The sequence below is a fragment of the Streptomyces sp. NPDC004126 genome (assembly GCF_050275515.1).
Lineage (GTDB): Bacteria > Actinomycetota > Actinomycetes > Streptomycetales > Streptomycetaceae > Streptomyces.
This window is the reverse complement of sequence record NZ_JBNNPF010000024.1, coordinates 1-56,896: the sequence shown is the minus strand read 5'-3', so window position 1 is coordinate 56,896 and position 56,896 is coordinate 1. Positions and strand designations below refer to the sequence as shown.

General features: G+C 72.6%; 51 protein-coding genes and 1 tRNA gene (1 of these 52 cut by a window edge). 28 read left to right on the top strand and 24 right to left on the bottom strand.

Features of this window, described 5'->3' with window-relative positions:
- The 10 genes from ACQKM2_RS22770 to ACQKM2_RS22725 all read left to right on the top strand — a co-directional run.
- Window positions 1-927 carry the 3' portion of a sensor histidine kinase gene (locus ACQKM2_RS22770; RefSeq protein ID WP_427712399.1) on the top strand. The gene continues 228 nt to the left of window position 1, outside the view, so the window shows 927 of its 1,155 coding nt (coding positions 229-1,155); its start codon lies beyond the left edge, outside the window; the stop codon is at window positions 925-927.
- Window positions 928-1,003: 76 nt separating this feature from the next.
- On the top strand, window positions 1,004-1,324 hold the full coding sequence (locus ACQKM2_RS22765) for a chorismate mutase (RefSeq protein ID WP_125605821.1): 321 nt from the start codon (window positions 1,004-1,006) through the stop codon (window positions 1,322-1,324).
- Between the two features lie 70 nt (window positions 1,325-1,394).
- Window positions 1,395-3,905, top strand: a complete 2,511-nt coding sequence (gene pepN, locus ACQKM2_RS22760; protein WP_427712396.1) for an aminopeptidase N — start codon at window positions 1,395-1,397, stop codon at window positions 3,903-3,905.
- 86 nt (window positions 3,906-3,991) lie between these two features.
- Window positions 3,992-4,948, top strand: coding sequence for a GlxA family transcriptional regulator (locus ACQKM2_RS22755; protein ID WP_427712393.1), 957 nt, complete (start codon window positions 3,992-3,994; stop codon window positions 4,946-4,948).
- Window positions 4,949-5,058: 110 nt separating this feature from the next.
- On the top strand, window positions 5,059-6,054 hold the full coding sequence (gene gap, locus ACQKM2_RS22750) for a type I glyceraldehyde-3-phosphate dehydrogenase (RefSeq protein ID WP_427712391.1): 996 nt from the start codon (window positions 5,059-5,061) through the stop codon (window positions 6,052-6,054).
- 202 nt (window positions 6,055-6,256) lie between these two features.
- A complete protein-coding gene (locus ACQKM2_RS22745; protein ID WP_427712389.1) occupies window positions 6,257-7,642 on the top strand; it encodes a pyridoxal phosphate-dependent decarboxylase family protein in 1,386 nt (461 codons plus the stop codon).
- Window positions 7,639-9,048: a lysine N(6)-hydroxylase/L-ornithine N(5)-oxygenase family protein gene (locus tag ACQKM2_RS22740; protein WP_427712386.1), complete on the top strand. Its 1,410-nt coding sequence runs from the start codon at window positions 7,639-7,641 to the stop codon at window positions 9,046-9,048. Before ACQKM2_RS22745 ends, ACQKM2_RS22740 begins: the two co-directional genes overlap by 4 nt.
- Window positions 9,049-9,167: 119 nt before the next feature.
- On the top strand, window positions 9,168-10,553 hold the full coding sequence (locus ACQKM2_RS22735) for a Dyp-type peroxidase (protein WP_427712384.1): 1,386 nt from the start codon (window positions 9,168-9,170) through the stop codon (window positions 10,551-10,553).
- Complete coding sequence (locus tag ACQKM2_RS22730) at window positions 10,550-11,698, top strand: catalase family protein (protein ID WP_427712382.1); 1,149 nt, start codon at window positions 10,550-10,552, stop codon at window positions 11,696-11,698. The genes ACQKM2_RS22735 and ACQKM2_RS22730 overlap by 4 nt, the downstream gene beginning before the upstream one ends.
- A gap of 25 nt (window positions 11,699-11,723) precedes the next feature.
- The gene (locus ACQKM2_RS22725; RefSeq protein WP_427712380.1) at window positions 11,724-12,281 is read left to right on the top strand and encodes a hypothetical protein; all 558 of its coding nucleotides are present in this window, start codon (window positions 11,724-11,726) and stop codon (window positions 12,279-12,281) included.
- 74 nt (window positions 12,282-12,355) lie between these two features.
- Here ACQKM2_RS22725 and ACQKM2_RS22720 read toward each other — a convergent pair whose 3' ends face one another.
- On the bottom strand, window positions 12,356-14,158 hold the full coding sequence (locus ACQKM2_RS22720) for a bifunctional metallophosphatase/5'-nucleotidase (protein ID WP_427712378.1): 1,803 nt from the start codon (window positions 14,156-14,158) through the stop codon (window positions 12,356-12,358).
- Window positions 14,159-14,299: 141 nt separating this feature from the next.
- Between ACQKM2_RS22720 and ACQKM2_RS22715 the strand changes: the two genes are divergently transcribed.
- A complete protein-coding gene (locus tag ACQKM2_RS22715; protein ID WP_427712376.1) occupies window positions 14,300-15,010 on the top strand; it encodes an SIMPL domain-containing protein in 711 nt (236 codons plus the stop codon).
- A 135-nt stretch (window positions 15,011-15,145) separates the two neighbouring features.
- Window positions 15,146-16,573 (top strand): pyruvate kinase, encoded by a 1,428-nt coding sequence (pyk, locus tag ACQKM2_RS22710; protein ID WP_427712373.1) that lies wholly within the window; start codon window positions 15,146-15,148, stop codon window positions 16,571-16,573.
- Window positions 16,574-16,585: 12 nt separating this feature from the next.
- Here the strand turns inward: pyk and ACQKM2_RS22705 are convergent, their stop codons facing one another.
- Complete coding sequence (locus ACQKM2_RS22705) at window positions 16,586-17,158, bottom strand: RBBP9/YdeN family alpha/beta hydrolase (protein WP_427712371.1); 573 nt, start codon at window positions 17,156-17,158, stop codon at window positions 16,586-16,588.
- A 78-nt stretch (window positions 17,159-17,236) separates the two neighbouring features.
- On the opposite strand from ACQKM2_RS22705, the gene ACQKM2_RS22700 reads away from it, so the two are divergent.
- Window positions 17,237-17,848: a TetR/AcrR family transcriptional regulator gene (locus ACQKM2_RS22700; protein WP_427712368.1), complete on the top strand. Its 612-nt coding sequence runs from the start codon at window positions 17,237-17,239 to the stop codon at window positions 17,846-17,848.
- 6 nt (window positions 17,849-17,854) lie between these two features.
- On the opposite strand, the gene ACQKM2_RS22695 is transcribed toward ACQKM2_RS22700, so the two are convergent.
- The 4 genes from ACQKM2_RS22695 to ACQKM2_RS22680 all read right to left on the bottom strand — a co-directional run bounded on the left by ACQKM2_RS22695 (window position 17,855) and on the right by ACQKM2_RS22680 (window position 19,794).
- On the bottom strand, window positions 17,855-18,109 hold the full coding sequence (locus tag ACQKM2_RS22695) for an EF-hand domain-containing protein (RefSeq protein WP_427712365.1): 255 nt from the start codon (window positions 18,107-18,109) through the stop codon (window positions 17,855-17,857).
- A 41-nt stretch (window positions 18,110-18,150) separates the two neighbouring features.
- Window positions 18,151-18,816 (bottom strand): MerR family transcriptional regulator, encoded by a 666-nt coding sequence (locus tag ACQKM2_RS22690; RefSeq protein WP_427712362.1) that lies wholly within the window; start codon window positions 18,814-18,816, stop codon window positions 18,151-18,153.
- A gap of 47 nt (window positions 18,817-18,863) precedes the next feature.
- Window positions 18,864-19,610 carry a transcriptional regulator gene (locus ACQKM2_RS22685; protein WP_427712360.1) on the bottom strand — a complete coding sequence of 249 codons (747 nt, stop codon included), beginning with the start codon at window positions 19,608-19,610 and terminating at the stop codon, window positions 18,864-18,866.
- Window positions 19,611-19,719: 109 nt separating this feature from the next.
- A tRNA-Leu gene (locus tag ACQKM2_RS22680) sits at window positions 19,720-19,794 on the bottom strand.
- 98 nt (window positions 19,795-19,892) lie between these two features.
- Here ACQKM2_RS22680 and ACQKM2_RS22675 point away from each other — a divergent pair.
- A complete protein-coding gene (locus ACQKM2_RS22675; RefSeq protein ID WP_125603301.1) occupies window positions 19,893-20,546 on the top strand; it encodes an ANTAR domain-containing response regulator in 654 nt (217 codons plus the stop codon).
- Window positions 20,547-20,623: 77 nt separating this feature from the next.
- Here the strand turns inward: ACQKM2_RS22675 and ACQKM2_RS22670 are convergent, their stop codons facing one another.
- The 9 genes from ACQKM2_RS22670 to ACQKM2_RS22630 form a co-directional block, all read right to left on the bottom strand.
- Window positions 20,624-21,340 (bottom strand): ABC transporter ATP-binding protein, encoded by a 717-nt coding sequence (locus tag ACQKM2_RS22670; RefSeq protein WP_427712357.1) that lies wholly within the window; start codon window positions 21,338-21,340, stop codon window positions 20,624-20,626.
- Complete coding sequence (locus ACQKM2_RS22665) at window positions 21,337-22,302, bottom strand: ABC transporter ATP-binding protein (RefSeq protein WP_427712355.1); 966 nt, start codon at window positions 22,300-22,302, stop codon at window positions 21,337-21,339. The genes ACQKM2_RS22670 and ACQKM2_RS22665 overlap by 4 nt, the downstream gene beginning before the upstream one ends.
- Before the next feature lie 3 nt (window positions 22,303-22,305).
- Complete coding sequence (locus tag ACQKM2_RS22660) at window positions 22,306-24,120, bottom strand: branched-chain amino acid ABC transporter permease (protein WP_427712352.1); 1,815 nt, start codon at window positions 24,118-24,120, stop codon at window positions 22,306-22,308.
- 5 nt (window positions 24,121-24,125) lie between these two features.
- Window positions 24,126-25,055, bottom strand: a complete 930-nt coding sequence (locus tag ACQKM2_RS22655) for a branched-chain amino acid ABC transporter permease (RefSeq protein WP_427712349.1) — start codon at window positions 25,053-25,055, stop codon at window positions 24,126-24,128.
- A 107-nt stretch (window positions 25,056-25,162) separates the two neighbouring features.
- Entirely contained in the window at window positions 25,163-26,392 is a 1,230-nt protein-coding gene (locus tag ACQKM2_RS22650; protein ID WP_427712346.1) for a branched-chain amino acid ABC transporter substrate-binding protein, read from the bottom strand.
- Between the two features lie 300 nt (window positions 26,393-26,692).
- On the bottom strand, window positions 26,693-27,319 hold the full coding sequence (locus tag ACQKM2_RS22645; protein ID WP_427712343.1) for a Tat pathway signal sequence domain protein: 627 nt from the start codon (window positions 27,317-27,319) through the stop codon (window positions 26,693-26,695).
- Complete coding sequence (locus tag ACQKM2_RS22640) at window positions 27,316-27,747, bottom strand: hypothetical protein (RefSeq protein ID WP_427712341.1); 432 nt, start codon at window positions 27,745-27,747, stop codon at window positions 27,316-27,318. The genes ACQKM2_RS22645 and ACQKM2_RS22640 overlap by 4 nt, the downstream gene beginning before the upstream one ends.
- Window positions 27,748-27,803: 56 nt before the next feature.
- On the bottom strand, window positions 27,804-28,268 hold the full coding sequence (locus ACQKM2_RS22635) for a PaaI family thioesterase (RefSeq protein WP_427712339.1): 465 nt from the start codon (window positions 28,266-28,268) through the stop codon (window positions 27,804-27,806).
- 50 nt (window positions 28,269-28,318) lie between these two features.
- Window positions 28,319-30,589, bottom strand: coding sequence for an FdhF/YdeP family oxidoreductase (locus ACQKM2_RS22630; protein WP_427712336.1), 2,271 nt, complete (start codon window positions 30,587-30,589; stop codon window positions 28,319-28,321).
- Window positions 30,590-30,842: 253 nt separating this feature from the next.
- Here ACQKM2_RS22630 and polA point away from each other — a divergent pair, with 253 nt between their 5' ends.
- Entirely contained in the window at window positions 30,843-33,563 is a 2,721-nt protein-coding gene (polA, locus tag ACQKM2_RS22625) for a DNA polymerase I (RefSeq protein ID WP_427712333.1), read from the top strand.
- 41 nt (window positions 33,564-33,604) lie between these two features.
- Here the strand turns inward: polA and ACQKM2_RS22620 are convergent, their stop codons facing one another.
- Window positions 33,605-34,465 carry a DUF4184 family protein gene (locus ACQKM2_RS22620; RefSeq protein WP_427712331.1) on the bottom strand — a complete coding sequence of 287 codons (861 nt, stop codon included), beginning with the start codon at window positions 34,463-34,465 and terminating at the stop codon, window positions 33,605-33,607.
- Window positions 34,466-34,611: 146 nt separating this feature from the next.
- Between ACQKM2_RS22620 and ACQKM2_RS22615 the strand changes: the two genes are divergently transcribed.
- Window positions 34,612-35,859, top strand: coding sequence for a lytic murein transglycosylase (locus tag ACQKM2_RS22615; protein WP_427712329.1), 1,248 nt, complete (start codon window positions 34,612-34,614; stop codon window positions 35,857-35,859).
- Between the two features lie 22 nt (window positions 35,860-35,881).
- Here ACQKM2_RS22615 and ACQKM2_RS22610 read toward each other — a convergent pair whose 3' ends face one another.
- Window positions 35,882-36,277: a DUF6234 family protein gene (locus ACQKM2_RS22610; RefSeq protein ID WP_427712328.1), complete on the bottom strand. Its 396-nt coding sequence runs from the start codon at window positions 36,275-36,277 to the stop codon at window positions 35,882-35,884.
- Window positions 36,278-36,405: 128 nt separating this feature from the next.
- Between ACQKM2_RS22610 and ACQKM2_RS22605 the strand changes: the two genes are divergently transcribed.
- Both ACQKM2_RS22605 and ACQKM2_RS22600 read left to right on the top strand, forming a co-directional pair.
- Window positions 36,406-36,546, top strand: coding sequence for an SPW_0924 family protein (locus tag ACQKM2_RS22605; protein WP_125817158.1), 141 nt, complete (start codon window positions 36,406-36,408; stop codon window positions 36,544-36,546).
- A gap of 13 nt (window positions 36,547-36,559) precedes the next feature.
- The gene (locus tag ACQKM2_RS22600; protein WP_427712325.1) at window positions 36,560-37,531 is read left to right on the top strand and encodes a DUF3068 domain-containing protein; all 972 of its coding nucleotides are present in this window, start codon (window positions 36,560-36,562) and stop codon (window positions 37,529-37,531) included.
- On the opposite strand, the gene ACQKM2_RS22595 is transcribed toward ACQKM2_RS22600, so the two are convergent.
- Both ACQKM2_RS22595 and ACQKM2_RS22590 read right to left on the bottom strand, forming a co-directional pair.
- Window positions 37,518-40,151 carry an ATP-dependent RNA helicase gene (locus ACQKM2_RS22595; RefSeq protein WP_427712321.1) on the bottom strand — a complete coding sequence of 878 codons (2,634 nt, stop codon included), beginning with the start codon at window positions 40,149-40,151 and terminating at the stop codon, window positions 37,518-37,520. The two genes, ACQKM2_RS22600 and ACQKM2_RS22595, sit on opposite strands and share 14 nt — an antisense overlap.
- A gap of 4 nt (window positions 40,152-40,155) precedes the next feature.
- Entirely contained in the window at window positions 40,156-40,998 is an 843-nt protein-coding gene (locus ACQKM2_RS22590; protein ID WP_427712318.1) for a class I SAM-dependent methyltransferase, read from the bottom strand.
- A gap of 397 nt (window positions 40,999-41,395) precedes the next feature.
- Between ACQKM2_RS22590 and rpsA the strand changes: the two genes are divergently transcribed.
- The 4 genes from rpsA (at window position 41,396) to ACQKM2_RS22570 (ending at window position 45,246) form a co-directional block, all read left to right on the top strand.
- Window positions 41,396-42,910 (top strand): 30S ribosomal protein S1, encoded by a 1,515-nt coding sequence (gene rpsA / locus ACQKM2_RS22585; RefSeq protein WP_007263497.1) that lies wholly within the window; start codon window positions 41,396-41,398, stop codon window positions 42,908-42,910.
- 240 nt (window positions 42,911-43,150) lie between these two features.
- Window positions 43,151-44,089, top strand: coding sequence for a PAC2 family protein (locus ACQKM2_RS22580; RefSeq protein ID WP_427712315.1), 939 nt, complete (start codon window positions 43,151-43,153; stop codon window positions 44,087-44,089).
- Between the two features lie 59 nt (window positions 44,090-44,148).
- Complete coding sequence (coaE, locus tag ACQKM2_RS22575) at window positions 44,149-44,751, top strand: dephospho-CoA kinase (RefSeq protein ID WP_427712314.1); 603 nt, start codon at window positions 44,149-44,151, stop codon at window positions 44,749-44,751.
- Window positions 44,752-44,913: 162 nt separating this feature from the next.
- Window positions 44,914-45,246 (top strand): tetratricopeptide repeat protein, encoded by a 333-nt coding sequence (locus tag ACQKM2_RS22570; protein WP_427712535.1) that lies wholly within the window; start codon window positions 44,914-44,916, stop codon window positions 45,244-45,246.
- 10 nt (window positions 45,247-45,256) lie between these two features.
- Here ACQKM2_RS22570 and ACQKM2_RS22565 read toward each other — a convergent pair whose 3' ends face one another.
- Both ACQKM2_RS22565 and ACQKM2_RS22560 read right to left on the bottom strand, forming a co-directional pair.
- The gene (locus ACQKM2_RS22565) at window positions 45,257-45,517 is read right to left on the bottom strand and encodes a DUF6343 family protein (RefSeq protein ID WP_427712311.1); all 261 of its coding nucleotides are present in this window, start codon (window positions 45,515-45,517) and stop codon (window positions 45,257-45,259) included.
- A 77-nt stretch (window positions 45,518-45,594) separates the two neighbouring features.
- Window positions 45,595-46,233, bottom strand: coding sequence for a hypothetical protein (locus ACQKM2_RS22560; protein WP_427712308.1), 639 nt, complete (start codon window positions 46,231-46,233; stop codon window positions 45,595-45,597).
- A gap of 151 nt (window positions 46,234-46,384) precedes the next feature.
- Here ACQKM2_RS22560 and ACQKM2_RS22555 point away from each other — a divergent pair, with 151 nt between their 5' ends.
- The 3 genes from ACQKM2_RS22555 to ACQKM2_RS22545 all read left to right on the top strand — a co-directional run bounded on the left by ACQKM2_RS22555 (window position 46,385) and on the right by ACQKM2_RS22545 (window position 52,072).
- Complete coding sequence (locus tag ACQKM2_RS22555) at window positions 46,385-47,860, top strand: helix-turn-helix domain-containing protein (RefSeq protein WP_427712306.1); 1,476 nt, start codon at window positions 46,385-46,387, stop codon at window positions 47,858-47,860.
- A gap of 124 nt (window positions 47,861-47,984) precedes the next feature.
- On the top strand, window positions 47,985-50,870 hold the full coding sequence (locus ACQKM2_RS22550) for a DEAD/DEAH box helicase (RefSeq protein WP_427712304.1): 2,886 nt from the start codon (window positions 47,985-47,987) through the stop codon (window positions 50,868-50,870).
- Entirely contained in the window at window positions 50,867-52,072 is a 1,206-nt protein-coding gene (locus tag ACQKM2_RS22545; RefSeq protein WP_427712302.1) for an SWIM zinc finger family protein, read from the top strand. The genes ACQKM2_RS22550 and ACQKM2_RS22545 overlap by 4 nt, the downstream gene beginning before the upstream one ends.
- Here the strand turns inward: ACQKM2_RS22545 and ACQKM2_RS22540 are convergent.
- Entirely contained in the window at window positions 52,053-52,601 is a 549-nt protein-coding gene (locus ACQKM2_RS22540; RefSeq protein ID WP_427712300.1) for a hypothetical protein, read from the bottom strand. The two genes, ACQKM2_RS22545 and ACQKM2_RS22540, sit on opposite strands and share 20 nt — an antisense overlap.
- Before the next feature lie 127 nt (window positions 52,602-52,728).
- Between ACQKM2_RS22540 and ACQKM2_RS22535 the strand changes: the two genes are divergently transcribed.
- The gene (locus ACQKM2_RS22535; RefSeq protein ID WP_427712297.1) at window positions 52,729-53,421 is read left to right on the top strand and encodes a chaplin; all 693 of its coding nucleotides are present in this window, start codon (window positions 52,729-52,731) and stop codon (window positions 53,419-53,421) included.
- Here the strand turns inward: ACQKM2_RS22535 and ACQKM2_RS22530 are convergent.
- Entirely contained in the window at window positions 53,414-54,073 is a 660-nt protein-coding gene (locus ACQKM2_RS22530) for a DUF2293 domain-containing protein (RefSeq protein WP_427712294.1), read from the bottom strand. The two genes, ACQKM2_RS22535 and ACQKM2_RS22530, sit on opposite strands and share 8 nt — an antisense overlap.
- A gap of 123 nt (window positions 54,074-54,196) precedes the next feature.
- Between ACQKM2_RS22530 and ACQKM2_RS22525 the strand changes: the two genes are divergently transcribed.
- Complete coding sequence (locus ACQKM2_RS22525) at window positions 54,197-54,625, top strand: cupin domain-containing protein (protein WP_427712291.1); 429 nt, start codon at window positions 54,197-54,199, stop codon at window positions 54,623-54,625.
- Here ACQKM2_RS22525 and ACQKM2_RS22520 read toward each other — a convergent pair.
- Window positions 54,589-56,034 (bottom strand): WGR domain-containing protein, encoded by a 1,446-nt coding sequence (locus ACQKM2_RS22520; protein WP_427712289.1) that lies wholly within the window; start codon window positions 56,032-56,034, stop codon window positions 54,589-54,591. The two genes, ACQKM2_RS22525 and ACQKM2_RS22520, sit on opposite strands and share 37 nt — an antisense overlap.
- Before the next feature lie 93 nt (window positions 56,035-56,127).
- Between ACQKM2_RS22520 and ACQKM2_RS22515 the strand changes: the two genes are divergently transcribed.
- Window positions 56,128-56,766 carry a uridine kinase gene (locus ACQKM2_RS22515; protein ID WP_427712287.1) on the top strand — a complete coding sequence of 213 codons (639 nt, stop codon included), beginning with the start codon at window positions 56,128-56,130 and terminating at the stop codon, window positions 56,764-56,766.
- Window positions 56,767-56,896: the final 130 nt, after the last annotated feature.

The following is a 56,896-nucleotide window of genomic DNA, read 5'->3' as shown; positions in this document are numbered from 1 at the left end:
ACCACCTGGACCGTCACCCTCCTGCTGATCTTCGGCAACCGCCCCGTCATCGTCTGGGGCGCCGGCGAAGCCCTCGCCCTCCTCGTCCTCCTCTCCCAGGTCCTGCTCCGCGCCCCCGCCCGCACCGCGGCCGTACTCGGCCCCCTCCTCGGCCTCGGCTGCATGGCCGCCCCCGTCCGCGACACCAGCCCCGGCCGCTTCACCCTCCTCTTCTCCGTCCTCGCCGTCGTCGTGACCGCCTACTCCCTCCTCCTGCGCCTCCAGGCCGTCCAACGCGTCCGCGAACTGCACGCCGTACGCACCGCCGAACGCCTGGAACTCGCCCGCGAACTCCACGACCTCGTCGCCCACCACGTCACCGGCATCGTCGTCGAAGCCCGCGCCGCCCGCTTCACCCGCGTCGACGCCGACCGCGCCGCCGAGGTCCTCGGCCGCATCGAAACCGCCGGCGACGCGGCCCTCGGCTCCATGCGCCGCCTCGTCAAGGTCCTCCGCGAGGACGACACCCCCGCCGCCCACCCCGCCACCACCCCCGTCGCCGGCCTCGCCGACATCCGCGAACTCACCGCACGCTTCTCCACCACCGGCCCGCCCGTCGTCCTCTACATCGAACAGGACCTCGAAAACCGCCTCCCCGCCCACGTCGCCGCCACCGCCCACCGCATCGTCCTCGAAGCCCTCACCAACATCGCCAAACACGCCGCCACCGCCACCGCCGTCCGCATCGGCCTGCGCACCGTCCCCACCGGACTCGAAGTACGCATCGCCGACGACGGCGGACACCCCGCCAAACTCTCTGAAAACGCCCGCGGCGGCGGCTACGGCCTCGCCGGAATGGCCGAACGCGCCGAAGCCCTCGGCGGCTCCCTCACCGCCGGCCCCGCCCCCGAAGGCGGCTGGCTCGTCACCGCCCACCTGCCCCTGTGACCCCGCCGCCCGGCCCCCGTCTCACGGACCGACTGACAGAGGTGCCGACGACGCCCGCCACGTAAGCTCGGGAACCATGAACAACAGCGACATCGACGAGATCGACGAGAACGTCACCGCCGAACTGTCCCGCCTGCGCGACAGCATCGACAACATCGACGCGGCCGTGGTCCACATGCTCGCCGAGCGCTTCAAGTGCACCCAGCAGGTCGGCCACCTCAAGGCCAAGCACCAGCTGCCCCCGGCCGACCCGGGCCGCGAGGCCAGCCAGATCGCCCGCCTCCGCCAGCTCGCCGAAAACGCCAAACTCGACCCGGCCTTCGCCGAGAAGCTCCTCAACTTCATCATCGCCGAAGTCATCCGCCACCACGAGACCATCGCCGCCGGCGAGGAATGACGGCCCGGGGCCGGGCCCGCGCCCGGCCCGCCCCCCGAACACCTGGGAGCGGACGCGGCCATCCGGCAGCATGGGCCGCATGTCCGCACTGACGCGCACCGAAGCGCAGCTCCGAGCCCAGCTCATCGACGTCCACCACTACGTCGTCAGCCTCGACCTCACCACCGGCGACGAGACCTTCGACTCCTCCACCGCCATCCGGTTCACCGCCCGCGCCGCCGGGGACACCTTCGTCGAACTCAAGCCGGACGAGCTGCTCACCGCCACCCTCGACGGCAACCCCCTCGACCCGGCCACCCTCGACGGCAACCGCCTCCCGCTCACCGGCCTCACCCCCGGCACCCACGAGCTGAGCATCGCCGCCCGCATGCGCTACTCCCGCACCGGCGAGGGACTGCACCGCTTCACCGACCCCGCGGACGGGGAGGCGTACGTCTACTCCCAGATGTTCATGGACGACGTCCAGCGCGTCTTCCCCGCCTTCGACCAGCCCGACCTGAAGGCCGTCTTCGAGTTCACCGTCGCCGCCCCCGCACACTGGACCGTCCTCGCCAACGGCATCGCCACCCGCTCCGGCGACCGCGAAGAAGACGGAGCCGGCCTCTGGCAGTCGGCCCCCACCCCCGTCATCTCCACCTACCTCGCCGCCGTCGCCGCAGGCCCCTGGCACAGCGTCACCACCACCCACGCCGGACTCCCCTTCGGCATCCACTGCCGCAAGTCCCTCGCCCCCCACCTCGACGCCGACGCCGACGAGATCCTCTCCGTCACCACCGCCTGCTACGACCGCTACCACGAGAAGTTCACCGAGCCCTACCCCTTCGACTCCTACGACCAGGCGTTCGTCCCCGAGTTCAACGCCGGCGCCATGGAGAACCCCGGCCTCGTCACCTTCCGCGACGAATTCGTCTTCCGCTCCGCCGTCACCGACACCGAACGCCAGCGCCGCGCCATGGTCATCGCCCACGAGATGGCCCACATGTGGTTCGGCGACCTCGTCACCCTCGCCTGGTTCGACGACATCTGGCTCAACGAGTCCTTCGCCGAGTACATGGGCTACCAGACCCTCACCGAAGCCACCCGCTTCACCGGCACCTGGACCGAATTCGGCATGGAGCGCAAGCCCTGGGGCTACGCCGCCGACCAGCGCCCCTCCACCCACCCCGTCGCCCCCGGCCCCGACGACGTCCCCGACACCGCCTCCGCCCTCCTCAACTTCGACGGCATCTCCTACGCCAAGGGCGCCTCCGCCCTGCGCCAGCTCGTCGCCTGGCTCGGCGAGAAGGACTTCCTCGCCGGCATCAACACCCACTTCGCCCGCCACAAGTTCGCCAACGCCTCCCTCGCCGACTTCGTGGACTCCCTCGCCGCGAACACCGACCGCGACGTCCACACCTGGGCCGAGACCTGGCTGCGCACCACCGGCCCCGACACCCTCACCCCCCGCGTCCAGGAAGGCCCCGGCGGCTGGACCCTCACCGTCGACCGCCACGGCAGCCGCCCCCACCGCATCCAGGCCGGCACCTACACCCGCGCCACCGACGGCACCCTCGAACGCACCGCGCTCCTCGACCTCGACGTCCCCACCGACGAGGTCCTCTCCGCCGCCGGCCCCCGCCCCGACCTCCTCGTCCTCAACGACGGCGACCTCACCTACGCCAAGATCCGCCTCGACGAAACCTCCCTCGAAACCGCCCTCCGCGGCCTCTCCCGCATCCCCGACCCCCTCACCCGCGCCGTCGTCTGGGGCTCCCTGCGCGACATGGTCCGCGACGGCGAACTCGACCCCTTCGACTACCTCCACACCCTGGACGCCCACATCCCCGAGGAATCCGACCTCGCCGTCGTCCAGGGCGTCCTCGGCTTCGCCCGCACCCAGATCGCCGACCGCTACGTGGCCCCCGCCGACCGCGACACCGCCCTCGGCCTCATCACCTCCGCCACCCGCGACCTGCTGCGCCGCACCGAGGACGGCACCGACCCCGGCCTGCGCCTCGCCGCCGTCCGCACCTACATCGACAGCGCCGCCCAGCCCGACACCATCGCCGCCTGGCTCGCCGACGGCACCGTCACCGGCGGCCCCGAACTCGACCCCGAACTCCGCTGGCGCATCCTCGCCCGCCTCTCCGTCCTCGGCGCCGTCGACGGAGCCGCCATCGACGCCGCCCTCGCCGACGACCCCAGCGCCACCGGACAGCAGGGCGCCGCCCGCTGCCACGCCTCCCTGCCCGCCCCCGAGGCCAAGGCCGCCGCCTGGCAGCGCCTCTTCCACGACGACACCCTCTCCAACTACCTCTTCACCGCCACCGCCCACGGCTTCTGGCAGCCCGAACAGGCCGACCTCGTACGCGAGTACGCGCCCCGCTACTACCCCGAAGCCACCGCCCTCGCCACCCGCCGCGGCCCCGCCATCGGCGAAGCCGCCGGCCGCTGGGCCTTCCCCGCCCACGCCGTCGACCCCGCGAACCTGGAGGCCGGCCACACCTGCCTCGAAGACCCCGCGATCATCCCCATGCTGCGCCGCGTCCTCGTCGACCAGCTCGACGACCTCGCCCGCGCCCTGCGCGTCCGCGGCGCCTGACCCCGTACGCACCCCCACCGCCGGGCGGCCGCGCCACCACCGCGGCCGCCCGACGGGCCCCGCCCACCCCGCGTACCCTTTGTCCCGTGCCCCCCTCCCACCTGCATCGCGTCGCCGTTCTCGTACTGGAGGGGGCCAAACCGCTCGACGTCGGCATCCCCGCACAGGTCTTCACGACCCGCGCGAGCATGCCGTACGAAGTCCGCGTCTGCGGCGCCGCACCCGGCCTCGTCACCGGCGGCGACGGACTCTCCTACTACGTCACCCACGGACTCGACGCCCTCGCCTGGGCCGACATCGTCTTCGTCCCCGGCTACCGCTTCCCCGACCGCGAAGACCCGCCCCGGGCCGTCCTCGACGCCCTCACCGCCGCCCACCGGCGCGGCGCACGCCTCGCCGCCATCTCCACCGGCGCCTTCGCCCTCGCCGCCACCGGCCTCCTCGACGGCAAACGCGCCACCACCCACTGGCACTACGCACGCGCCCTCGCCGCCAAACACCCCCACGTCCACGTCGACGAGAACGTCCTCTTCGTCGACGAGGGCAGCGTCCTCACCTCCGCCGGCGCCGCCTCCGGCATCGACCTGTGCCTGCACATCCTGCGCCGCGACCTCGGCGTCGCCGCCTCCAACCACGCCGCCCGCCGCCTCGTCGCCGCCCCCTACCGCAGCGGCGGCCAGGCCCAGTACGTACCGCGCAGCGTCCCCGAACCCCTCGGCGAACGCTTCGCCGCCACCCGCGAATGGGCCCTGCACCGCCTCGCCGAACCCCTCACCCTCGAAACCCTCGCCCAGCACGCCGCCGTATCCCCCCGCACCTTCTCCCGCCGCTTCGTCGAGGACACCGGCTACACCCCCATGCAATGGGTCATGCGCGCCCGCATCGACCTCGCCCGCGAACTCCTCGAACGCTCCGAACGCGGCGTCGAGCAGATCGCCGCCGACGTCGGCCTCGGCACCGGCGCCAACCTGCGCCTCCACTTCCAGCGCATCCTCGACACCACCCCCACCGAATACCGCCGCACCTTCACCCACGGCGAATGAGCCGGCCACCACCGATGGCGAGATCCTTTTGAACAGTGGCGATCCCGCCCCTGTCACGCCCGCACGCCACGAGCGAACCTGGAGGCGCGAACACGAAGGGACACGCACACATGACTCGCATCGCCATCAACGGATTCGGCCGCATCGGACGCAACGTGCTGCGCGCGCTCCTCGAACGCGACACCGACCTCCAGGTCGTCGCCATCAACGACCTCACCGAGCCCACCGCGCTGGCCCGGCTGCTCGCCTACGACACCACCTCCGGCCGCCTCGGCCGCCCGGTCACCGTCGAGGGCGACGTCCTCGTCGTCGACGGCCACCGCATCAAGGTCCTCGCCGAACGCGAGCCCGCCCAGCTGCCGTGGGCCGACCTCCAGGTCGACCTCGTCCTCGAAGCCACCGGCCGCTTCACCTCCGCCGAGGCCGCCCGCGCCCACATCAAGGCCGGCGCCCGCAAGGTCCTCGTCAGCGCCCCCTCCGACGGCGCCGACGTCACCCTCGCCTACGGCGTCAACACCGACGCCTACGACGCGGAACTGCACACGGTCGTCTCGAACGCCTCCTGCACCACCAACGCCCTGGCCCCGCTGGCCGCGGTCCTGGACGACCTCGCCGGCATCGAGCACGGCTTCATGACCACGGTGCACGCCTACACCCAGGAGCAGAACCTCCAGGACGGCCCGCACCGCGACCCGCGCCGCGCCCGCGCCGCCGGCGTCAACATCGTCCCGACCTCCACGGGCGCCGCCAAGGCCATCGGCCTGGTCCTGCCGCAGCTCGACGGCAAGCTCTCCGGCGACTCCATCCGCGTACCCGTCCCGGTCGGCTCCATCGTCGAGCTCAACACCACCGTCGCCCGCGACGTGACCCGCGAGCAGGTCCTGGAGGCCTACCGCACCGCCGCCGCGGGCCCGCTGGCCGGCGTCCTGGAGTACTCGGACGACCCGCTGGTCTCCTCGGACATCACGGGCAACCCCGCCTCGTCGATCTTCGACTCCGAGCTCACCCGCGTCGAGGGCCGCCACATCAAGGTCGTCGCCTGGTACGACAACGAGTGGGGCTTCTCGAACCGCGTGATCGACACCCTCACCCTCCTCGCGGGCTGACCCCAGCCCCACGGGGCCCCATACCGAGCGCCGCAGTTGGTACTGACCTGGCAACTGCGGCGCTCAGCCATGTCCGGAACCGGCCCCGCCCGGCGGCAACACACCGCCGGGCAACTCATCCTCCCCCACCGGTTACCCCATTCGGGTCTGATCGTTGTACCGGCCGGGTGTCCCGCCCACCCCGGTGACAGCAGGAGGACCGATGACCGAGCCAGCGCCGGCGCCCCCGCTCGCCGGCGGAGCCACCGGCCCGGACGCCCTCCGGCCCCTCCTCGACACGGTCCTCACCGCCCTCCACACCGGCGCCGCGCAGCGCAAGGGCCCACTCCCCGCCGGCGGCCCCGCCACCGTCACGGCCCGCGTCCGGGCCGCACTGGGCGACGTACTCCCCACCCGCGGAACCGGCGACCACGAAGCCCTCGCCACCCTCGTCCACACCCTCGCCGCCGGCGCCGCAGACCCCGCCGACCCCCTCTGCGCGGCCCACCTGCACTGCCCCCCGCTCGCCGTCGCGGCCGCCGCCGACCTCGCCGTCAGCGCCCTCAACCCCTCCCTCGACTCCTGGGACCAGGCCCCCGCCGCCTCCGCCATCGAGGCCCTCCTCACCCGCACCCTCGCCGCCGAGTTCTACGGCACCCCCCGCGCCGACGCCCTCCTCACCACCGGCGGCACCGAAGCCAACCAGCTGGCCCTGCTCCTCGCCCGCGAACGCCACGGCCCCCGCCTCACGGTCCTGCACGGCGCCAACGCCCACCACTCGATCCCCCGCGCCGCCTGGCTCCTCGGGCTGCCCCCGGCCACCACCCTCCCCACCCCCACCGGCACCCTCGACCCCGCCACCCTCGACGCGGCCCTCGCCGACACCCCCGGCCCCACCCTCGTCACCGCCACCGCCGGCACCACCGACGCGGGCCTCATCGACCCCCTCGACGCCCTCGCCGACGTCTGCGACCGCCACCGCGCCGAACTCCACGTGGACGCCGCCTACGGCGGAGCCCTCACCTTCAGCCCCCGCCACCGCGGCAAGCTGAACGGCCTCCACCGCGCCCGCTCCATCACCCTCGACCTGCACAAACTCGGCTGGCAACCCGTCGCCGCCGGCCTCCTCGCCGTCCCCGACACCACCCTCCTCGCGCCCCTCGCCCACCAGGCCGACTACCTCAACGCCGCCGACGACACCGAAGCCGGCCTCCCCGACCTCCTCGGCCGCTCCCTGCGCACCACCCGCCGCCCCGACGCCTTCAAGATCGCCGCCACCCTCCGCTCACTCGGCCGCGACGGCCTCGCCCGGCTCATCGACCACACCTGCGCCACGGCCCACCGGCTCGCCGAAATCCTCGACGCACACCCCGGCTTCGAACTCCACGCGCACCCCACCATCACCACGGTCCTCTTCCGGCCCACCCCCGCCGACGACGACCGCCTCGCCGCCCTGCGCCGCACCCTCCTCCACGACGGCACCGCCGTCCTCGGCCGCGCCACCGCCGACGGCCGGCTCTGGCTCAAGGCGACCCTGCTCAACCCCCACACCACCACGCGGGACCTGGACACCCTCGTCGCCCTCCTGGAAGGCAGCACCCACCGATGACCGCCCAGCACGATGCACCCCACGACCTCGTCGGAATCGGCATCGGCCCCTTCAACCTCTCCCTCGCCGCCCTCGCCGACGGCCTCCCCCAGCAAGGCGTCGACCGCCTCGCCACCGTCTTCTACGACCAGCGCCGCGACTTCCGCTGGCACCCCGGCCTCCTCCTCGACGGCGCCACCCTCCAGGTCCCCTTCCTCGCCGACCTCGTCACCCTCGCCGACCCCGCCAGCCCCTGGACCTTCCTCAGCTACCTCAAGCACAAGGAACGGCTCTACCCCTTCTACTTCGCCGAGCAGTTCCACATCCAGCGCGCCGAATACGACGCCTACTGCCGCTGGGTCGCCGGACGCCTCCCCGGCCTCCACTTCGGCCACCAGGTCGACGCCGTCCGCTGGAACCCCGAACGCGACCTCTTCGAAGTCGACTACACCCAGCTCGACACCGACGGAGAAGCCGAAGCCCTCGGCCGCACCTACACCCGCAACCTCGTCCTCGGCATCGGCACCGCCCCCTACGTCCCCGAACCCCTGCGCCCCCTCGCCGACGCCCCCACCGTCCCCGTCATCCACTCGGCCGAGTACCTCGACAACCGCGCCCGCATCCTCGGCGCCGGACACGTCACCGTCATCGGCTCCGGCCAGTCCGGCGCCGAGGTCTTCCTCGACCTGCTCCGCAACCGCCCCGCCGGACGCGAACGCCTCACCTGGCTCGCCCGCACCCCCTCCTTCGCCCCCATGGAGTACTCCAAGCTCGGCCTCGAACACTTCACCCCCGACTACACCCGCTACTTCCACGACCTCCCCGAACCCGTCCGCGACCGGCTCGTCCCCGCCCAGTGGCAGCTCCACAAGGGCATCGACACCGCCACCATCGCCGCCATCCACGAAGAGCTCTACCGGCGCACCCTCCACGGCGGCTGGCCCGACACCGTCCTCACCCCCGGCGTCACCGTCCGCACCGCCGGCCGCGTCGCCACCACACAGGTCGAACTCCACCTCGAACACGCCCAGCAGGGCACCCGCTCCCGCCTCACCACCGACGCCGTCGTCCTCGCCACCGGCTACAAGGAACGCCCCCTCACCAGCCTCTTCGCCGGCCTCGACCCCTACATGCGCAAGGACTCCTCCGGCCGCCCCCGCATCGACGACCGCTACCGCATGATCCTCGACCCCTCCGTCAGCGGAACCGTCTTCGTCCAGAACGGCGAACGCCACACCCACGGCGTCGGCACCCCCGACCTCGGCCTCGCCGCCTGGCGCAGCGCCGCCATCCTCAACACCCTCACCGGCAAGGAGCCCTACCCCCAGCCCCACCGCACCGCCTTCACCACCTTCGGCCTCGAACAGCGCAACCCCGCCCGCCCCCACCGCGCCGTCAACCTCCGCCCCCTGGTCGAGCACCCCTGACGCGACACGACGGACTCATTGCAGCCGACACCGGCGCCCACCGTGCACGCTATGTCCATGGTGGCGAACGCGGAGGAACCCGCCCTCTCCCTGACCAATCGGCCCCTCCACCCGCACGGGTGAGCGGGCCCGCCACGGGTACGGCGCCGGTGCTGGAACTGGACGACATCCAGGGCACCGTGCTGCGCCGCCGCCCGGACGACTACCACGGCGTCTACCTCCTGTACCGGATCGACGACCCGGCCGCCACGAAACGGTCCCTGCGCGCGGTCCTGCCGAAGATCACCAGCGCGGCGGACTGGGAACAGCCCCGCCCGTTCACCCTCAACGTCGCCTTCACCCACCAGGGGCTGGCCCGGCTGGGCGTGCCACAGGACTCGCTCGCCTCCTTCTCCGAGGAGTTCCGGGCCGGCATGGCCGCCCGCAAGGAGGTGCTCGGCGACCTCGGCGCCAACGACCCCGGAACCTGGCTCCCACCGCTGGGCGGCGCCGACGTACACATCGGCGTGATGATCATCGCGGAGACCCCCGAGGGACTGAGCGAACCCGTCGAGGCGGCCGGCCGCCTGGCCGGAGTGAGCCGGATCTACCGCCTCGACGTCGGCGTTCCGGTCACGGGGCGCGAGCACTTCGGGTTCCGGGACGGCATCTCCAGCCCGCACCTCCTCGGCAGCACCGACCGGCCGCTGCCCGGCCAGGACACCGTCCAGCCGGGTGAGTTCCTCTTCGGCTACCCGGACGAGTCCGGGGAGCCGCCGAAAGGACCGACCCCGGACGTGCTCGGCCGCAACGGCTGCTACCTGGCCTTCCGGCAGCTGTACGCGGACGTCGCCGCGTTCCGCAGGTACCTGCACGACAACGCCGACTCGGCGGAGGACGAGGAACTGCTCGCCGCCAAGTTCGTCGGCCGCTGGCGCAGCGGAGCACCGCTCGCGCTGGCACCCGACCGCGACGACCCGGAGCTGGGCGCCGACCCCACCCGCAACAACGACTTCCGCTACCAGGAGGACCCCCGGGGCCTGCGCGTGCCGCGCGGCGCACACATCCGGCGCGCCAACCCGAGGGACGGCCTCACCGACACCGTGGTCGCCACCAACATCCACCGGGTACTGCGCCGCGGAGCCGCCTACGGGCCGCCGCTTCCCGACGGAGTCCTGGACGACGACGGCGTCGAGCGCGGGATCATCTTCGTCTTCCTGGGCGCCAGCCTGTCCCGGCAGTTCGAATTCGTCCAGCAGGTGTGGCTCAACGACGGAGACTTCACCGGCCTCGGATCCGAACGGGACCCACTGGTCGGCGACCACGACGGCACCGGCGTCCTCACCGTCCCGGCACGCCCCGTACGCCGCCGGTTCACCGGACTGCCCCGGTTCGTGACCGTCCGCGGCGGAGAGTACTGCTTCATGCCCGGCCTGGCCGCACTCGAATGGCTCACCACGCTGCCCGACCCGGTCGCGGAAGCGCCCGCCGCACCACACGCGCCGAAGCCGGAGGACGACAGGTGACACCACCCCAGCCGGGCTTCACCCCCGTGCGCTACTCGCCGGACGTCGCACCACCGGAACCCGACTTCGACCGGAGCATGCAGCAGATCATCGACGTCGTCGAAGGATTCGAACGCGACTCCGTCGAAGGCGAGGGAGAACACCGCGCCGTCCGCTTCGCGCACGCCAAGGCCTACGGGCTGGTGCGCGGCACCTTCGAGATCCTCGGCGGCCTCCCGCCCGAGTACGCCCAGGGCGTCTACGCCAGGCCCGGCACGCACGACGCACTCGTCCGCTACTCCAACGGACTGTCCCACCTGGGCGCCGACCGGATGCTGGGCAACGTCGTGGGCATGGCCACCAAGGTGTTCGGGGTGGACTCCGCCACCACCCTCCCCGACGAGGCCACCGGCCACACGATGGACTTCAACATGATCAACGGCCCCGTCTTCTTCTGCAACACGGCCGCGCACTACACCTTCCTGGCGAAACTCTTCATCGACCTGCCGAAATACCGCCTCGACGGCCGCAAGGGCAACCACCGGATGTTCCACGACTGGGTCACCGGATACGGCACCCTCCCCGCCTCCGAATGGGCCTGGGACGAGCTCGGCGCGATGCTGCGCCTCGGCGAACGGGCCCGCTGGCAGAACCTCCTCCTCAGCTCCTTCTTCTCCATGGGAGCGGTACGCCACGGCGACTACGTGGCCAAGCTCCGGATCCGCCCGACGGACGACTCGGCCGCCCGCGTACAAACCCGCGCCCTCGACCCGACCGGCCAGGACGAGGTGTTCCGGCCCGCCCTGGTCGACGAACTCGCCCGGACAGACCACGAGTTCGACTTCCAGGTACAGCTGTGCGCGTCCCTGGAGACCATGCCCGTCGACGACCTCACCGTCGAATGGGAGGAGCACCGCTCGCCCTTCGTCACCGTCGCCAGGCTGCGCTTCCCCCGCCAGGACATCGGCGGCGAGGACAACCTCACGGCCGCCGACACCCTCTCCTTCACACCGTGGCGCTGCCCGCCGGAACACGTGCCGCTCGGCTCGATCCAAACCGTCCGCAAGGAGGTGTACCGGCGCTCGTCGCTACTGCGCCACCGGCTGAACGGCCAGCACCGCGCCGAACCCGCCTCCGCGGCGGACGTGCTCCCCGACCAGCCCTGACGATGCCTCCCGAAAGGCAGCCCGGATGTACGACTTCGACCCGTCGACCTACCAGCCGATCTCCCCGGACGTATCCGTCGAGGAGATCGCCAAGCACTTCCAGCACCCCCGCACCCAGACCGACGGAGTCGGCCTGCGCGCGGTGAACCGGTCCGAGTTCACCCTGCTGGCACCGGTGATCCAGCCGACCGGGCCCGCCGTCTTCCTGGAGCGCGCCGAAAAGGCCTGCATCGAGGCGCCCTACTGGGAGAACCGCCTCGGCACCGTCCACGACCTGCGCGTCGCGCTCGTCGACGACGGCCGGCAGGTCCTTTTCTGCGCCACCTACAGCGACGAGTTCAAGCCCTACGTCATCGACGTCATCCGCTTCGCCACGCCCTGGATCGACCACATGTTCACCGACGTCGCAGTCGGCTACCCCGGCCTGGCCTCCGACGACGCGATCCCCTACATCGCGAAGTACCAGGTCCAGGCCAACGTCTGGTACGGCGGACCCAACCCGGAGGCGACCCCGAAGCAGATCGCCAAGAGCCTCGCGGTGGCCTCGGCCTTCGACAGCCTCCTCGACGCGGCCCAGGACTGACCCCGCACCCGGGTGGTCCGGACCGGGAAACCCCGTCCGGACCACCCGACGACCGCAACCCGGTGAGACCGGCCCTAGAACACCGGCACGCCCGCCCGCGTCAGCCGCCAGTCCACCGAGGCGAACTGCCCCGGATCCACGGTGCCCTTCGCCTTCACCCACTGGATGATCGTGTTGCGGATCTCGTCCGAGTTCGCCCACAGCTGCTTCGCCTTCGGCACGTGCGGGAACGCCCCGCCGCCCGAAGCCCGGTAGTTGTTCACCGCGAACACGAACTGCGCCGCCGGATCCACCGGCTTCCCCGCGAACGACAGCCCCGTGATCCGCGAACCCACCGGCTGCGCGATGTCGACGTCGTACTTCAGCCCGTACACCGCGTCGTAGTTGTAGTCCGGGATGTTCTCCGCGTTCGTCAGCTTCGCCGGATCCACCGCACCACCCGGAGCCGTCTGCACGTAATACCGCGCCGAGTACTCCAGGTAGTCCTTCAGCTGCGCACCCGTCAGCAGCCGCGCCTCCAGCGTGTTCTCGAACGGGTACAGCCCCGCCGCGTCCTTGATCGTCACCTGGCCGGCCGGTATCGCCGCCGTCCGGGAGAAGCAGGACGCCTGCGAGAGCACCGGCAGCGACCCCCACTCGGAACCGGCCAGCGCCGCCTTCACCGTCTCCGCCTGCACGTGGTTGATCAGGTCGATGATCGGCACGTCCTTCACCGGCCCCTCGGCCGAGGACATCGCCTGCGTCGACGTCCCGATCACCTGGTTGACGTACGCCACCACCTTGCGGTGCTCGTCCGACAGCAGCCCCGTGATCTTCGGGTCCTCGGCCGCCGTGTTCGAGTTCAGCACCTTCGCCGAGACCTTCGCCACCGACCAGCGGCCCCGCTCCCACGACAGCTCGAAGTCGAACAGCGTCAGCCGCTGACCCCACTTCAGCGGCTCCGACAGCACCACGTCCTTGCCGGTCGCCTTGTTCTTCACCCGGTACTCCGGGATCTCCGTGTGCGCGTGCCCCACCAGGATCGCGTCGATCCCCGGCACCTGCTCCGCCACCAGACCCGCCGCGTTCTCGACGTACGGCAGCTGGTCACCGTACGAGGACGTACCGCTCGACCCCGAGTGCGCCGACACGATCACCACGTCCGCGCCCATCGACCGCAGCCGCGGCACGTACTTCGCCGCCTGCTCCTCCAGACCCGGGAACGTCATCTTCCCCTGCACGTTCGCCTTGTCCCAGATCGCGATGCCCGGGTTCGTCAGACCCAGCACCGCCACCTTCACGTCCCGCCCGTGCGGGGTCCGCAGCCGGTGCATGCTGTACGGCGCGAACGCCGGCCGCAGGGTCTTCGCGTCCAGCGCGTTCGCCCCCAGCAGCGGGAAGCGGCACTGCTCCTCGAACTTCCGCAGCACCGGGATGCCGTAGTTGAACTCGTGGTTCCCCAGCGCCGCCGCGTCGTACCCGATCGCGTTCATCGCCTGCGCCATCGGATGCACCGGACCACGCCGCGCCGTGATCGGATCCACCTTCGCATAGTAGTACGACAGCTGGGTCCCCTGGATCGTGTCACCCGCGTCGATCAGCAGCGTGTTGCAACGCCCCTTCTCCGCGCGGACCTGCTCCACCAGGGTCGAGATCTTCGCGAGACCGACGTCGTTGTGCGCCTTGTCGTCGAACTCCTTGTCCGTGAAGTAGTCCCAGTTGAAGACGTTCCCGTGCAGATCGGTCGTACCCATCACGGTGAACGCGTAGGTCTTCTTCCCGGCACCCTGCGACGGCGCGGCCGCCGCGGCGGCCGGCGAGCTCGTGGCCCCCGCCACCGCCACGGCGGCACCCGTCGCGGCCGAAGCCCCCATGAACGTCCTGCGGTCAAACGCCATTGCCATCTCCCCTTGTGAGGCGTGTTACGAAGCGTGAACGACGCGCGTAGATTCTGACCCACCGGTAACAAGCCGCAACACCCCCCTCAGGTTTCGATCCGATGACCACACCCGAACGGGCGCCGGTGCGAGAGTGAAACCATGACCCAGGACGCCCCGAACGCCACCCACCAGCCCTACGGAACCCCCGAGGTCCCCCGCGTCGCCGTCCGCGGAGAAGCCCGCCTCGAAGTCGACCCCGAAATCGCCCGCATCGGCATCACCGTCAGCGCGCGGGGCACCGACCGCCGCACCGCCCTCGACGACCTCACCCGCCGCAACACCACCGTCCTCGAACTCCTCAAGAGCTACGGCGAACCCGTCGAGAAGATCGAAACCGGCTCCTTCTCCATCACCCCCGAACCCGCCCGCCATGGCCGCGGCGAACGCGTCCGCGCCTACCACGGCCGCGTCCACATCACCGCCGAACTGAGCGACTTCACCACCCTCGGCGAACTCGCCACCCGCCTCGCCGACCTCGAACTCACCCAGGTCGACGGCCCCTGGTGGGCCCTGCGCCCCACCTCGCCCGCCCACGGCGAAGCCCGCCGCCAAGCCGTGCTCGAAGCCGTCCAGCGCGCCCGCGAATACGCCCACGCCCTCGGCGCCGACCTCGCCGCCCTCGTCGAACTCGCCGACCTCGGAGCCGAGGACGCCACCCCCTACCCCCAGCCCGGCGGCGCCCTGCGCACCATGGCCTTCGCCGCACCCGCCGACGAAGCCGGCGCCCCGCCCCTCGACCTCGAACCCCAGCGCCAGACCGTCTTCGCGCAGGTCAACGCCCGCTTCACGATGACCCCGCCCCGGCTCTGACCAGCCCCCTCGGGGGGTGCTCATCAGAGCACCCCCACGCACATTCAAAAAATGTCAACAAGCTTTCGCTCAAAGGTTGTTGGGGAGACGCCCGGACCACATTTCCTACCCCCCGGTAGGGCATACGCTCGCCCCATGCGCCGAGCGAAAATCGTATGTACCCTGGGCCCCGCCACCGACTCATACGACCAGATCAAAGCCCTGGTCGAAGCCGGAATGGACATCGCCCGCCTCAACCTCAGCCACGGCACCTACGCCGAACACGAGGAGCGCTACCAGCGCGTACGAAAGGCCTCCGACGAGACCGGCCGCAGCGTCGGCGTCCTCGCCGACCTTCAAGGCCCGAAGATTCGCCTCGGCCGCTTCCGCGAAGGCCCCGTACTCCTTGAACGCGGCGACGAGTTCACCATCACCGTCGAAGACCACCAGGGCGACCGCCACACCTGCGGCACCACCTACAAGGGCCTCGCCGACGACGTCACCCCCGGCGAACGCGTCCTCGTCGACGACGGCCGCGTCACCCTCGAAGTCACCTCCGTCGACGGCCCCCGCGTCCACACCCGCGTCATCGAAGGCGGCATGGTCTCCGACCACAAGGGCCTCAACCTCCCCGGAGTCGCCGTCTCCGTCCCCGCCCTCTCCGACAAGGACATCGAAGACCTCCGCTGGGCCCTGCGCACCGGCGCCGACGTCATCGCCCTCTCCTTCGTCCGCACCGGCCGCGACATCGAGGACGTCCACCGCATCATGGACGAGGAAGGCCGCCGCCTCCCCGTCATCGCGAAGATCGAAAAGCCGCAGGCCGTCGAAAGCATCGACGACATCGTCGCCGCCTTCGACGGAATCATGGTCGCCCGCGGCGACCTCGGCGTCGAGATGCCCCTCGAACAGGTCCCCATCGTCCAGAAGCGCGCCATCAAACTCGCCAAGCGCAACGCCAAGCCGGTCATCGTCGCCACCCAGATGCTCGACTCGATGATCGACAACAGCCGCCCCACCCGCGCAGAAGCCTCCGACGTCGCCAACGCCGTCATCGACGGCACCGACGCCGTCATGCTCTCCGGCGAGACCAGCGTCGGCAAACACCCCATCGACACCGTCCGCACCATGGCACGCATCGTCGAAGCCGCCGAAGAAGACATCCTCGCCAAGGGACTCCCGCCCCTCACCGACCGCAACAAGCCCCGCACCCAGGGCGGAGCCGTCGCCCGCGCGGCCGCCGAAATGGGCGACTTCCTCGGCGCCAAGTTCCTCGTCGCCTTCACCCAGAGCGGCGACACCGTCCGCCGGCTCTCCCGCTACCGCAGCCCCATCCCCCTCCTCGCCTTCACCCCCGACCCGGCCACCCGCTCCCAGCTCAACCTCACCTGGGGCGTCGAAACCTTCCTCGGCCCCCACGTCGACTCCACCGACGCCATGGTCGCCCAGGTCGAAGAGGAACTCCTGCGCATCGGACGCTGCGTCCCCGGCGACGTCGTCGTCATCACCGCAGGCTCACCCCCCGGCGTCACCGGCAAGACCAACCTCGTCCGCATCCACCACATCGGCGACCCCGTCCGCTAGCCGTAGCCTCAGCTACAGCACCTCACGTATCAACCGCACCGCGTCGGGCAGCTCCAACCGGCTCTCACCCGTACTGGGGAAATGCCCGCCCGACGCGGTCACGGTCGCCGTCGCCCCCAGCTCCGTCACGAACCGCATGACGTGCTCCGGCGTCGCCGCACCCGTCACCGGATCATCTGCCGCGTGCAGCACCCGGAACCCCCGGGCCGCAGCGCGGATCCGCACCCAGTCGAACTCCGGCGAGAAGAACGGCGCCAACGCGTCATACCCCACCTCACCGGCCATCGACGCCACGAACACCGCCCCCGCGAACGGACCCTCGCCCTCGGTGTCGTGCTCCTGAAGCAGCCGCAGCACATTCACCCCGCCCAGACTGTGCCCCACCAGCACCGTCTCACCGGCCGGCGCACCCTCCACCTGAGCGGACAGCTCCTTCAGCCACGCCCCCGCATCCGGCGCGAACGGCTCCGGGAAGTCCGGCACCAGCGCCTCGTGTCCCTCCTCCGACAGCTCCCGCGCCACCGCCCGGTACCAGTGCTCGCCACTGCTCATTCCGTATCCGTGCGCGATCACGATCCTGCTCATGACTCATCCCCCTGCAGTCCGGCGAACAATCGAAACGCTACGCAGCGTTTCGATAAACGGTAGGGCTAAGGTGATGGCGTGTCAACCACTCCCCAAAACCCGCCGCCGCCACCCCGCACCGGCGGACGCATCCGCAACGAGGACGCCCACCACTCCGTCCTCGAAGCCACCACGGCCCTACTCGTCGAAAACGGCTACGGCGCCCTCACCATCGAAGGCGTCGCCAAACGCGCCAACGTCGCCAAGAGCACCGTCTACCGCTGGTGGAAGTCCAAGCCCGCCCTCGTCATGGACGCCTACGCCCACGAGACCGCCACCCGCGTCCCCGAACCCGACACCGGCACCCTCGAAGGCGACCTCACCGCCTTCACCGCGGACCTCTACGCCATCGGCCGCGACCCCCTCCGCGCCAAAGCCCTCACCGGCCTCATGGCCGAAGCCCAACTCGACCCCGCCTTCGCCGAAGCCTTCCGCGCCTGGGCGCGAACCCGCCGCGAACTCGTCGCCGGCCTCCTCACCCGCGCCCTCGCCCGCCGTGAAATCCCCGCCGACACCGACCTCACCCACGCCACCGACCTGGTCTTCGGCCCCTTCTGGTACCGCCTCCTCGTCGAGCACGCCCCCCTCGACCCCGCCGACGCCGAAGCCCACGTCAAAACCGTCCTGAGGGGCCTCGAACGCCGCGACTGACACCCCCTACGACCAGCCGAACCGCCGGTCCACCTCGGCCTCGAACTCCTCGAACGACAACACCGCGTCACCGTTCTTGTCCGCCGCGTCGAACAACGCCGACGACGCGTCCGCGTCCCCCAGCCCCCAGAACGGCAGGTCCCCCCGAGCCGCCAACGTCGGCCCCTTCGCCCGCAGCGCCGAAATCACCTCGGCCCGGGTCAGCTCCCCGTCATGGTTCAGATCCAGCGCATCGAACAGCTTCCGAGCCTTCTCGCTCACCGAAACGTCCCTCCACCACGAACACCGTTGACCCCCTCAACCTAGGGCACCAACCCCGGCACCACCTCCCACCCGTTCACCACCCACACCAACCTCCAGTACCGCTCCACCCGCGGATCCACCGGCCCCACCACCCCCGGCGCCCGCCGGAACTCCTCCCGGAACCCCGCGTCCCCCACCAGCCCCGCCAACTCCACCCACGCCGCCACCTGCTCGGTCGACGGATCCTCCGGCAACTCCGGCGCCGAAGCCCGCACCATCGCCGCCACCGACTCCTCCGCCCCCTCCACCAGCAGCTCCACCCAACGCCGCCGCTCCTCGCCCGCCAACCGCGTCACGTCATGCATCAACCGAACCTCCTCGGAACCCGACCCACGCTCGGCCACCAGCCGCAACACCGCCCGACGCAACCGCAACGCCCGGATCTGCACCTCCACCGCATCGGCGTGCACGGCGGCCACCTCGGCCACCGACAGCTCCCGATCCAGCACCCGCCGCACGCTGGGCAGATCCACCCCCAGCTCCCGCAGCGTCCGCACGAGTTCCAGCCGCACCACCGCGCCGTCGTCGTACAGCCGGTACCCGGCACGACTACGACCGGCCGGCGCGACGATCCCCTCGTCGGAGTAGAACCGAATGGTCCGCACCGCCAACCCGGTCCGCCGGGCCAGCTCCCCGATCGAATACAACTCCGTCACGCCGTCCATGCCCCCACCCTGAGGTCTCCACCCGGTGGAGGGTCAAGGCCGGGCCGTCAGTACTTCGGCCCGACGTGGGCGTCCATGAGCGCGACGGATTCTTTGCGGGCGATGGACACGTTGAAGGGGTCGCCGCCCCGCGCGAGGACGGTCCACTGGACGCCGACCTTGGTGAGCGTGTCGGTGCAGAGCCGCCGGATGTCGTCGGACTTGTTGGTGAAGAAGTACCGGGGGTACTCGTACCGCTTGCCGTTCCGGACGGTCCAGTTCGTGATCCGACACCCGTCGGAGTGGATGAGCCCGCGGATGAACTCCCACGGGTGGGCGTCGACGATCTCCTGCTGCCAGGGTTCGAGGGTGATCCGGCGTTCGTGCTTCTTCCCGGGCGCATGCTGGGGGAACAAGCATGTCCAATGCCGTCCGTAGCTGGTTACGGCTACGCAGCCCTGGCGCTGCAGCACGTAGACCTTGTCTGTCGGCCGTACCGTCAGGATCGCCGCCCGGCACTGCTCGATGAGGCCGGGCCAGGCGTTGTCGCAAAAGACGCGGAGGTGGTGGCCGCCCCGCGGGTGCGCGCTGATGCAGCCGTCACCCAGGTAGAGGCCGAGGAGGTAGGAGTAGGCCGCGGCATCGGCGGGACCGGAGCAGGGTGCCGATTGATTGAGGCGGGGGAGCGGGTCGATGCGGGTTTGCCAGGCTCGGATGGCGGCGCGGGATATTCCGGTTTCCTTGCTGACCGAGTTGAGGGTTCGTCCATCGCCCAGGAGGGCTAGCGCGTGTTTGCGAGTCGCCAGATCGTACATACGAGCGACATTGGGGAAGACTTGCCGATCGCGCGTGCGCTTTTCGGTGGATTCCCCTAATGGGGGGAAGGTCGATGAATCTCGCGTGACCTTGGAATTAAAGGAAAGGTGCCCCAGGTGGGATTCGAACCCACACTGTCCGCTGTTTGAGAGCGGCCTCTCTAACCAGTTGGAGTACTGGGGCCTAAGAAACGAAGGGTTCAGTGATCCCTGCGTGGCACCACCTTACAGGAGCTAGGTAGGCTCGGGGGAGCTTGTTATGCCCCGCAAAGAGGAGCCTCCGTGACCGCCGAGCACGAGTCGACGCCCACGCCCGACGCCGACCAGTCGCACGTTCCGCCGCTGACGACCCGCGTCGTCATCGCCGAGGACGAGGCGCTCATCCGTCTCGACCTGAAAGAGATGCTCGAAGAGGAGGGCTACTCCGTCGTCGGCGAGGCCGGGGACGGGCAGACGGCCGTCGAGCTCGCCCGCGAGCACCGGCCCGACCTGGTGATCCTCGACGTGAAGATGCCCGTGCTCGACGGGATCTCCGCCGCCGAGAAGATCGCGGGGGAGTCCATCGCCCCCGTGCTCATGCTCACCGCGTTCTCGCAGCGCGACCTCGTCGAGCGGGCCCGGGACGCCGGGGCCATGGCGTACCTGGTCAAGCCCTTCAGCAAGAGCGACGTCGTCCCGGCCATCGAGATGGCCGTCTCCCGGTTCGCCGAGCTGAAGGCGCTGGAGAAGGAGGTCGCGGACCTCTCCGCGCGCCTCGAGACCCGCAAGCTCGTCGACCGGGCCAAGAGCATCCTGCAGACCGAGTACAAGCTGTCCGAGCCGGCCGCGTTCCGGTGGATCCAGAAGACCTCCATGGACCGCCGCATGTCCATGCAGCAGGTCGCCGAGGCGGTCATCGAGGACGCCGAGGAGAAGAAGCAGAACGCCGCCAAGTAGGACGGCAACGGCAACGCGTGAGGCCCGTCTCCCCCCGAGGGGAGACGGGCCTCACGGTTTGGCGGAGCCGGCGCGGACTAGTCCTCGCCGAGGTAGGCCTTGCGGACGTCCTCGTTGACGAGGAGCTCGCGGCCCGGGCCCGACAGGACGATCTTGCCGATCTCCATGACGTGGCCCTGGTCGGCCAGCGACAGCGCGGCCTGGGCGTTCTGCTCGACCAGCAGGATCGTGGTGCCGGCCGCCTTGAGCTCGGCGATGGTCGCCATGATCTTCTGCATCATCAGCGGGGAGAGGCCCATCGAGGGCTCGTCCAGCATCAGCAGCTTCGGCTGCGACATGAGCGCGCGGCCCATGGCCAGCATCTGCTGCTCGCCGCCCGAGAGGGTGCCGGCGGCCTGCTTGCGGCGCTCTCCCAGGATCGGGAAGAGGTCGTAGGCGCGCTGGATGTCCTTCTGGATGCCTTCCTTGTCGTTGCGGAGGAAGGCGCCGAGGAGGAGGTTGTCCTCGATCGACATGCGCGGGAAGATGTGCCGCCCCTCGGGGGAGTGGGCGAGTCCGAGCGAGACGATGTCGTGCGCGGGGACCTTCTTCAGCGACTTCCCCTGGAACTTGATCTGGCCGCCCTTGGGCTTGATCAGGCCGGACAGGGTCCGCAGGGTGGTGGTCTTGCCGGCGCCGTTGGTGCCGATGAGGGTGACGATCTCGCCCTCGTTGACCGTGAAGGAGATGCCCTTGACGGCTTCGATCTTGCCGTAGGCGACGCGGAGGTCCTCGACCTCCAGGAGTGCGGTCACTTGGCTTCTCCGTCCGTGCTGGTGGTGCTGTCCGCGTCGCCGTCTCCGGCCTCGGCGGCCTCGGCGGCCTCCGCGGCCTCGACGACGGCCTCGGCCTCGGCCACGACCTCGGCTTCGGCGGCTTCCTCGGCGGCCTCGACCTCGGCGGCCTCCTCGGCGCCGGGGGCGCCTTCGAAGGGCTCGCCGAGGTAGGCGGCGATGACGCGTTCGTCGCTCTGGACCTCGCCGGCGGTGCCCTCGATGAGCTTCTCGCCCTGGACGAGGCAGGCGACGCGGTCGCAGAGGTTGAAGATGAAGCGCATGTCGTGCTCGATGACGAGTACGGCGATGCCCATGTCCCGGATGGCGAAGATGAGTTCCTCGGCGGCCCGGGTCTCCTGCGGGTTCATGCCGGCGGTGGGCTCGTCCAGGAGGATGAGGCCCGGGTCGCTGGCGAGGGCGCGGGCGATCTCCAGCTTGCGCTGCTCGCCGTAGGGGAGGTTGCGGGCGAGGTGCTCGGCCTTGTGGGCGAGGCCGATGAACTCCAGCAGCTCCATGGCGCGGTCACGGCTGGCCTGCTCCTCCTTGCCGAAGCTGGGGAGGCGCAGGAGGGCGGACCAGAGGCCCTCCTTGGTGCGGGTGTGGCGCCCGACGAGGACGTTTTCCAGGACCGTCATGTTGTTGAAGAGACGGATGTTCTGGAAGGTGCGGGCGATGCCGGCCGCGGTGACCTTGAAGGACTTGGGGGGCAGGACCGTGCCCTTGTACCGGACTTCGCCCTCGGTGGGGATGTAGAGGCCGGTGAGGCAGTTGAAGAAGGTGGTCTTGCCGGCACCGTTGGGGCCGATGAGGCCGACGATCTCGCCGCTGCGGACGGTGAGGTCGACGTTCTTGACGGCGGTGAGGCCGCCGAAGCGCATCGTGACACCGCGGGCGTCGAGGACGGTCTCGGCGGTGGCCGTTTCGGTCGTGGTGGTGGTCATGGATCAGGCCCCTGCCTTGCCGAGGACTGTGGGCGCTTCGAGGTCCTTGTGGAGTTCGAGCTGGTTGCGCCGGTTGGGGATGAGGCCTTCGGGGCGCAGGCGCATCAGGATGACGAGTGCGATGCCGAAGACGAGGAGCTGGTACTCGCCCAGGAACTGGAGCTTGTTGGGGATCATGAAGAGGAGGGCGCCGCCGACGAGGGGGCCGGAGATGGTGCCCATGCCGCCGAGTACGACTGCCGCGAGGAGGAAGGCGGAGTTCGGGGGGACGGCGTTGGCGAAGACGTACTGGTCCGGGGTGACGGTGTAGTTCACGTGGGCCTGTACGGCTCCGGCGAGGCCGGCGAGGGTGGCGCCGAGGGCGAAGGCGATGAGCTTGACGCGGAAGCCGTTGATGCCCATGGCTTCGGCGGCGGTCTCGTCTTCGCGGATGGCGACCCAGGCGCGCCCGATGCGGGATTCGGCGCTGCGGCGGAAGACCATGATCACGATGAGGGTGACCAGGAGCATCAGCAGGAAGTAGTTGGCGAAGCGGCCGACGGCGATTCCGAAGATGCTGTGGGTGGCGCCGAAGTCGAACCCGAAGAGGTTGACGTTGGGGACGCCGGCGACGCCGTTGGGGCCGTTGGTGAGGTCGGGGCCGGACACGCCGTCGAGGTTGTTCATCGAGATGCGGAAGATCTCTCCGAAGCCGAGGGTGACGATGGCGAGGTAGTCGCCGCGCAGGCGCAGGGTCGGGGCGCCGATGAGGACGCCGAAGACCATGGAGGCGAGCGCGCCGAGGAGGATCGCGGCCCAGAAGGGGAGGTGCACTCCGAAGGGGGAGTTGGGGGAGCCCGAGACGAGGGCGGCGGTGTAGGCGCCGACGCCGAGGAAGGCGACGTAGCCGAGGTCGAGGAGGCCGGTGAGGCCGACGACGATGTTCAGGCCGAGGGCGACGGTGGCGAAGATGAGGATGTTGACGCCGAGGGTCGCGTACTGGTCGTCGGTCTGGGTGAGGGGGAAGGCGGCGGCCGCGACGAAGGCGCCGACGAGGGCGACGTTGCGGTGCTTGTTGGTGAGGGCGGTGAAGCGGGCCACCAGGCCGGCCTTGTTGAGGGCCGTGAAGCCGAAGCCGGCGGTGATCAGGAAGCCGATGAAGAGTTCCTGGTAGGGGGTGGTGACGCCGTAGGTGAAGACGCCGAGGGCGACGGCGAGGACGGCGGTGATGATGAGGATCTCGGCGTAGGCCGGGAGGGCTCGGGCCGGCTTCGGGGTGCCGGCGGCGTGGGCGGCCTTGGTGACGGCCCAGCTGTTGCCGATGTTGTGCTTGGTCTGCTCCCACCAGCTGTCTTCGGGGTCCGCGAGTTCGGTGGCGGGGCGCTCGAAGGGGAGGGAGCGGGCGCCGAGGTAGGCGGCCAGCGCGGTGACGAGGGCGACGAAGCCGCCGGGCTCCAGGTTGACGAGGCCGCCGAGGGTGTTGCTGATCGCCCAGGCGGTGTAGGCCACGGTCAGGAGGGTGCCGAGGGCGCAGAGCTTGATCGCGGCGTCGGTTCCGGCGGGGGCGATCCAGCGCAGGCCCTTGACGCCGTAGGAGCTGAGGCCGAACAGGGTGGTGAGGGCGCCGCCGACGAGGACGAGCCACTGGAGGCCGCCGGGGTATCCGTAGACGGTGAGGTCGCCGGGGAAGGCGGAGGTCCAGGTCCAGGCGAGGAAGCAGGACAGGGCGGTGAGGGCGCCGCCGGCGGTCGCGAGGGCGCGGGCGGTCTTCTCGGGGAAGGAGATTCCCGCTCGGCCGGTGGCCGCCGTCTGCGGCGTGGTGTCTGTGGTGGTCGTCATGGTTCTCACGCCCTGTCCGCCACGCGCTCGCCCATCAGGCCCTGGGGCCGGAAGAGGAGTACGAGGATGAGGAGTACGAACGCCCAGGTGTTGCCCCAGGACTGGCCGCCGAGCTGCTGCATGCCCGGTACGTCGGCGATGTAGGCGGTGGTCAGGGTTTCGGCGAGGCCGAGGACGAGTCCGCCGATCATGGCGCCGTAGATGTTGCCGATGCCGCCGAGCACGGCCGCGGTGAAGGCCTTGAGGCCGAGGATGAAGCCCATGCGGTAGTTGACTTCGCCGTACTTGAGGCCGTAGGCGACGGCTCCGACTGCGGCGAAGGCGGCGCCGAGGGCGAACGCGACCGTGATGATGCGGTCGGTGTTGATGCCCATGAGCTTCGCGGTGTCGGGGTCCTGGGCGGTCGCCTGCATGCCGCGGCCGGTGCGGGTCTTCTTGACGAAGAAGCCGAGGAAGGCCATGGAGATGGGGGCGGCGAGGAGCAGGAAGACGTCACCGGTCTGGATGGTGATGCTGCCGAGGTGGAAGGGGCCGCCGGGGATTTCGGGGAAGACGACGGAGGACTTCGCGTCGGGGTACCAGGCCCACACGACCTGCTGGAGGACGATGGAGAGGCCGATGGCGGTGATGAGCGGGGCGAGGCGTGGGGCGCTGCGCAGGGGCCGGTAGGCGAAGCGTTCGGCGCCGACGGCGATGAGGGTGGCGACGAGGATGGCGCCTATGAGCATGAGCGGCAGCGCGATCCACATGGTGGTGCCGCCGGGGAGCATCAGCCAGACCGTGAGGGCTCCGAACCCGCCGGTCATGAAGATCTCGCCGTGGGCGAAGTTGATGAGCTGGACGATGCCGTAGACCATTGTGTAGCCAATGGCGACGAGCCCGTACATGGATCCCAGTAGCAGGCCGTTGACCAGCTGTTGCGGCAGTTCGTGCACCGCAGGTCCTCCGAGTCTTTCGACGGATGTGACACCGCGCGGGGCGCTTGGTGCGCGCCCCGCGCGGCAGGTGAGGGGTGAGGGCTAGGGGGTCAGCCGGTGGGAGGTCAGCCGGCGAGGGTGCCGGACTCGACGGTCTTGAAGTCGTCGCCGTCGACCTTGTAGACGGTGAGCTGCTTGTTGGTGGCGTCGCCGAACTCGTCGAAGGAGACCTTGCCGGTCACGCCTTCGAAGTTGACGCCCTGGACGGCCTCGAGGACCTTGGCGCGGGCGTCCGAGGGCAGCTTGCCGTTGTTGGCCTCGACGACCTTCTTGACGGCCTCGATGACGGCCCAGGCGGAGTCGTACGAGTAGCCGCCGTAGGCGGAGTAGTCGTCCTTGTAGCCGGCCTTCTTGTAGTTGTCGACGAACTCCTTGGCGGAGGCCAGGCTCTCGACGGGGGCGCCGACGGAGGTGCAGAGGTCGCCCTGGGCGCTGGCGCCGGCGAGCTCGACGTACTTCTTGTCCTTCATGCCGTCGCCGCCGACGAGCGGGATGTTGGTGCCGGAAGCCTTGATCTGCTTGCTGAGCGGGCCGGCCGCGGGGTACTCGCCGCCGTAGTAGACGACGTCGGCGCCCGAGGACTTGACCTGGGTGACGATGGCCGAGAAGTCCTTGGACTCGGGGTCGATGTGGCCCTCGCCGGCGACCTGGCCGCCGAGCTTGGTGAACTCGCCCTTGAAGGTTCCGGCGAGGCCGGCGCCGTAGGTCTTCTTGTCGTCGATGATGAAGACCTTCTTCTTGCCCGCCTTGTTGAAGAGGTACTGCGCCGCGTACGGGCCCTGGATGGCGTCCGTGGTGGCGGTGCGGAAGTAGCTCTTGTAGGTGCGGACCTTCTGGCCCTCGGCCCACTTGGGGCCCTGGGTCAGGGAGGGGCTGGTGTTGGCCGGGGAGATCTGGGCCAGCTTCGCGTCGTCGAAGACCTTCTGCATGGCTTCGGAGACGGAGGAGTTGAGCGGGCCGACGACGCCGAGGACGTTCTTGTCGGCGGTGAGCTTGGTGGCGTTCTGCTGGCCGGAGGAGGCCTGCGCCTGGTCGTCGAGCGCCTGGATCTTGAAGGTGACGCCCTTGACGTACTTCTTCTCGTTGGCCTGCTTGGCGGCGAGGTCCGCGGAGTTCTTGATGCCGAGGCCGAGGGCGGAGAGGTCGCCCGTCAGCGGGGCGTCGACACCGATGACGACGGTGGTGTTGCCACCGTCGCCGGATCCGCCCTTGTCGTCGCGCGAGCCGCAGGCGGTGAGAGTGAGAGCGCCCGCGGCGAGGGCGGCGGTCACGGCGATGAGCTGACGAGAACGCACGATCAGTCCTTTCCTGGCGCCGCGTCCCCGGTGGGACGCGTCGAGTCGAACGCGGGGAACCGAACTGAAGTAAATCCGGCGGTCGCGGTAACTGGCCGTGACTCTAGGCGGCTCATCGGCGGTTATGGAGGGCTGAGGCCAATGATGTGACTCTCTTGTTATGCCACGGCGTAATACATAGCGGTTCACGGGGGGTGGAACGGGGGAATTCAGGCCGGTTCGTCTTGTCCGCATCCTGAGACGAGGCAGGACCATTGGGCGGTTTGGGTCCTGACAAGCCAGGACTCTGGGGCTTTTTGCTCATGACGGCCCCGGAGGGGTCGCGTCTCGGGCTTCGGGACAGGCCCTGGTCAGCGCCACGGAAAGATCCCTGGCATATCGGTCACCGGGGATGTAACTGTGATCCTCTTTCTGGAATCCATTACTCAGGGTCACTTCCAGGAATGGGAGACCCGAATTCCGTGCTACATGCACGCAGTCTTTTGCCTGAATGAGAACGAGGAGCTCGCGGACTTCCCCCACCCGGACCGTGGCCGGAAGGGATGGCCGGATCGTCACGCCGAGCGCCTGCGAGGGCTGGCCGATCCGCTCGACCGTGACGGCGGGCCCCACCTCCGTCCGCACACGCACAGTGAAGGCGAAGGCGGCGCCGTCCGGGGCCGGTTCCACCGGATCCGCGTACGTGAGGGACAGGGCCTGCGAGGGGGCGGGCGGCACCTCCGGGCGGGGCGGCTCGGGCCGCGTGGCGTATATCCGGGCGGCGGCCGCGGCCAGCACGGCGGCCGACGCGACGGTCAGCACGGTCCTGCGGTGGCGGACGTAGCGGGACCGGATCCAGTCCGCGCCGCGCGTACGAGGCGCCCTGCGCGGCCCCTGGCCGCCCTCGGTGCCCTCGCCGGGTTCCACCGGGCCGATGCCGGCGCTCACTGCCAGGGCCCGCCGGTCGGGGTGCCCGAGCGGTGGCGCTCGGCACAGCGGGCTTCCGCGTCACGGGCGGCGCTCTCGCGGGCGGCGGCGGTGCCCCCGGTGCGCTGCTCGGCGCGGGCGGCTTCGAGGACGGCGCGCAGGATCTCGTTCTGGTCGCCGGACAGGCCCATGGACTGGTAGTCCAGGCCGACGGCGTCCTCGTCCTCTCCCGCGTCGAGGACGACCTGCGCCCAGTGGGTGACGAGGGCGGTGCACAGGGCCTGGGGCGGGGTGGTGCGGGGTGCGGGGGCGGTGTGGGGTGCGCGGGTGGGCCCGGCGCAGCCCGACAGGAGGGTGATGGCCAGGGTGGCCGCGGTGAGGGCGGCGGCGAGGGGCGCCGTCGCTGCGTGTGCGGCCGTGGCGCCGCGCGGCGCCGGTCCGGATCCCATGCGGGAACGCTAGACCGGCGCCGGGGGCGGCACAACGGCTCGTACCGGCCGGGGTGTTAAGACTCCGTGTCGCGCAGCAGGCAGGTGAGGCGGGCGGTGCAGACGCGGCGGTCCTGCTCGTCGGTGATGACGATCTCGTAGGTGGCCGTGGAGCGGCCGCGGTGGACGGGGGTGGCGGTGCCGGTGACGTGGCCCTCGCGGACGCCGCGGTGGTGGGTGCAGTTGAGGTCGACGCCGACGGCGATCTTCTTGCTGCCGCCGTGCATCATGGCGCCGACGGAGCCGAGGGTCTCGGCGAGCACGGCGGAGGCGCCGCCGTGCAGGAGTCCGTAGGGCTGGGTGTTGCCCTTGACGGGCATGGTGGCGACGACGCGTTCCGCGGAGGCCTCCAGGATCTGGATCTCCATGCGCTGCCCGAGGGCGCCCGCCGAGAAGAGGGCGGGCAGGTCTATGCCCAGGGCCGCGTACTCGTCGAGGACTTCCTGGGGGAACTTCACGGCGTGCTGCTGCTCGGCGGCCATGGGCGTGCTCCGTTCGTCAACGATCGTTAACCAGTGTCTGGCTCGTTCTATCAGGCCGGTTCGAAGCGGACGACGACGGACTTGCTGGCGGGGGTGTTGCTGGTGTCGGCGGTGGAGTCGAGGGGGACCAGGACGTTGGTCTCCGGGTAGTAGGCGGCGGCGCAGCCGCGTGCGGTGGGGTAGTGGACGACGCGGAAGCCGGGGGCGCGGCGTTCGACGCCGTCCTTCCACTCGCCGACGAGGTCGGTGTAGGAGCCGTCGGCGAGGCCGAGCTCGGCGGCGTCCAGCGGGTTGACCATGACCACGCGGCGGCCGCCGGTGATGCCGCGGTAGCGGTCGTCGAGGCCGTAGATGGTGGTGTTGTACTGGTCGTGGCTGCGCAGGGTCTGCAGGAGGAGCCGGCCGGCGGGCACCTTGGGGTACTCGACGGGGGCGGCGGTGAAGTTGGCCTTGCCGGTCTTGGTGGGGAAGCGGCGTTCGTCGCGGGGGGCGTGGGGGAGCCGGAAGCCGGCGGGGCGGGCGGCGCGGGCGTTGAAGTCCTCGAAGCCGGGGACGACGCGGGCGATGCGGTCGCGGATGGCCGCGTAGTCGTTCTCGAACTCCTCCCAGGGGGTCCTGGAGGCGGTGCCGAGGACGGCGCGGGCCATGCGGGCGACGATGGCCGGTTCGGACAGCAGGTGCGGGGAGGCGGGGGCGAGGTTGCCGCGGGAGGCGTGGACCATGCCCATGGAGTCCTCGACGGTGACGAACTGGCGGCCGCTCTTCTGGACGTCCTTGTCGGTGCGGCCGAGGGTGGGCAGGATCAGGGCGCGCCGGCCGGTGACCGCGTGGGAGCGGTTGAGCTTGGTGGAGACGTGGACGGTGAGGGCGGTGCGCCGGATCGCGGCCTCGGTGACGTCGGTGTCGGGGGTGGCGCCGACGAAGTTGCCGCCCATGGCGAAGAGGACCTTGGCCCTGCCGTCGCGCATGGCCTCGATGGAGCGGACCACGTCGTAGCCGTGGGCGCGGGGCGAGGTGATGCCGAATTCCTTGTCGAGGGCGTCGAGGAAGGCGGGGGCGGGGCGTTCGAAGATCCCCATGGTGCGGTCGCCCTGGACGTTGGAGTGGCCGCGGACGGGGCAGACTCCGGCGCCGGGGCGGCCGATGTTGCCGCGGAGCAGGAGGAGGTTGACGACCTCGCGGATGGTGGCGACGGAGTGCTTGTGCTGGGTGAGGCCCATGGCCCAGCAGATGATGGTGCGCTTCGAGGCCAGGACCATGGCCAGGGCGCGTTCTATCTCGGGGCGGGTGAGGCCGGTGGCGGTGAGGGTCTCGTCCCAGTCCGCGTCCTTGACGGCGGCCGCGAGGGCCTCGTAGCCGTGGGTGTGGTCGCGGATGAAGTCCTCGTCGAGGGCGCCCTCCGTCTCGATGACGAGCTTGTTGAGGAGGCGGAAGAGGGCCTGGTCGCCGCCGATGCGTATCTGCAGGAAGAGGTCGTTGAGGGCGGTGCCCTTGAGCATGCCCAGGGGGGTCTGGGGGTTCTTGAACCGCTCCATGCCGGCCTCGGGCAGCGGGTTCACCGAGATGATCTTCGCGCCGGCCTCCTTGGCCTTCTCCAGCGCGGAGAGCATGCGGGGGTGGTTGGTGCCCGGGTTCTGTCCGGCGACGATGATCAGGTCGGCGCGGTGGAGGTCTTCGAGGTTGACGCTGCCCTTGCCGATGCCGATGGTCTCGCTCAGTGCGGAGCCGGAGGACTCGTGGCACATGTTGGAGCAGTCCGGCAGGTTGTTGGTGCCGAATTCGCGGGCGAAGAGCTGGAAGAGGAACGCGGCCTCGTTGCTGGTGCGGCCGGAGGTGTAGAAGAGGGCCTCGTCGGGCGAGGACAGGGCGCCGAGCTCCTCCGCGATGATCTCGAAGGCCTTCTTCCAGCTGACGGGTTCGTACCGGTCGGCGCCCTCGGGCAGGTACATCGGCTGCGTGATGCGGCCCTGCTGGCCGAGCCAGTAGCCGCTGCGGGCGGCGAGCTCGGGGAGCGGGTGGGCGGCGAAGAAGTCCGGGGTGACGCGGCGCAGCGTGGCCTCTTCGGCGACGGCCTTGGCGCCGTTCTCGCAGAATTCGGCGGTGTGCCGCTTGTCGCCCTCGGGCCAGGCGCAGCCGGGGCAGTCGAAGCCGTCCTTCTGGTTGACCTTGAGCAGGGTCCGCGCGGTGCGGGCCAGGCCCATCTGCTCGTTCGCGATCTTCAGGGTGTGCGCGATGGCGGGGAGCCCCGCTGCGGCGTGCTGGGGCGGCGTGACGTGCGGTGCGTCCTGTACCGGGTCACCTGTGGGCGGCTTGGTCGCCATGGCGCTCCCCTTCGAGCGTATGTACGGATGCAGCATGTGTTGCCGCATCCTTCGATACTTTCACGGCCCTCCGCGGGCCGGGAGGGCGGACCGGGGCTCCGGCGTCACCGGGCGCATGCGCCGGGGGAGGCAGGTGGGGCGCACGCGCCGGGAGGGGCGGCGGGTCCGGCCCGGCCGGCCCGGCCGTCCGGGTTCCGGCCGTCCGGGGCCGTACGCGCGGGGAATGTCGGTGGGGGCGCCTAGGATCGGGGGCGTGGCAGAGACAGCATCGAAGAAGACCGACCAGCCGACCGCAGCGGACCGCCCCCGCCTGATGCTCATGGACGGGCACTCCCTGGCCTACCGGGCGTTCTTCGCGCTGCCCGCGGAGAACTTCACCACGGCCACGGGCCAGCCGACCAATGCCATCTACGGCTTCGCGTCGATGCTGGCGAACACGCTGCGCGACGAGGCGCCCACGCACTTCGCGGTGGCGTTCGACGTGTCCCGCAAGACGTGGCGCACGACGGAGTTCCCCGAGTACAAGGCGAACCGTTCGAAGACCCCGGACGAGTTCAAGGGGCAGGTCGAGCTGATCGGCGAGCTGCTCGACGCGATGAAGGTGCCCCGGTTCGCGGTGGACGGCTTCGAGGCCGACGACGTGATCGCCACGCTGGCGACGCAGGCGGAGGCCCTCGGCTTCGACGTCCTGATCGTCACGGGCGACCGCGACTCCTTCCAGCTGGTCTCCGAGCACACCACGGTGCTGTACCCGACGAAGGGCGTCTCCGAGCTGACCCGGTTCACGCCGGAGAAGGTCGAGGAGAAGTACGGCCTCACCCCGCAGCAGTACCCCGACTTCGCGGCGCTGCGCGGCGACCCGTCGGACAACCTGCCGGGCATCCCCGGCGTCGGCGAGAAGACCGCCGCCAAGTGGATCACCCAGTTCGGGTCGTTCGCGGAGCTGGTGGAGCGGGCCGACGAGGTCAAGGGCAAGGCCGGGCAGAACTTCCGCGACCACCTGGAGGCCGTGAAGCTCAACCGCGTCCTGACCGAGATGGTCAAGGACGTCGAGCTGCCCAAGACCCCCGCCGACCTGGCCCGCGCCCCCTACGACCGCTCCGCGGTCACCGGCGTGCTGGACGTGCTGGAGATCCGCAACGCCTCCCTGCGCGAGCGGCTGCTGGCCGTGGACCCGGGCGCGGCCGAGGAGGAGGCCCCCGCCCCGGCGGCCGGCGTGGAGCTGGACGGCTCCGTGCTGGGCGCGGGCGAGCTCGCGCCCTGGCTCCAGGAGCACGCGGGCGGCCCCCTGGGCGTGTCCACCGTCGACAGCTGGATGCTCGGCACGGGCAACGTCAGCGAGGTCGCGCTGGCCTCGGCGGGCGGCGCGGCCGCCTGGTTCGAGCCGTCCGCGCTGGACGAGGCCGACGACCGCGCCTTCGCCGCCTGGGCCGCCGACGCGGCACGCCCCAAGGTGGTGCACAACGCCAAGGGCCTGATGCGGGTCTTCCCCGAGCACGGCTGGACCCTGGCCGGCGTCACCATGGACACCGCGCTCGCCGCCTACCTCGTCAAGCCGGGCCGGCGCTCCTTCGCGCTGGACGTGCTGTCCGTCGAGTACCTGGGCCGCGAGCTCCAGCCCCCGGCCGCCGACGGCCAGCTCGCCTTCGGCGCCGACGACACCGCCGAGGCCGACGCCCTGATGGCGCAGGCCCGCGCGGTCCTCGACCTCGGCGACGCCTTCACCGCGAAGCTGCCCGAGGTCGGCGCGGTCGAGCTGCTCCACGAGATGGAGCTGCCCACCTCCGAGCTGCTGGCCCGGCTGGAGCGGGCCGGCATCGCCGCCGACCGCGACCACATGGAGGGCATGGAGCAGCAGTTCGCCGGCGCCGTGCAGCAGGCCGTCAAGGAAGCGCACGCGGCGGTCGGCCACGAGTTCAACCTCGGCTCGCCCAAGCAGCTCCAGGAGGTGTTCTTCGGCGAGCTGGACCTGCCCAAGACGAAGAAGACCAAGACCGGCTACACCACGGACGCGGACGCGCTGGCCTGGCTGGCCACGCAGACCGACCACGAACTCCCGGTGATCATGCTGCGGCACCGGGAGCAGGCCAAGCTGCGGGTCACCGTCGAGGGCCTGGTCAAGTCGATCGCCGCCGACGGCCGGGTGCACACCAGCTTCAGCCAGACCACCGCGGCCACCGGCCGGCTCTCCTCCACCGACCCCAACCTGCAGAACGTGCCGGTGCGCACCGACGAGGGCCGCGCCATCCGCCGCGGCTTCGTCGTCGGCGAGGGCTACGAGTCCCTGATGACCGCCGACTACAGCCAGATCGAGCTGCGCGTCATGGCGCACCTCTCCGAGGACGAGGGCCTGATCGAGGCGTTCCTGTCCGGCGAGGACCTGCACACCACCGTCGCCTCGCAGGTGTTCGGCGTGGAGCGCTCCCAGGTCGACGCCGAGATGCGCCGCAAGATCAAGGCCATGTCGTACGGGCTGGCGTACGGGCTGTCCGCGTTCGGTCTGGCGCAGCAGCTGAACATCGAGCCGGCCGAGGCGCGCGGGCTGATGGAGACCTTCTTCGAGCGGTTCGGCGGGGTCCGCGACTACCTCCAGCGCGTGGTGGACGAGGCCCGCGCGACCGGCTACACGGCGACGGTCTTCGGCCGCCGCCGCTACCTGCCGGACCTCAACAGCGACAACCGCCAGCGCCGCGAGGCCGCCGAGCGGATGGCGCTGAACGCCCCGATCCAGGGCACCGCCGCCGACATCGTCAAGGTGGCCATGCTGCGCGTGGACAAGGCCGTCGCCGAAGCCGGGCTGAAGTCGCGGATGCTGCTCCAGGTCCACGACGAAATCGTGCTGGAGATCGCCCCCGGCGAGCGGGAGCGGGTCGAGGAGCTGGTGCGCCGCGAGATGGGCGCGGCCGTCGAGCTGCGCGCCCCGCTGGACGTGTCCGTGGGCGTCGGCGGCGACTGGGAGTCCGCCGCGCACTGATCCCCGTACGCGTGGTGTCCGGACGCCCGTCCCCGCCTGCCTCAGGCGGTGGGGACGGGCGTCCGCGTCTTCGGGGCCGGGCGGCGGGGCCGGTCCCGGTCGCGGCGGTGGCGCAGCCGTACGAGCGCCCCGTACAGCAGCAGGCCGACCGCGAGGCCGCCGCCCGCGCCGAAGCAGACGGTCGGGATGATGTCGAGCGGGGTGCGGATCCGGTCGTAGAAGGTGTAGAAGCGGATCACCCGCAGGGTGATCCCGACGGCCGCGCAGCCGGCGATCAGGGCGGCCGCGCCCCACAGCTCACCGCGGCCGAGGACGGGTACGGAGGCGGGCGCCGGCCGGGCCGGCAGCCGCCGCAGGCCGGTCACGGTGAACCAGAGCAGCACGCAGGCGGCCGCCGCCGAGGAGCCGTACTGGAGGTAGGAGTAGAGGGGCAGGCCGAAGGCGAGCGGATCACCGAGCCACGGCAGCGCGTTCGTCCCCCAGCGGTCCAGGTGCGTGAAGCTGTCCCACACCACGTGGGTGAGGGAGCCGGCCACCGCCGACAGGTAGAACCACAGGGCGAGCGCGGCCGCCGGGCGTCCCCGCCAGTCCTCGCCCCGGACGAAGCCGTGCACCCGCCCCCGCGCGTTCCGCGGCAGGAGCGCGATCAGCGGCTCGCGCAGCAGCAGCCAGCACGCCGCGAGGAGCGCGGTCAGGGCGGCGTCCACGGTGGCCACCCCGAGCAGGGAGTGCGCGAAGTGCCCGTAGCCCATCACGCCGTTCACGACCGCGTCCGCGAAGTAGAAGGTGTCCGGCGCGAACGACCCGAGGACGAGCGCCGAGGCGACCAGCGGCCCCCGGGCGTGCCCGGCCCGGCGTATGGCCGGAAGCACGGCGGCCGCGTGGCTGAGAGTGAACGGCAAGAGGTCTCCTCGGGCGGTCGGGGTCCGCACAGTATGCGTGAGCTGCGAGGGAACGTGGGGATGTGGTGAATTTCCGCGGCGCATCACGTGTCCTGTGAACGGAGCTGACGTAGGGTCACGCGGACGTCTAGGGGAGGGGACCCGTCATGTCGGCACGGATATTCGGACGCGGCCTGCGCAGGGGCGCGGCCGCGGCTCTGGTCTCGGCTCTGGTGGCCGCCGCCATGACGGCGTCCCAGGCCCCCGCGGGCGCCGACGAGGAGCGCGTGGTGGCGGCCGGCGAGGAGGCGGCCGAGCAGCAGGCGGTCCGGGGCGGCGGCGGGGACTCCTCCTACTTCACCGAACTGCCGCCCCTCGTAAGCCCCCAGCCACCCGCGGTGGTCCTGCCGGACGGCCAGTCGGGCGCCCCCGTGCAGCCGGAGACCGCGCCCGTGCCGTCGCCGGCCGCGGTGCCGGCGGCGGACCGGCCGGTGGCCGAGGGCGCGCAGGGGATACCGGCGAGCGTCCTCGCGGCGTACCGCGCGGCCGAGCAGCGGGTGGCGGCGGACGACCCCGGCTGCGGGCTGCGCTGGCAGCTGCTCGCGGCGATCGGCAAGGTCGAGTCGGGGCAGGCGCGGGGCGGGCAGGTGGACGCCGCCGGGACCACCCTGAGGCCCATCCTCGGCCCGGTGCTCGACGGGAACGGCTTCGCGAACATCTCCGACACCGACCGCGGGGCCTTCGACGGCGACGCCCGCTACGACCGGGCCGTCGGTCCGATGCAGTTCATCCCGTCCACCTGGGCGGCCTGGGGCCAGGACGCGAACGGCGACGGCCGGCGCGACCCGAACAACGTCCACGACGCCGCGCTGGCGGCCGGGCGCTACCTGTGCGCGGGCGACCGCGACCTGCGGACGGGGGCCGGCCTGGACCGGGCCGTGCTGTCGTACAACCAGTCCGCGGAGTACCTGCGGACGGTGCGGTCCTGGTTCACGTACTACCTCCAGGGCGCGCACGAGGTCCCGGACGCGGGCGGCAGCGGCGCGGGTCCCGGTACGGGCGCCGGCGCGGGCGTCCCGGCGGGGCCCCGGCCCGCGGACCCGAAGCCGAGCCCGACGCCCACGCCGACCCCGACGCCCACGCCGAAGCCCACGCCGACGCCCACCCCGACTCCGACTCCGTCGCCGAAGCCCACCCCGACGCCCACGCCGACGCCGAGTCCGTCGACCAAGCCGACGCCGAGCCCCACGCCGACGCCCACTCCCACCCCGAAGCCGTCGCCGTCGCCGACGTCGAGCCCGACCCCGGCGCCGTCCCCGACCACCACTTCGCAGACGGGCCCGTCGGCGTCCCCGGCCGCGTCCCCGACCGGCACCCCGCAGCCGCCCAAGCCGAGCCCCAGCCCGGCCCGTTAGGCCAGGGCGGCCGCGGCCCCGCTCAACCGTTGCACCAGGGCGCCGACGGCGAGTCCCGGCAGGGGCTCGCCTGCTTCGGCCTGTCCTCGTGCACCTGGTAGGCCGCCCCCAGGACGATCGCCGTCACCGTGGCCATCGCCATGACGCCCTGGGTCACCGCCGTCACCCCCGCGCCCCGCCCGGACGCCCGCAGCGCCACCCGGGCCATCAGCGCGGCCAGCACCCCGGCGGCCACCAGGTACCCCCACACCGGGTGCGGCTCGGCCTCCGTGGTCGGGTCGAAGTCCAGCCCGGTGAGCACCCACACCATGAAGACGCCGGCGAGCGCGATCAGTTCGACGATGGCGAGCCCCACCGCCCCGGCGATGTCGGCACCCAGGTCCCTGCGCCGCTCCGGGGCGGCCGTCGTCGTACTCATGCCCGCCAGCCTGCCGCCGGCGGGCGGCCCGGACATGAGTACGCGTACTCAACCCGACGGTTCTCATCTCACCCCCGCGTTGCTACGGTACGCCTCCCTGACGACCCATCAGATCCCGGAGGTCCGCCGTGCGCGCACTCGTCGCCGCCGCCGTCGGGCTGGCCGCCGCGCTCGCCCTCGTCCTCGCCGTGACCGCCGCCGGCGTGCCGGAGGGCAAGACCTCGCCCAGACCGCTGCTCACCACCGCGCCCCCCGCGCCCGGAAAGTAGAGGAGGCCCGGCCGTGCGACGCAGAGCGAGCCTCGTACTGCTTGCCCTGGCCGTGTTCTGCGCAGCCCTCGCACCGCTGCTGCGCTGGTACGCGTACCCCCGGCTCGCCAAGATCCCGCCCAGCCAGTACCAGGAGATGGTCCTGGAGGCGAAGGACGCCACCCTCCTCGACTACGCGGGCGGCATGCAGCCCAAGAAGGTCGACAAGGTCACCATCGTCCAGACCCTCAAGGGCAACGTCGAGGCGTCGAAGGAGATCGAGGCCGACGCCGGCAAGGACGTCGTCGTCTGGGACACGCTCTCCTACATCATCGGCCCCGACGGCAAGATGGTCTCCCGGATCCCCGAGCGCTACATCTTCGACGCCCACACCCAGGACCCGGTGCACGCCACCGGCGAGATGGTCGACGGGGACCCGGTCAAACGCGAGGGCATCGAGTTCAAATGGCCCTTCTTCACCGAGCCGCGCGACTACCTCTACTTCGACGCCCAGACCCGCACCTCCTCGCCGATCCACTACGTCGGCCCGCGCACCTACCGGGGCATGGACGTCTACTACTTCGAGCAGACCGTCCCCTGGACCAAGGTCCCCATGCCCAAGAAGATGCCGATCGAGGGCATCGACCCCGCCACCATCGAACAGACCACCGGCACCACCCTCTGGTACACGGTCAAGGCCCGCTTCTGGGTCGACCCCGTCACCGGCGCGCCCGTCAACGCCGAACAGGACATCCAGCAGGAGATGCGCGGCGGCATCGCGGCCGGCGCCCCCGACGGCAAGCTGACCGCCTTCGCCGGACACGTCACCATGCGCGAGGACTACGCCAAGCACACCCTCGACCTGGTCGCCGCCAACCGTACGAAGGTCCTCGCCCTCCACACCTACGCCCCGGCCGGCCTCGCCCTCACCGGCCTGGCGCTGCTCGCGGCCGCGCTCTGGCTGGAGGCCCGGGGACGCCGGGCCCCCGGGGTCAGCGCCCCCTGAGCCGGGCGTTGGTGTGCCGGGTCGGCTCGGCCGTCGCCGGGTCCTCCGGCCACGGGTGCTTCGGATAGCGGCCGCGCAGCTCCGCCCGGACGGCGCGGTAGCCGCCCTGCCAGAAGGACGCGAGGTCCGCCGTGACGGCGGCGGGCCGCCCGGCCGGCGACAGCAGGTGCACGAGTACGGGGACCCCCGCCACCCGCGGCGTCTCCGCCAGCCCGAACAGCTCCTGGAGCTTCACCGCCAGCACCGGCTGCCCGGCCGCGTAGTCCACCCGGATCCGGGACCCGCTGGGCACCTCGATCCGCTCGGGCGCCAGCTCGTCGAGCCGGGCCGCCTCGCCGGTGGCCCAGGGCAGCAGCCGGTTCAGGGCCTGCCCCGCGTCGATCCGCCCCAGGTCGGCGCGGCGGCGGGCACGCGACAGCTCGGGCTCCAGCCAGTCCCCGGCCCGCTCCAGCAGCGCCGCGTCGTCCGACACGTCCGGCCAGGCGCCGCCGAGCGTACGGTGCAGGAAGCCGAGGCGGGCCCGGAGCGCCAGCGCGTCCGGGGACCAGCGCAGCAGCCCCGGCCCCTCGGCGCGCAGCCCCTCCAGCAGGGCCGCCCGCACCAGCTCCGGGGCCGGGTCGCGCAGCGGCCGGGCGACCAGCTCGACCGCCCCGAGCCGCTCGACGGCACGGGCCACCACGTCGCCGTCCTCCCACCGCACCTCCTCGCCGGCGGTGAGCAGGTGCGCGGCGGCGGCCCGGGCGGTGTCCTCGTCGAGCACCGCCGCCAGCCGGACCCGCGCGGAGGCCGCATGCGGGGCCCGGTCGGCGACGGCCACCGCCAGCCAGGGCGCGTGCCGCAGCGCGGAGCCCTCCCCGACCTCGGCGGCGGTCCCGCCGGCCATCAGGAAGCCGCCCCGGCCCTTGGCCCGCGCGACCCGCTCGGGGAACGCCAGGGCCGCGACCAGCGCGACGGCACGGTCGTCCGCCCCGGCGGCGCCGGAGGCACCGGGCGCGGAGCGCCCGGTATCGGGGTCCGGGGCGGAGCCCCGGGAGGGGGGCCGGGGCGCAGCCCCGGTTTCGGGAAGGGGCGGGGTGGGGGAAGAGCCCCGCGCAGCGGCCCCGGCCCCCGCGCCACCGGCGGAGCCCGCGGCGCGTTGCAGGCGGGCCGCCTCCGCGCGCCAGCGCCCCGCGTACGGGTCGTCCCCCCGGCGCGCGCGCCGCCAGGCCGCCGCCAGATCGTCCCCGTACTCCCGCGGCGGCTCCTCGCTCAGCAGCGCCACCACCTCCGCCGCCCGCCGCGCGCCCAGCGCGGCCGAGCCGTCCAGCAGGGCACGCGCCAGCCGCGGGTGCAGGCCCAGCCGGGCCATCCGCAGCCCGCGCGGCGTCGGCCGCCCGGCCGCGTCCACCGCGCCCACCGCCACCAGCACCTCCCGCGCCGCGGCCATCGCCCCGGCCGGCGGCGGGTCCAGCAGCGCCAGCCCGGCCGCGTCCGGGTCGCCCCAGCAGGCCGCCTGGAGGGCGAACGGCGCCAGGTCCGCGATCCGGATCTCCGGCGAGGGGAACGCCGGCAGGCGCACGTCCTCCGCCTCGGCCCAGCACCGGTACACCACGCCCGGCGCCTCACGCCCCGCCCGGCCCGCCCGCTGGCGGCCCGCCGCGCGGGACGCCCGTACCGTCGCCAGCGCGCCCAGGCCCCGGGCGTGGTCCACCCGGGGCTCGCGGGCCAGTCCCGAGTCCACGACCACCCGTACGCCCGGCACGGTCAGGCTCGACTCCGCGACGGCCGTCGACAGGATCACCCGGCGGTGCTCCGAGGCGGTCAGCGCCGCGTCCTGCACCGCCGCAGGAGCGCGGCCGTGCACCTGGAGCACCTCCGAGTCCACCCCGGCCAGCTGCCCGGCCACCCGGGCGATCTCCCCGACGCCGGGCAGGAAGCACAGCACGTCGCCGGAACGTTCCGCCAGCGCCCGCCGCACCACCGAGGCGACGTGCGCCAGCTGCGCCGGGTCCACCCGCATCCCGTGCGGCGGCCGCACCGGCCGGGCCGGCGGCGCCCACACCGTCTCCACCGGGTACGCCACCCCCGCGGCCTCCACCACCGGCGCGTTCCCCAGCAGCCGGGCCCAGCCCGCCGCGTCGGTCGTCGCCGAGGCCGCCACCAGCCGCAGCTCCGGGCGCAGGGTCTCGCGTACGTCCAGCAGGAACGCGGCGACGGTGTCGGCGTCCAGGTGCCGCTCGTGGCACTCGTCCAGCACCACCACGTCCACCCCGGCCAGCTCCTGGTCGCGCTGGAGCCGCTGGAGCAGCACCCCGGTGGTCACCACCTCGACCACCGTGCCGGGGCCCACGACCCGCTCGCCGCGCACCGTGAAGCCCACCGAGCCTCCGACCGCCTCGCCCAGCAGCCACGCCATCCGCCGCGCCGCCGCCCGGGCGGCGATCCGCCGGGGCTCGGCGACGACCACCCGCCGCCTCGGGCCCCCGCCCACCAGCCCGGCCAGCACCAGCGGCACGAGCGTGGTCTTGCCGGTGCCGGGCGGCGCGCACAGCACGGCCGTGCCGTGGCCGTCCAGCGCCGAGACGAGGGCGGGCACGGCCTCCCGTACGGGGAGGGAGTCGAGGGCGGCCTGGCGGATCAAGCGATCAGTCCCTCTCGCACACGAAGATCGCGGTGCCCGGGATCAGGTTGCCGCGCAGCGGGGACCAGCCGCCCCACTCCTCGGCGTTCCACTCCGGCCACTCCGGCTCCACCAGGTCCAGCAGCCGGAAGCCGCCCGCGACCACGTCGCGGACCCGGTCGCCGACCGTGCGGTGGTGCTCGACGTAGACGGCGCGGCCCTGCTCGTCCTGCTCCACGTACGGGGTCCGGTCGAAGTAGGACGCGGAGACGGAGAGCCCCTCGGGGCCCGCCTCGTCGGGGAAGGCCCAGCGGATCGGGTGGGTGACCGAGAAGACCCAGCGGCCGCCGGGGCGCAGCACGCGGCGCACCTCCCGCATGACGTTCACCGGGTCGGCGACGAAGGGGACCGCCCCGTACGCGGAGCAGGCGAGGTCGAAGGAGCCGTCGCGGAAGGGCAGCCGGCCGGCGTCGGCCTCGACGAGCGGGACGTCGCCGCCGATGCGCAGGGCGTGCTGGAGCTGGCGGTGGGAGAGGTCCAGGGCGACCGGGCGGGCGCCCTGCGCGGCGAGCCAGCGCGAGCACTGGGCGGCACCGGCGCCGATCTCCAGGACGTCCTTGCCCTTGAGGGAGGCGGCGGGGCCCAGCAGTGCGGCGTCGGCCTCGTCGAGGCCCTCGGGGCCCCAGACGAAGCGGTCGTCGCCGAGGAAGGAGCCGTGCTCGCTCTGGTACTCGTCGGCGTTGCGGTCCCACCAGCCGCGGCTGGCCCGGCTGCTCTCCGCTTCGCCGGCGTCGCGCCGGGTGGCCTCGGCGTCGTCCTCGAAGTCCTCGGCGTCGGCGTTCTCGGGGGCGTAGTCCTCTTGGTTCATGGGGCCCGTCGTCGTAGTCTGCGGATGGCTGGGTGGTGCTGGGTGGTGCTCGGTGGTCCGGGTGGGCCGGAAAAAACTCGTGCGGAGCGCTCATCACCGCGTCCCCGCACACGAATTGCGCCGGTTATGCGGTGATCTGCCCGCGGTGTGCGCCTTCGCGCATTGACCCTGTCCGGCTGCCCCCGTATGCTACAAGTTGCGCTGCGAGCCTGTGCTCCTCAGACCTAGCAGGCTGCGCTTGCATCTGTTGAATGTCCCCTCGGTTTTCGAGGCCCTTCCCCCTTTCAGGGGATCTTGGGGCTTCTTTGGCTGTCCGGCTTCTTCGGCAGGTGCCGATAAGGGCTCCCGGCGTAGCAGTACCTACGACTTTCTGTCCGTAACCGGAGCCCTTTCCCACATGACGAGCAGCACCGAGACCACCGCCACCACCCCTCCGCAGGTAGCGGTCAACGACATCGGTAACGCGGAAGCCTTCCTGGCCGCGATCGACGAGACGATCAAGTACTTCAACGACGGCGACATCGTCGACGGCGTCATCGTGAAGGTCGACCGGGACGAGGTCCTGCTCGACATCGGTTACAAGACCGAAGGCGTGATCCCGAGCCGCGAGCTCTCGATCAAGCACGACGTCGACCCGAACGAGGTCGTCAAGGTCGGCGACGAGATCGAGGCCCTGGTTCTCCAGAAGGAGGACAAGGAAGGCCGCCTGATCCTGTCCAAGAAGCGCGCTCAGTACGAGCGTGCCTGGGGCACGATCGAGAAGATCAAGGAAGAAGACGGCATCGTCACCGGTACCGTCATCGAGGTCGTCAAGGGTGGTCTCATCCTCGACATCGGCCTCCGTGGCTTCCTGCCGGCCTCCCTCGTCGAGATGCGCCGCGTCCGCGACCTCCAGCCCTACGTGGGCAAGGAGCTCGAGGCGAAGATCATCGAGCTGGACAAGAACCGCAACAACGTGGTCCTGTCCCGCCGCGCCTGGCTCGAGCAGACCCAGTCCGAGGTTCGCCAGACGTTCCTCACCACCCTGCAGAAGGGTCAGGTCCGCTCCGGCGTCGTCTCCTCGATCGTCAACTTCGGTGCCTTCGTGGACCTGGGCGGCGTCGACGGTCTCGTCCACGTCTCCGAGCTGTCCTGGAAGCACATCGACCACCCGTCCGAGGTCGTCGAGGTCGGTCAGGAAGTCACCGTCGAGGTCCTCGACGTCGACATGGACCGCGAGCGTGTCTCCCTGTCGCTGAAGGCGACGCAGGAGGACCCGTGGCAGCAGTTCGCCCGGACCCACCAGATCGGCCAGGTCGTCCCGGGTAAGGTCACCAAGCTGGTTCCGTTCGGTGCGTTCGTCCGCGTGGACGAGGGCATCGAGGGTCTGGTCCACATCTCCGAGCTGGCCGAGCGCCACGTGGAGATCCCGGAGCAGGTCGTCCAGGTCAACGACGAGATCTTCGTCAAGGTCATCGACATCGACCTCGAGCGTCGCCGGATCTCGCTGTCCCTCAAGCAGGCCAACGAGTCCTTCGGTGCCGACCCGGCGTCGGTCGAGTTCGACCCGACCCTGTACGGCATGGCCGCGTCCTACGACGACCAGGGCAACTACATCTACCCCGAGGGCTTCGACCCCGAGACCAACGACTGGCTCGAGGGCTACGAGACCCAGCGCGAGACGTGGGAGCGCCAGTACGCCGAGGCGCAGGTCCGCTTCGAGCAGCACCAGGCCCAGGTCATCAAGAGCCGCGAGGCCGACGAGGCCGCTGCCGCCGAGGGCGCTGCCGCCCCGGCCGCCGGTGGCAACGCCGGTGCGGGCGTCTCCGGTGGTTCGTACTCCTCCGAGGGTGCGGACGAGACCTCCGGCGCCCTGGCGTCGGACGAGGCCCTGGCCGCGCTCCGCGAGAAGCTGGCCGGCGGCCAGAGCTGATCGCAGCGCGATCACACTCCGGTGTGAGCTGAGCTGAGCTGAGCTGAACGACGAGGCCCGTCCCCTTCGGGGGGCGGGCCTCGCCGCGTTCCCGGATACGTTCCCGGGTACGTGCCCCACCGCCACCCGCGGTCCGCCCTTCGTCGCGTTGCGTTCGTGTTAATGCCGCCGGCCCGGGAATGGCCGCGCGGCCCCGGACGTTCTTCGCAGGGAACACGGCGCGAGGGAGGAGTGGTGACAGTGCTTGATCCACAGGGTCTGTACGAATGGGATGCCAAGGGTCTGGCGGTGGCGGACCTGGCGCTCACCCAGGACTCGGCCGGACTGGTCATGCTGTACCACTTCGAGGGGTACATCGACGCGGGCGAGACCGGCGAGCAGATCGTCGAACGCCTCCTCGACACCCTGCCCCACCAGGTGGTCGCCCGCTTCGACGCGGACCGGCTGGTGGACTACCGGGCCCGCCGCCCGCTGCTGACCTTCCAGCGCGACCACTGGACCGAGTTCGAGGAGCCCCGCCTGGAGGTGCGCCTGGTCCAGGACGCCACCGGCGCGCCGTTCCTGCTGTTCTCCGGCCCCGAGCCGGACGTCGAGTGGGAGCGCTTCGCCGTCGCCGTCCGGCAGATCGTCGAGCGCCTCGGCGTCCGCCTCTCGGTCAACTTCCACGGCATCCCCATGGGCGTCCCCCACACCCGGCCCGTCGGCATCACCCCGCACGGCAACCGGACCGACCTGATGCCCGGCCACCGCAGCCCCTTCGACGAGGCCCAGGTGCCCGGCAGCGCGGAATCGCTGGTCGAGTTCCGCCTCGCCCAGGCCGGACACGACGTGCTCGGCGTCGCCGCACACGTCCCGCACTACGTCGCCCGCTCCCCGTACCCGGACGCGGCGCTGACCGCCCTGGAGGCCATCACGGCCGCCACCGGGCTGGTCCTGCCGGCCGTCGCGCACGCCCTGCGCACCGAGGCGCACCGCACGCAGACGGAGATCGACCGGCAGATCCGCGAGGGCGACGAGGAACTCGTCAGCCTCGTCCAGGGCCTGGAGCACCAGTACGACGCCGCCGCCGGCGCCGAGACCCGGGGCAACATGATCGCCGAACCGGCCGAGCTGCCGTCGGCGGACGAGATCGGCCGCGAGTTCGAGCGGTTCCTGGCGGAGCGCGAGGGCGAAGGCTAGGCGTCCGGGTCCGGCGGGCGGTGTTCCTCGGGAGAGGGACACCGCCTAGGGTGCTGACCATGCTGAAAGTGGGCCTGACAGGCGGAATCGGTGCCGGCAAGAGCGAGGTCTCGCGGCTGCTGGCGGGGTACGGGGCGGTCGTCGTCGACGCCGACCGGATCGCACGGGAGGTCGTGGAGCCGGGCACGCCCGGACTCGCGGCCGTGGTGGAGGCCTTCGGGGACTCCGTACTCACCGCCGACGGACGGCTGGACCGCCCCAAGCTGGGGGCGGTCGTCTTCTCCGACCCGGCGAAGCTCCAGACCCTCAACGCCATCGTGCACCCGCTCGTCGGGGCCCGGTCCGCCGAACTGGAGGGGGCCGCGGGACCCGACGCGATCGTCGTGCACGACGTACCGCTCCTCACGGAGAACGGCCTCGCCCCCCTGTACGACCTCGTCGTGGTCGTGGACGCCGCCCCCGGCACGCAGCTGGCCCGGCTGACCGCACTGCGCGGGATGACCGAGGAGGAGGCCCGCGCCCGGATGGCGGCCCAGGCCACGCGGGAGCAGCGGCTGGCGGTGGCCACGCTCGTGATCGACAACGACGGGCCGCTGGAGGCGCTGGAGCCCCAGGTGCGCAAGGTCTGGGAGGAGCTCACCACGCGCGCCGCGGCGGAATAGCCGCAGCGGCGGAGGGCGTTGAACGCGCCCGTAGAGGGAAGGGAAGACAACGTGTCCGACACCACGCCCCCGCCGCCGCCGTCCACCGGACCCGGACCCGGATCGGAATCCGGATCCGGATCCGCCGGGTCGTCGGGTTCCGCGAGCCCCGAGACGCACGTCATCGACTACCGGGCCGCCGAGCAGCTGCTCGCCGCCCGGGACCCGCGCGGCGCGGTCCGGCTGCTCGACTCCGTCATAGCCGCGCACCCCGAGAACACCGCCGCCCGGCTGCTGCGCGCCCGGGCCTTCTTCGCCGCGGCGCAGCTGCGGCCCGCACAGCTGGAGTTCGAGCTGGTGCTGGAGCGGGAGCCGGACAACGCCTTCGCCCACTTCGCGCTCGCCCGCACCCACCAGCGGGCCGGGCGCCCCGAGCAGGCCCGCCGCCACTTCCGGCTCGCCGCCGCCCTCGACCCGCAGCCCGAATACCTGGCGGCGGCCCGCTTCGACGGCTAGGCCGTCCCGTCTAGCGGGTGCGCGGAGGCTCGTACGGGGGGACGTCCGGGCCCGGCTGGTAGTGCGGGCCCTGGTGGATGTGCCGGGCGACGACGGCCAGGTCCACGGCGGCCACCAGCGCGAGCGCCGCGCAGGCGGCCGCCCATCCGGGACGGCCGGCCAGCGAGAACGCGGCCGCCCCGGCGGCGGCCCAGAGCAGCCCCCACAGGCTCAGCCAGAACCGCAGCCGCAGCGGACTGCGGGCGGTGACCGGCTCGTTTCCGGTACGCATGACCATCGCCTCGGCTCGGGAGCTCGGGTGGAGGCCTCGGTTCCATGGTCCCACCGCGGGGGCGGCCCCGGGGGGCGTCAGGGGTTGAGCTTGTTCACGGCCGTCGTGGTCGTCTTCTTGAAGGCGGCCACGGGGGCGTCGGGCAGGTTGCCCATCTGGCCCCACTTCACGACGGTCACGGTGGAGCCGTCGCGCCCGATCCCGTACAGGTGCACGCCCGGCTCGGAGTCCGGGACGGAGGCGCCGACGCCGTAGACGTGCGCGCCCTCCTCGACGGCCAGCTTCCCGTAGTCCTGCCAGGAGGCCGTGCCGCCCGGGTTCGTGCGCAGCCAGTCCGCCGCGCAGGCGGCGACCTTGCGCTCCAGGGCGGTGGCGAGCTTCGCGGCGGCGGCGTCGGAGGCGGCGCGCACGGAGATCTGGACGGCGCCGGTGTCGAACTCGGTGCCGAACGCGCGGTGCCAGCTGCCGGCCGCCGGAAGCACCCCGTCCAGGCAGAACGGCGCGTCCTCGGGCAGCCCCTTGGTGATCTTGCCGGAGTACCAGGGGGAGGAGGGGTGCGGGGGCAGGTCGGTGCCGTTCAGGAACCCGGGGGCGGCGGCGGCGGTGGCCGTGCCGGAGGCGGTGAGGGCGAGGGCGGCCGCGGCCGCGAGGGCGGTGGCCACGAAGGCCGGGACGCGGGTGGTGCGGGTGGTGCGGTGGTCGGTGCGTCGGAACACGGTGTCTCCCCGTAGAGCAGTACGTGCGGTCGTTGTCCGAACAGCCTTCCCCGACCGGGGGCGTTGGGCCACTGTTTGCGGCGGAACCGGGACACTGGAACGGCTGTACGTGCCGTCACCTGGGGGAACACCCCTGGGGTGGAACGGAGTCATGGGACGGGGGAGCGGCGTGGCCGAGCCGGAGACCGAGGAATTCGCGCGCCTGATGCGGGAGCTGAAGGAGCGTGGCGGACTGAGTTACGGGGTGCTCGCGAAGCGGCTGCACACGAGCACCTCGACGCTGCACCGGTACTGCGCGGGGGAGGCGGTGCCGGCGGAGTTCGCCGTGGTGGACCGCTTCGCCCGCGCCTGCGGGGCCGCGCGGGAGGAGGCACTGGCCCTGCACCGCGCCTGGCTCCTGGCGGACGCCCGCCGCCGGGCCCCGTCGGGGGCCGGGGCCGTGCCGGGGCCCGGGGCCGGGGCCGGGGCTGCGGCTGGGGTCGGTGCGGAGGCCGGGGCCGGGGCGGATCCCGGCTCCGGGTCCCGGGCGGACGCCCGGTCAGGGGCTGCGGCGGATCCCGGAGTCGGATCCGGGGCCGGTGCTGCCGTGGCGGATTCCGGGACTGGAGCCGGTACCGGTGCCGGGGCGGGGGCTGCGGTGGCTCCCGGGGCCGGGTGCGGGGTGCGGGGTGCGGGGTGGTACCGGCGGGGGGTGGTGGGGGTGGTCGGGGTGGTGGCGGCCGCCGTGGCCGCCGGCGTGCTGGCGGCGGCCGGGCCCGATTCGCGGGCCCCGCAGACGGGTCCGGCGGCGGGGGCCACGGGGGTCGGGACGGGGGCCGCGGCGGGGGCCGGGACAGGGGCCGGGACGGGGGCCGGGACGGGGGCCGACGGTCGTCCCGCCGGACCGGCGGCCTCGGCCGTACCGGGCGGGCCGACCGCCTCCGTGAGCGCGGGCCCGCCGGAGACGGCCCCGCCCGCCCCGGCTCCTTCCGGCAGCCAGGGGGCGGCCCCGCCGACGCCCCCGCCCGGGCCGGTGGCGGCGCCGCTCAAGGCCGCCGTCCGGTCCCACGTGTGGGCCGCCGGCTGCGACCACGCGTACGTGTCCGAGAAGGCCCCGGAGTCCGTCCCCGCGCCGCCCGTGGAGGCGGACGCGCCCGCCTGGGCGCGGGCGCAGCGGGCCGTGCACGCCGGGACCCAGACCGTCGAGGTCACCCTGCACGGCACCGGGGACCAGGCCGTCGTGCTCCAGGGGCTGGAGGTGCGGGTCGCCGGGCGCCGGACCCCGCCGGCCTGGAACGTCTACCAGATGTCCCCGGGCTGCGGCGGGGGCCTCACCCCGGCCGGCTTCGCCGTGAACCTGGACGCGCCGAGACCCCTGGCCCGGCCCGTCGCGGGCAACGACTCCGGGACCCGGCTCCCCGCGCCGGCCTTCCCGCTGCGCGTCTCGGCGACCGACCCGGCCGTGCTCCGGGTGACCGCGGCCGCCACGGGCTGCGACTGCGACTGGTACCTCGAACTGCGCTGGAGCGGACCCGGCGGGTCCGGCACCCTCCGCCTGGACGACGACGGCGTGCCCTGGCGCACCAGTGCCGCCACGGGCCGGCCCGAGTACGGCTTCGCGGGCGAACTCGGCCGCTGGTCACGCTGACCGCCCCCGCCGGCAGGCCCGGCGTATCCGCAGGTCAGCGCCGGTTGTCAGTGGGCCCGCCTAGACTCGGCGGCAGTGGATCCGCCATGACCGGGCGGAGCCGAGCGCCAGGGAGGGGGACCCCGTGACCGCGCAGCCGCAGCCGCAGCAGTCGTTGCTGCGCCGCGCCGCCGTGTTCCTCCCCGCCGCCGTGCCCCGGGAGGGGCGGGTGGCGTTCTGGTGCCCGGAGGGGGACCCGCTGCCCGAGCTGGGGACCCCGCATCCGCTGAAGGTGGTCCGGCCGCACGGGGACGGCGTCCGCACGCGCACGGTGCCCGCGGTGGCGCTGTCGGTGGCCGCCGCCCTGCCCGTGCTGGTGCGGGCCGCCCGCAGTCCCGCCGCGCATCCCGCCAGCCGCGCCTGGGGCACCGCCGCCACGCAGGCGCTGTCCCTCGCCGCGCGGGGCCGCCTGCTGCCGGGGCTCACCGCCGACGGGGTCGACGCCTGGCGTGCCGGGCCGCTGGACGCCGCCGACGTCGGGTACCTGCGCGCCGTCGCGGCCGCCCTGCCGTACGAGGCGTACGCCACCCCGCTCGCCGGACGCCGGCCGACGGCCCTGCCCGAGCCCGAGGCCCTGGTCCGGGCGTTCCTCGACGCCGTCGCCGACGTGCTGCCGCGCACGCCCGCCGCGCCCTTCGCCTCCGGGCGGCCGTTCGCGGCCCGGGAGCCGCAGCGGGTGCCGGGGATACAGGAGTGGGCCGCGCAGGTCGCGGCCGGCGCCGATGCCGGGGTGGGGATCTCGCTCCGGCTCGACCTGTCCTCCTTCCGCCTGTTCGACGAGGCCGAGCCGGAGGACGTCCGCCGCGCCGGGGCGGCCGTGGTCCAGGTGCACAGCCTGGCCGATCCGACCCTGGTCACCGACGCGGGGCTGCTGTGGGCCGGAGCGGCGGCCGCCGGATTCGGTCCGCGCGCCCGGATCGACGCCGTGCTCGCGCTGCGCCGCGCGGCCAGGGTCTGGCCGCCGCTGCTGCGCCTGCTCGACCAGCCGGTGCCGGACGCCCTCCCGCTGTCGGACCCCGAGCTGGAGGACCTGCTGGGCACCGCCGCGACCAGGCTGGCGGCGGCCGGAGTGCCCGTGCACTGGCCGCGCGAGCTGGCCCGTACGCTCTCGGCGACCGCCGTCGTACGGCCGGCCGCGCCGGGTTCCGCGACCGACGGCACCGCCTTCTTCGACGCGGCCGCGCTGTTCGCGTTCTCCTGGGAGCTGGCCCTCGGCGGGGACCGGCTCACCCCGGGCGAGATGGACGCGCTCGCGCAGGCCCACCGGCCCGTGGTGCGGCTGCGCGACCAGTGGGTGCGGGTCGATCCCGAGCTCGTGCGCAAGGCGCGCAAGCGGGAGCTGGGCCTGCTGGACCCGGTCGACGCGCTGGCCACCGTACTGAGCGGCGAGGCCGAGGTCGGCGGGGATCCGGTGCCCGTGGTGCCCGTCGGCGCGCTGGCCGCCCTGCGGGACCGGCTCACCGGGGAGCTTCCCCCGGTCGCGGCACCCGCGGCCCTGAAGGCGACCCTGCGGGACTACCAGCTGCGCGGGCTGGCCTGGCTGGACCTGATGACCTCGCTCGGGCTGGGCGGCTGCCTCGCCGATGACATGGGCCTGGGCAAGACGGTCACCCTGATCGCGCTGCACCTGCACCGGGCCCGCCCCGAACCCACCCTCGTGGTCTGCCCGGCTTCGCTGCTGGGCAACTGGCAGCGGGAGATCGAGAAGTTCGCCCCCGGCACCCCCGTGCGCCGCTTCCACGGCGCCGGCCGCAGCCTCGACGGGCTGGAGGACGGGGGCTTCGTCCTCACCACGTACGGGACCATGCGCGCGGCGGCCGCCCGGCTGGCCGGGCAGAGCTGGGGCCTGGTCGTCGCGGACGAGGCCCAGCACGTCAAGAACCCGCACTCGGCGACGGCGAAGGCGCTGCGCACGATCCCGTCGCCGGCCCGGGTGGCCCTGACGGGCACCCCCGTCGAGAACAACCTCTCCGAGCTGTGGGCGCTGCTCGACTGGACGACGCCGGGACTGCTGGGCCCGCTCACCGCCTTCCGGGCCCGGCACGCCCGCCCGGTCGAGCACCAGCAGGAGGAGGACGGGGGCAACGAGGCGGCGGTGGCCCGGCTGGCCGCGCTCGTCCGGCCGTTCCTGCTGCGCCGCAAGAAGTCCGATCCCGGCATCGCCCCCGAGCTGCCCCCGAAGACGGAGACGGACCATCCGGTGTCCCTGACCCGTGAGCAGGTCTCCCTCTACCAGGCCGCGGTGGACGAGGCGATGGCCGTGATCGAGGGCAGCGAGGGCATGGAGCGGCGCGGCATGATCATGAAGCTGCTGGCCTCGCTCAAGCAGATCTGCAACCACCCGGCCCAGTTCTTGAAGGAGTTCGGCCCGAAGGAGCACGCCCCGAAGGACCACGGCCCTATGGGGCACGGACCGAAGGGGGCGGAGCCCCGCCTCGCGCACCGCTCGGGCAAGCTCGCCCTGCTCGACGAGCTGCTGGACACGATCCTGGCCGAGGACGGCTCGGTCCTGGTCTTCACCCAGTACGTGACCATGGCCCGGATCCTGGAGCGGCACCTCGCCTCCCGCGGCATCGCCTCGCAGCTCCTGCACGGCGGCACGCCCGTGCCCCGCCGCGAGGAGCTCGTCGACCGCTTCCAGTCCGGTGAGGTCCCCGTCTTCCTGCTGTCCCTCAAGGCCGCGGGGACGGGCCTCAACCTCACCCGTGCCGGGCACGTGATCCACTACGACCGCTGGTGGAACCCGGCCGTCGAGGAGCAGGCCACCGACCGCGCCTACCGCATCGGCCAGACCCAGCCCGTCCAGGTGCACCGCATCATCGCCGAGGGCACCGTCGAGGACCGCATCGCCGAACTGCTGGAGGCCAAGCGGGCGCTGGCCGATGCCGTGCTCGGCTCCGGTGAGGCCGCGCTGACCGAGCTGACGGACCGGGAGCTGGCCGATCTCGTCTCCCTGCGGAGGCCGGCGTGATCACCGCACGGGACGACCGCCGCCGCACCTTCGAGACCGTGCCCGCCGGGGTGGAGGCCGCGACCTGGTGGGGCCGGGCCTGGGCGGCCGCGCTGGAGGAGCGCGCGCAGGACGCGGCCCGCCTGCGGCGCGGGCAGGCGTACGCCGCCGAAGGGCACGTCGACGCGGTCACGGTCACGCCCGGCCGGATCGTGGCCTACGTCCGGGGCAGCCGGGCCCGCCCCTACCGCACCGAGCTGACCCTGCCCGTCTTCGCGGACGCCGAGTGGTCGGCCCTGCTGGAGGCGCTGGCCGCCGACCCCTCGGCCCTCGCCGCGCTGCTGGAGCGGGAGGTCCCGCAGTCCCTCGCGCAGACGGTGCTGCCCGGCGCGGGCGAGCTCGTGGCGCGCTGTTCCTGCCCGGACACGGTGCTGCCGCCCTGCAAGCACGCCGCGGCCCTCTGCTACCGGGCGGCCCGGCTCCTGGACGCCGACCCCTTCGTCCTGCTGCTCCTGCGCGGCCGGGGCGAGCGCGAGCTCCTCGACGAGCTGGGCCGGCGCAGCGCCGCCCACGCGGCGCGCGAACAGCCCGACGCCGCGCCGGACTTCCCCGGGGTCCCGGCCCGGGCGGCGCTCGCCCGCACCCGCCTGCCGCTGCTGCCGGCGCCGCTCGCCGCGCCCGCCGTCGCGGGCCCGCCGCCCGCCTACCCCGCCGATCCGGCCGCGCCCGACCCGCTGGCGCTGGAGCAGCTCGCCACGGACGCGGCCGCCCGGGCGCTGGCCCTGCTCGCCACGGCCGAGGACCCCGTCGGCGGGCTCACCCTCTGGCAGGACGCCGTCCGGCTGGCCTCGGCGCACCCGACCTCGGGCCTCACCGGCACCGCCCGCACCCTGTACCGGGACCTGGCCCGCGCCACCGGCCGCAGCACCACGGACCTGGCCCGCGCCGCCGCGGCGTGGCGGCAGGGGGGTCTGCCCGCGCTCACCGCGCTCGACGAGCCCTGGGACCCCCCGGCCGGGCCCTTCGACCGGGCCCGGCCCGCCCTGCTCGCGGCCGGGCAGGGCCCCTTCCGGCCCGAGCGCAACCGGCTCACCGCCCGCAGCCGCCAGCTCCGCCTGGGCCGCGAGGGCCTCTGGTACGCCTACGAGTCCCGCCCGGACGCCGACGACTGGTGGCCCACCGGCAGCCCGTCCCCGGATCCGGTCAGCGCCCTGCTGCGCTGACCTCGCCCGCCCAGGCGGACAGGGCCGCGAAGTCCCGGTCGCGCAGGCCGTGGCGGGGATGGACGCGCAGCAGGAGGCTCGGTGCCGGGTGGTGGGCGGACACCCAGGCGCGGTCCTGCGGGGTGATCATGTCGTCGACCCAGGCGAAGGACCGGCCGGCCGCCCAGTCGAGCAGCGGGCGGGTCTTCCAGGAGAGGCCGTCGGGGTCCTCGGCGAAGAGTTCCGGCCACTCCACCACGGGCAGGTCGGCGGGGAGCCCGATGTGCGGGGAGATCAGGGTGTTGGCCTGGTGCGTCCAGGCCGTGGCCCAGGTCAGCTCGAAGGGCAGGGCCTGGAGCCGGGCGCCGTGGGAGGGGTGGAGGCGGACCCGGACGCCGCGCCGGGCCTTGCGGGACTCCGGGTCGCGGTAGGAGAGCCAGACGTCCGGGCGCATCCGGTGGCTGGTGTAGCCGCGCAGACCTGCGAAGAGGGACCGGAACGGGTTGAGCGGGCCGTCCACGTCGAGCAGCAGGAGCGGTCGTTCAGTCATGAAGTAGGCACTACCCAGTACACGATGGAGTGAAATGCCTACCGGCTCTATAACCCGAACGGGTTTACCGCGTTGTCTCCGGTACGGGCCCGATGGCCCTGAAACCCTCCGGAAGGCAGGAAATCTGATGCGTCACACTCGTCGGAACGGCTTGATCGCGGCGATGGTCGCGGGTGGCGGACTGGCGGTCGCGGGGGTGGGCGGCTTCGCGTACGCCGACGCCGACGCGGGCGGGCAGACCGAGCGCTCCCCGGGGCTGCTCTCCGGGAACCTGGTGCAGCTGCCCGTGCACGCCCCGGTGAACGTGTGCGGGAACACCGTGAGCGTGGTCGGCGTGCTGAACTCCGCCGCCGGGAACAGCTGTACCAACACCGCCGCGGGCGGGGGGAATCCGGACCCGCGGCCCTCCCATCCGTCGAAACCCGGGTCCGGCGGGCACGGGGGAGGGGCGAGCGCCGAGGGGCGCGGAAAGGATTCCCCCGGGCTGCTGTCCGGCAACGGCGTCCAGCTCCCCGTGGACCTCCCGCTGAACGTCAGCGGCAACTCGGTGAACGTCGTCGGCGTCGGCAACGGCTCCCACGGGAACACCTCCGTGAACGGCGAGACCCCGACCGGCGGCAAGCCGGCGCAGCCGCCCGCCGTGCAGCCGCCGGTCTCCCAGCGGCCGGTGACCCCGCCCGCCCCGCCGGCGCCGCCCGCTCCGCGGGACCCCTCGGCCCTGGCCCACACCGGCTCCGACGGGCTCGGCTACCTGGTGCCCGGCAGCGGCGCCCTGCTGCTCGGCGGGGCGCTCCTCTACCGCCGCTTCCGCCTCAGCTGACGGCCCCCGCACGCCAGCCGTCGAGGATCGCGTCGATCCGCGCCGCCAGCCGGGCGCGGGCCGCGAACCGGGGCACCCCGGCCATCAGCAGCGCGTCGTACTCGGTGTCGGTGTGCCGCACCGCGGCCCGTACCGCGACCGACACGGCCTGTTCGTCGAGCGCCCGGCCGGCGGCGGTGCGCCCGACCCGGCCGCTGCCGCGCAGTGACGCGTGGGCGGCGATCGCCCGGGCGCGGTCGGCCGGACAGCCGGGGAACAGCCGCCGTATCTCGGCCGCGAAGGCGGCGGTGAAGCGGACGTCCTCGGCCGCGCGGCGCAGCCGGTCCCGCTCCCGGCGTCGGGCCCGGGCATCGGCGTCGGCGAGGCAGGCCCGCTCGGCGCGGGCCAGCGCGGCGTCCTCCACCAGCAGCCCCTGGCGTTCGTAGCGGCGGCGGCCCTTGTGCCGGCGCACCACGACGGCGTGCAGCGAACTGCCCTCCCGGGCCCGGCGGGTGAGCGCCGTGTCACCGCGCGGCAGGTAGACGAGATGGCCCAGATCGGCGCAGTCCAGGCAGCGGGGCACGCCGGATTCGCGGACGAGGTGCCGCAGCGGCCCCCGCCGGCACGCGGCGCAGTGGATCGGCTTCAGCGACTCGAAGACGACGAGACTCATGTCGTTGTGATACCGCCCGCCGAGCCCCATATCACCTGACGCGGAAGGGTTGTTGGCCTTTCATAAAATCCGACTGGATGTCATGAGGTCTGTCTACCGTGAGCCCCTGGCAAGGAGGAGCACATGGGTGGACGACAGGCGACGGTACGGCGCCCCGGTGCCGCGGCGGCGGCGCGGCAGACGCAGCCCTCGGGCCTCACCGGCCGGGAGGTCGTCATAGCCCCCGGCGGCTGCACGGGCTGGCACTACCACCACGTCCCGCTGATGGCGGTCGTCAAGTCCGGCACCCTCACCCGCGTCCTGTCCGACGGCACCGTGGAGGTGCACCCGACCGGCGCCACCTTCGTCGAACCGGCCGGCGCCGGCAACGTACACCTCGGCCGCAACCTCGGCACCCGGCCCGTCGTCCTCCAGATCACCTGCGCCCTCACCGAGGACGACCCCTGGTCGGTGGCCGCCCCGGCCCCCCGCGCCACGGTGCCCTGCGGCTGCCCCGAATACCCCCGGTGCGCCGCTCAGACCAGCCGGCGTATCTCCCCGCGCACCCGGTAGAAACCCCCGCTCGCCGCGTGCAGCCCGTCCACCACGTACCGGGCGCCCGCCTCCCGGATCCCGCGCGGGAACTGCACGTTCCAGCCGTGCTGAAAGCCCTCCGAGACCACCTGCACCCGCATCCGCCCGCCCTGCTGGACGCACTCCACCACCACACCGCCGGCCGGCACCGCGGCCACCGAGACCGTCGCCACCGCCGCCGCGGACGCCGCCGGGGTGAACACCGGCAGCGCGGCCGCCGACTTCACGTCCACCGCGGTCGGGACCGAACCCTGCTGGGCCGCGGCGATCGCCGCCTCGCTCGCGTCCACGCACACCAGCGACCCGTCCGTGGTGACCAGGTACAGCCGCTCGTCCAGGTACTGCATCGACAGGGCCGAACCCCCGCCGGTACCCAGCTTCCACAGCCGGCGCCCGTCCGCGTCGAAGCAGTACACCGACGAGGAGGAGTCGCCGGCGAAGACGTGCCGGCCGTCCGGGGACGTCGCGCACGAGTACACCGCCGAGTCGCACGGGTACGAGGCCTCGACCCGCCCCGTCGCCTTCGACAGGCGCTGCACGGTGTTGCGCACCGTGCCCGCGTACACCGCGTGCTCCTCCTGCCAGCCGAACAGCACCCCGCCCGGCGTCGCGGTGTGCCACAACTGGCCCGTGCCGTCGGCCGCGTACGCCGTCACACCGGCGCTGTGCCCGTGGTAGACGGCCCGCTCGTCCGCCCGGACCATCCAGGCACCGGTACCGGCGGACTTCCGCGACCACTGGTGCTCGTCCTCGTGGTCGATGACCGTCAGACCGCCACCGGCGTCGGAGACGTTGAGCACGCCCTCGTGGATGTCGAGCCAGTAGATGTCCACGTCCGCGGCTATCCCGTACGCCCCGAACGGCACCTTCGACGACAGGTCGTACACCGTGCCGTCGTCACAGCCCGCGTATATCCAGAACTCGTCCGCCACCAGGCACTTCACCCCGTCCGGCAGGGAGTAGCGGGCCAGCACCTCGCCGCCGTGGCTCACCGTGTAGACGTCCCCCGCCTGGTTGCCCACCCAGCAGCGGTCCTCGTCCACGTGGATCCCGAAGGCCGAGGAGCCGGTGCGGAAGCGCCACAGCACCGGCGCCACCGCGCGGGCCGTGGACGGCGCCGACGCCACCTGCCGCCGCGTCACCGAACGGGCGGCGCGCGCCCCCCGCACCGCCGGCGCGTACCCCTTGCGGACCTTCTCGCCGATCTTCTTGGCGGCCGCCGCGCGGGCCTTCTCGGCCGTCGGGAACGAGGAGCTCTGCAGCTGGCCGGCCGCGCCGATGCGGCCGTAGCGCACCGAGACGGTCACACCGTCCACGGTCACCTCGTAGAACTTGTGCGCCGCGCCGTCCTCCTGCGACAGCTCCAGATACGTCGTCTCCCGAGCCATGACAGACCCCTCCCCAAGAGCAGGGCCGCCGGCTCCCTTTCCACCGGTGATCCCTCGTGAAAAACGTTAGGACGCACCACTGACAATGGGCTCGTGAAGCTGGAAGCGATCACCTGGCAGCGGATGGCCGAGCGGCTCGCCGGCCACCTCGACGCGCCCGCCGGGGGCGACACCTGGCAACGGGTCGGCATCGACGGCGCACCGGCCGCCGACACCGGGGTCCTGGCGGAGGAACTGGCCGGGGCGCTGCGCTCGCGCGGCCGGGCGGTGCTCGTGGTGGCCGCCGGGGGGTTCCTGCGGCCGGCCTCATTGCGGTTCGAGTACGGGCGGCAGGACGTGGACGCGTACCTCCAGGGCTGGTACGACACGGGCGCGCTGTGGCGCGAGGTGTTCGGGCCGACGGACCCCGGCGGCAGCGGGCGGGTCCTGCCCGACCTGTGGGACCCCGTCACCGACCGGGCCACGCGCAGCCCGTACGGCGAACTGCCGCCGGGCGGGGTGGTGGTCGTGCACGGGCCGCTGCTGCTGGGGCACTGGTTCCCGTTCGACCTGAGCGTGCACGTCAGCCTCTCGGCGGGGGCGCTGGGGCGGCGGACGCCGGAGTCCGAACGGTGGACCCTGCCGGCGTTCGCCCGCTACGCGCGGGACACGGACCCGGCCCGGGCGGCCGACGTCCTCGTCCGCGCGGACGACCCCCGCCACCCCGCCTGGACGGGCCTCCGCCGTAGCTAGCCGTGCCGGGTGCGGCCGGTGTACCGCTGCGCGGCCTGCTCCCCGCCCCGCCCTTCGCCCGTTCCCCGGGGCTCCGCCCCCAGACCCCCGCGCCTCAAACTCCCCCAGCCACCGCTGGGAGGTGCTCCCA

Excerpts from the sequence above, each read along its gene's own strand:
- ACQKM2_RS22525 (WP_427712291.1), top strand. The coding sequence starts at position 54,197 with ATGGGTGGACGACAGGCGACGGTACGGCGCCCCGGTGCCGCGGCGGCG.
- ACQKM2_RS22610 (WP_427712328.1), bottom strand. The coding sequence starts at position 36,277 with ATGAGTACGACGACGGCCGCCCCGGAGCGGCGCAGGGACCTGGGTGCC.
- coaE (WP_427712314.1), top strand. The coding sequence starts at position 44,149 with ATGCTGAAAGTGGGCCTGACAGGCGGAATCGGTGCCGGCAAGAGCGAG.
- ACQKM2_RS22530 (WP_427712294.1), bottom strand. The coding sequence starts at position 54,073 with ATGAGTCTCGTCGTCTTCGAGTCGCTGAAGCCGATCCACTGCGCCGCG.
- ACQKM2_RS22690 (WP_427712362.1), bottom strand. The coding sequence starts at position 18,816 with ATGGACGGCGTGACGGAGTTGTATTCGATCGGGGAGCTGGCCCGGCGG.
- ACQKM2_RS22665 (WP_427712355.1), bottom strand. The coding sequence starts at position 22,302 with ATGACCACCACCACGACCGAAACGGCCACCGCCGAGACCGTCCTCGAC.
- ACQKM2_RS22565 (WP_427712311.1), bottom strand. The coding sequence starts at position 45,517 with ATGCGTACCGGAAACGAGCCGGTCACCGCCCGCAGTCCGCTGCGGCTG.
- gap (WP_427712391.1), top strand. The coding sequence starts at position 5,059 with ATGACTCGCATCGCCATCAACGGATTCGGCCGCATCGGACGCAACGTG.
- ACQKM2_RS22660 (WP_427712352.1), bottom strand. The coding sequence starts at position 24,120 with ATGACGACCACCACAGACACCACGCCGCAGACGGCGGCCACCGGCCGA.
- rpsA (WP_007263497.1), top strand. The coding sequence starts at position 41,396 with ATGACGAGCAGCACCGAGACCACCGCCACCACCCCTCCGCAGGTAGCG.
- ACQKM2_RS22520 (WP_427712289.1), bottom strand. The coding sequence starts at position 56,034 with ATGGCTCGGGAGACGACGTATCTGGAGCTGTCGCAGGAGGACGGCGCG.
- ACQKM2_RS22540 (WP_427712300.1), bottom strand. The coding sequence starts at position 52,601 with ATGACTGAACGACCGCTCCTGCTGCTCGACGTGGACGGCCCGCTCAAC.
- ACQKM2_RS22715 (WP_427712376.1), top strand. The coding sequence starts at position 14,300 with ATGACCCAGGACGCCCCGAACGCCACCCACCAGCCCTACGGAACCCCC.
- ACQKM2_RS22740 (WP_427712386.1), top strand. The coding sequence starts at position 7,639 with ATGACCGCCCAGCACGATGCACCCCACGACCTCGTCGGAATCGGCATC.
- ACQKM2_RS22615 (WP_427712329.1), top strand. The coding sequence starts at position 34,612 with ATGTCGGCACGGATATTCGGACGCGGCCTGCGCAGGGGCGCGGCCGCG.
- ACQKM2_RS22705 (WP_427712371.1), bottom strand. The coding sequence starts at position 17,158 with ATGAGCAGGATCGTGATCGCGCACGGATACGGAATGAGCAGTGGCGAG.
- ACQKM2_RS22745 (WP_427712389.1), top strand. The coding sequence starts at position 6,257 with ATGACCGAGCCAGCGCCGGCGCCCCCGCTCGCCGGCGGAGCCACCGGC.
- ACQKM2_RS22590 (WP_427712318.1), bottom strand. The coding sequence starts at position 40,998 with ATGAACCAAGAGGACTACGCCCCCGAGAACGCCGACGCCGAGGACTTC.
- ACQKM2_RS22765 (WP_125605821.1), top strand. The coding sequence starts at position 1,004 with ATGAACAACAGCGACATCGACGAGATCGACGAGAACGTCACCGCCGAA.
- ACQKM2_RS22685 (WP_427712360.1), bottom strand. The coding sequence starts at position 19,610 with ATGTACGATCTGGCGACTCGCAAACACGCGCTAGCCCTCCTGGGCGAT.
- ACQKM2_RS22640 (WP_427712341.1), bottom strand. The coding sequence starts at position 27,747 with ATGGGATCCGGACCGGCGCCGCGCGGCGCCACGGCCGCACACGCAGCG.
- ACQKM2_RS22535 (WP_427712297.1), top strand. The coding sequence starts at position 52,729 with ATGCGTCACACTCGTCGGAACGGCTTGATCGCGGCGATGGTCGCGGGT.
- ACQKM2_RS22555 (WP_427712306.1), top strand. The coding sequence starts at position 46,385 with ATGGGACGGGGGAGCGGCGTGGCCGAGCCGGAGACCGAGGAATTCGCG.
- pepN (WP_427712396.1), top strand. The coding sequence starts at position 1,395 with ATGGGCCGCATGTCCGCACTGACGCGCACCGAAGCGCAGCTCCGAGCC.
- ACQKM2_RS22725 (WP_427712380.1), top strand. The coding sequence starts at position 11,724 with ATGTACGACTTCGACCCGTCGACCTACCAGCCGATCTCCCCGGACGTA.
- pyk (WP_427712373.1), top strand. The coding sequence starts at position 15,146 with ATGCGCCGAGCGAAAATCGTATGTACCCTGGGCCCCGCCACCGACTCA.
- ACQKM2_RS22720 (WP_427712378.1), bottom strand. The coding sequence starts at position 14,158 with ATGGCGTTTGACCGCAGGACGTTCATGGGGGCTTCGGCCGCGACGGGT.
- ACQKM2_RS22630 (WP_427712336.1), bottom strand. The coding sequence starts at position 30,589 with ATGGCGACCAAGCCGCCCACAGGTGACCCGGTACAGGACGCACCGCAC.
- ACQKM2_RS22635 (WP_427712339.1), bottom strand. The coding sequence starts at position 28,268 with ATGGCCGCCGAGCAGCAGCACGCCGTGAAGTTCCCCCAGGAAGTCCTC.